General features: G+C 31.7%; 51 protein-coding genes and 1 pseudogene (1 of these 52 running past the window's edge). 23 read left to right on the forward strand and 29 right to left on the reverse strand.

The features are described 5' to 3' along the window. Positions 1-120: 120 nt before the first annotated feature. The 3 genes from AC1EUV_RS00005 to AC1EUV_RS00015 are packed head-to-tail and all read right to left on the reverse strand — an operon-like array spanning position 121 to position 2,253. Positions 121-1,023, reverse strand: a complete 903-nt coding sequence (locus AC1EUV_RS00005; RefSeq protein ID WP_480196599.1) for an SDR family oxidoreductase — start codon at positions 1,021-1,023, stop codon at positions 121-123. Then, the gene (locus AC1EUV_RS00010) at positions 1,023-2,021 is read right to left on the reverse strand and encodes a potassium channel family protein (RefSeq protein ID WP_480196600.1); all 999 of its coding nucleotides are present in this window, start codon (positions 2,019-2,021) and stop codon (positions 1,023-1,025) included. Before AC1EUV_RS00010 ends, AC1EUV_RS00005 begins: the two co-directional genes overlap by 1 nt. Positions 2,022-2,025: 4 nt before the next feature. Continuing rightward, positions 2,026-2,253, reverse strand: coding sequence for a PspC domain-containing protein (locus tag AC1EUV_RS00015; RefSeq protein ID WP_480196601.1), 228 nt, complete (start codon positions 2,251-2,253; stop codon positions 2,026-2,028). A 136-nt stretch (positions 2,254-2,389) separates the two neighbouring features. Here AC1EUV_RS00015 and uvrA point away from each other — a divergent pair, with 136 nt between their 5' ends. The 7 genes from uvrA (at position 2,390) to AC1EUV_RS00050 (ending at position 14,254) form a co-directional block, all read left to right on the forward strand. Continuing rightward, positions 2,390-5,215, forward strand: coding sequence for an excinuclease ABC subunit UvrA (gene uvrA, locus AC1EUV_RS00020; RefSeq protein WP_480196602.1), 2,826 nt, complete (start codon positions 2,390-2,392; stop codon positions 5,213-5,215). Between the two features lie 29 nt (positions 5,216-5,244). Next, positions 5,245-5,970 carry an LOG family protein gene (locus AC1EUV_RS00025; protein WP_480196603.1) on the forward strand — a complete coding sequence of 242 codons (726 nt, stop codon included), beginning with the start codon at positions 5,245-5,247 and terminating at the stop codon, positions 5,968-5,970. A 15-nt stretch (positions 5,971-5,985) separates the two neighbouring features. Continuing rightward, positions 5,986-7,251 carry a T9SS type A sorting domain-containing protein gene (locus AC1EUV_RS00030; RefSeq protein WP_480196604.1) on the forward strand — a complete coding sequence of 422 codons (1,266 nt, stop codon included), beginning with the start codon at positions 5,986-5,988 and terminating at the stop codon, positions 7,249-7,251. A 37-nt stretch (positions 7,252-7,288) separates the two neighbouring features. After that, on the forward strand, positions 7,289-10,051 hold the full coding sequence (locus AC1EUV_RS00035; protein ID WP_480196605.1) for a gluzincin family metallopeptidase: 2,763 nt from the start codon (positions 7,289-7,291) through the stop codon (positions 10,049-10,051). A 187-nt stretch (positions 10,052-10,238) separates the two neighbouring features. Continuing rightward, positions 10,239-12,653: an alpha-ketoacid dehydrogenase subunit alpha/beta gene (locus AC1EUV_RS00040; RefSeq protein ID WP_480196606.1), complete on the forward strand. Its 2,415-nt coding sequence runs from the start codon at positions 10,239-10,241 to the stop codon at positions 12,651-12,653. Between the two features lie 81 nt (positions 12,654-12,734). Then, positions 12,735-13,391, forward strand: a complete 657-nt coding sequence (locus tag AC1EUV_RS00045) for a tRNA (guanine-N1)-methyltransferase (protein WP_480196607.1) — start codon at positions 12,735-12,737, stop codon at positions 13,389-13,391. 125 nt (positions 13,392-13,516) lie between these two features. Beyond that, positions 13,517-14,254 carry a murein L,D-transpeptidase catalytic domain family protein gene (locus AC1EUV_RS00050; RefSeq protein WP_480196608.1) on the forward strand — a complete coding sequence of 246 codons (738 nt, stop codon included), beginning with the start codon at positions 13,517-13,519 and terminating at the stop codon, positions 14,252-14,254. On the opposite strand, the gene AC1EUV_RS00055 is transcribed toward AC1EUV_RS00050, so the two are convergent. From AC1EUV_RS00055 to AC1EUV_RS00065, 3 genes and pseudogenes are all read right to left on the reverse strand, one after another. Then, entirely contained in the window at positions 14,251-15,912 is a 1,662-nt protein-coding gene (locus AC1EUV_RS00055) for a L,D-transpeptidase family protein (protein ID WP_480196609.1), read from the reverse strand. The two genes, AC1EUV_RS00050 and AC1EUV_RS00055, sit on opposite strands and share 4 nt — an antisense overlap. A gap of 96 nt (positions 15,913-16,008) precedes the next feature. After that, the gene (locus AC1EUV_RS00060) at positions 16,009-16,836 is read right to left on the reverse strand and encodes a M57 family metalloprotease (RefSeq protein WP_480196610.1); all 828 of its coding nucleotides are present in this window, start codon (positions 16,834-16,836) and stop codon (positions 16,009-16,011) included. A 103-nt stretch (positions 16,837-16,939) separates the two neighbouring features. Next, a pseudogene (locus AC1EUV_RS00065) lies at positions 16,940-18,210 on the reverse strand (DUF2851 family protein). 64 nt (positions 18,211-18,274) lie between these two features. On the opposite strand from AC1EUV_RS00065, the gene AC1EUV_RS00070 reads away from it, so the two are divergent. Further along, complete coding sequence (locus AC1EUV_RS00070) at positions 18,275-19,129, forward strand: peroxiredoxin family protein (RefSeq protein WP_480196611.1); 855 nt, start codon at positions 18,275-18,277, stop codon at positions 19,127-19,129. Here AC1EUV_RS00070 and AC1EUV_RS00075 read toward each other — a convergent pair. After that, positions 19,119-20,414, reverse strand: a complete 1,296-nt coding sequence (locus AC1EUV_RS00075) for a M20/M25/M40 family metallo-hydrolase (RefSeq protein WP_480196612.1) — start codon at positions 20,412-20,414, stop codon at positions 19,119-19,121. The two genes, AC1EUV_RS00070 and AC1EUV_RS00075, sit on opposite strands and share 11 nt — an antisense overlap. Before the next feature lie 132 nt (positions 20,415-20,546). On the opposite strand from AC1EUV_RS00075, the gene AC1EUV_RS00080 reads away from it, so the two are divergent. Next, on the forward strand, positions 20,547-21,284 hold the full coding sequence (locus AC1EUV_RS00080) for a hypothetical protein (RefSeq protein ID WP_480196613.1): 738 nt from the start codon (positions 20,547-20,549) through the stop codon (positions 21,282-21,284). Positions 21,285-21,289: 5 nt separating this feature from the next. Here the strand turns inward: AC1EUV_RS00080 and AC1EUV_RS00085 are convergent, their stop codons facing one another. Then, complete coding sequence (locus AC1EUV_RS00085; RefSeq protein ID WP_480196614.1) at positions 21,290-22,648, reverse strand: pyridoxal-phosphate dependent enzyme; 1,359 nt, start codon at positions 22,646-22,648, stop codon at positions 21,290-21,292. 52 nt (positions 22,649-22,700) lie between these two features. Next, positions 22,701-23,696, reverse strand: coding sequence for a glycosyltransferase family 2 protein (locus tag AC1EUV_RS00090; protein WP_480196615.1), 996 nt, complete (start codon positions 23,694-23,696; stop codon positions 22,701-22,703). A gap of 136 nt (positions 23,697-23,832) precedes the next feature. Here AC1EUV_RS00090 and AC1EUV_RS00095 point away from each other — a divergent pair, with 136 nt between their 5' ends. Then, positions 23,833-24,726, forward strand: coding sequence for a tetratricopeptide repeat protein (locus AC1EUV_RS00095; protein ID WP_480196616.1), 894 nt, complete (start codon positions 23,833-23,835; stop codon positions 24,724-24,726). 149 nt (positions 24,727-24,875) lie between these two features. Here the strand turns inward: AC1EUV_RS00095 and AC1EUV_RS00100 are convergent, their stop codons facing one another. Continuing rightward, positions 24,876-25,541, reverse strand: coding sequence for a uracil-DNA glycosylase (locus AC1EUV_RS00100; RefSeq protein ID WP_480196617.1), 666 nt, complete (start codon positions 25,539-25,541; stop codon positions 24,876-24,878). A 49-nt stretch (positions 25,542-25,590) separates the two neighbouring features. Between AC1EUV_RS00100 and AC1EUV_RS00105 the strand changes: the two genes are divergently transcribed. From AC1EUV_RS00105 to AC1EUV_RS00115, 3 genes are all read left to right on the forward strand, one after another. Then, the gene (locus AC1EUV_RS00105) at positions 25,591-27,795 is read left to right on the forward strand and encodes an endonuclease MutS2 (protein WP_480196618.1); all 2,205 of its coding nucleotides are present in this window, start codon (positions 25,591-25,593) and stop codon (positions 27,793-27,795) included. Positions 27,796-27,919: 124 nt separating this feature from the next. Then, on the forward strand, positions 27,920-28,825 hold the full coding sequence (locus tag AC1EUV_RS00110; RefSeq protein ID WP_480196619.1) for an OmpA family protein: 906 nt from the start codon (positions 27,920-27,922) through the stop codon (positions 28,823-28,825). Positions 28,826-28,830: 5 nt separating this feature from the next. Beyond that, positions 28,831-29,358: a hypothetical protein gene (locus AC1EUV_RS00115; protein WP_480196620.1), complete on the forward strand. Its 528-nt coding sequence runs from the start codon at positions 28,831-28,833 to the stop codon at positions 29,356-29,358. A gap of 48 nt (positions 29,359-29,406) precedes the next feature. Here AC1EUV_RS00115 and AC1EUV_RS00120 read toward each other — a convergent pair whose 3' ends face one another. From AC1EUV_RS00120 to AC1EUV_RS00150, 7 genes are read right to left on the reverse strand one after another with little or no spacing between them, the layout of a single operon-like run. Continuing rightward, positions 29,407-29,634 (reverse strand): hypothetical protein, encoded by a 228-nt coding sequence (locus AC1EUV_RS00120; RefSeq protein WP_480196621.1) that lies wholly within the window; start codon positions 29,632-29,634, stop codon positions 29,407-29,409. 6 nt (positions 29,635-29,640) lie between these two features. Beyond that, on the reverse strand, positions 29,641-30,717 hold the full coding sequence (gene wecB / locus AC1EUV_RS00125) for a non-hydrolyzing UDP-N-acetylglucosamine 2-epimerase (protein WP_480196622.1): 1,077 nt from the start codon (positions 30,715-30,717) through the stop codon (positions 29,641-29,643). Continuing rightward, positions 30,714-31,991, reverse strand: coding sequence for a glycosyltransferase family 4 protein (locus tag AC1EUV_RS00130; protein WP_480196623.1), 1,278 nt, complete (start codon positions 31,989-31,991; stop codon positions 30,714-30,716). Before AC1EUV_RS00130 ends, wecB begins: the two co-directional genes overlap by 4 nt. Continuing rightward, positions 31,988-33,178 carry a glycosyltransferase family 4 protein gene (locus tag AC1EUV_RS00135; RefSeq protein ID WP_480196624.1) on the reverse strand — a complete coding sequence of 397 codons (1,191 nt, stop codon included), beginning with the start codon at positions 33,176-33,178 and terminating at the stop codon, positions 31,988-31,990. The genes AC1EUV_RS00130 and AC1EUV_RS00135 overlap by 4 nt, the downstream gene beginning before the upstream one ends. A 3-nt stretch (positions 33,179-33,181) precedes the next feature. Beyond that, a complete protein-coding gene (locus tag AC1EUV_RS00140) occupies positions 33,182-33,691 on the reverse strand; it encodes a methyltransferase domain-containing protein (protein WP_480196625.1) in 510 nt (169 codons plus the stop codon). Beyond that, complete coding sequence (locus AC1EUV_RS00145) at positions 33,675-36,107, reverse strand: YfhO family protein (protein WP_480196626.1); 2,433 nt, start codon at positions 36,105-36,107, stop codon at positions 33,675-33,677. Before AC1EUV_RS00145 ends, AC1EUV_RS00140 begins: the two co-directional genes overlap by 17 nt. Before the next feature lie 9 nt (positions 36,108-36,116). Then, positions 36,117-36,377, reverse strand: coding sequence for a DUF4834 family protein (locus AC1EUV_RS00150; protein ID WP_480196627.1), 261 nt, complete (start codon positions 36,375-36,377; stop codon positions 36,117-36,119). Positions 36,378-36,491: 114 nt separating this feature from the next. Between AC1EUV_RS00150 and AC1EUV_RS00155 the strand changes: the two genes are divergently transcribed. Genes AC1EUV_RS00155 through AC1EUV_RS00165 form a run of 3 tightly spaced genes read left to right on the forward strand, consistent with a single transcriptional unit; the run spans position 36,492 to position 39,507 of the window. Beyond that, the gene (locus AC1EUV_RS00155) at positions 36,492-37,673 is read left to right on the forward strand and encodes a transporter (RefSeq protein ID WP_480196628.1); all 1,182 of its coding nucleotides are present in this window, start codon (positions 36,492-36,494) and stop codon (positions 37,671-37,673) included. Continuing rightward, positions 37,673-38,791: a GTP cyclohydrolase gene (locus AC1EUV_RS00160; RefSeq protein ID WP_480196629.1), complete on the forward strand. Its 1,119-nt coding sequence runs from the start codon at positions 37,673-37,675 to the stop codon at positions 38,789-38,791. The genes AC1EUV_RS00155 and AC1EUV_RS00160 overlap by 1 nt, the downstream gene beginning before the upstream one ends. Further along, positions 38,791-39,507: a 16S rRNA (uracil(1498)-N(3))-methyltransferase gene (locus AC1EUV_RS00165; RefSeq protein WP_480196630.1), complete on the forward strand. Its 717-nt coding sequence runs from the start codon at positions 38,791-38,793 to the stop codon at positions 39,505-39,507. Before AC1EUV_RS00160 ends, AC1EUV_RS00165 begins: the two co-directional genes overlap by 1 nt. Positions 39,508-39,557: 50 nt before the next feature. On the opposite strand, the gene AC1EUV_RS00170 is transcribed toward AC1EUV_RS00165, so the two are convergent. After that, complete coding sequence (locus tag AC1EUV_RS00170; protein ID WP_480196631.1) at positions 39,558-40,220, reverse strand: YceI family protein; 663 nt, start codon at positions 40,218-40,220, stop codon at positions 39,558-39,560. A 162-nt stretch (positions 40,221-40,382) separates the two neighbouring features. Here AC1EUV_RS00170 and AC1EUV_RS00175 point away from each other — a divergent pair, with 162 nt between their 5' ends. Genes AC1EUV_RS00175 through AC1EUV_RS00185 form a run of 3 tightly spaced genes read left to right on the forward strand, consistent with a single transcriptional unit; the run spans position 40,383 to position 42,979 of the window. Next, complete coding sequence (locus AC1EUV_RS00175) at positions 40,383-41,021, forward strand: DUF4159 domain-containing protein (protein WP_480196632.1); 639 nt, start codon at positions 40,383-40,385, stop codon at positions 41,019-41,021. Continuing rightward, positions 41,005-41,934, forward strand: coding sequence for a bile acid:sodium symporter family protein (locus AC1EUV_RS00180; RefSeq protein WP_480196633.1), 930 nt, complete (start codon positions 41,005-41,007; stop codon positions 41,932-41,934). Before AC1EUV_RS00175 ends, AC1EUV_RS00180 begins: the two co-directional genes overlap by 17 nt. A gap of 1 nt (position 41,935) precedes the next feature. Beyond that, positions 41,936-42,979 carry a lysophospholipid acyltransferase family protein gene (locus AC1EUV_RS00185; protein WP_480196634.1) on the forward strand — a complete coding sequence of 348 codons (1,044 nt, stop codon included), beginning with the start codon at positions 41,936-41,938 and terminating at the stop codon, positions 42,977-42,979. Positions 42,980-42,992: 13 nt separating this feature from the next. Here AC1EUV_RS00185 and AC1EUV_RS00190 read toward each other — a convergent pair whose 3' ends face one another. From AC1EUV_RS00190 to AC1EUV_RS00200, 3 genes are read right to left on the reverse strand one after another with little or no spacing between them, the layout of a single operon-like run. Beyond that, positions 42,993-45,911 carry a serine hydrolase domain-containing protein gene (locus AC1EUV_RS00190; RefSeq protein WP_480196635.1) on the reverse strand — a complete coding sequence of 973 codons (2,919 nt, stop codon included), beginning with the start codon at positions 45,909-45,911 and terminating at the stop codon, positions 42,993-42,995. Positions 45,912-45,953: 42 nt separating this feature from the next. Beyond that, positions 45,954-46,439: an ABC transporter ATPase gene (locus AC1EUV_RS00195; RefSeq protein WP_480196636.1), complete on the reverse strand. Its 486-nt coding sequence runs from the start codon at positions 46,437-46,439 to the stop codon at positions 45,954-45,956. A 38-nt stretch (positions 46,440-46,477) separates the two neighbouring features. Further along, positions 46,478-47,305, reverse strand: a complete 828-nt coding sequence (locus tag AC1EUV_RS00200; RefSeq protein ID WP_480196637.1) for an exonuclease domain-containing protein — start codon at positions 47,303-47,305, stop codon at positions 46,478-46,480. A 104-nt stretch (positions 47,306-47,409) separates the two neighbouring features. On the opposite strand from AC1EUV_RS00200, the gene AC1EUV_RS00205 reads away from it, so the two are divergent. From AC1EUV_RS00205 to AC1EUV_RS00215, 3 genes are all read left to right on the forward strand, one after another. Further along, positions 47,410-47,853, forward strand: coding sequence for an SRPBCC family protein (locus tag AC1EUV_RS00205; protein WP_480196638.1), 444 nt, complete (start codon positions 47,410-47,412; stop codon positions 47,851-47,853). Further along, entirely contained in the window at positions 47,846-48,853 is a 1,008-nt protein-coding gene (locus AC1EUV_RS00210) for a tetratricopeptide repeat protein (protein WP_480196639.1), read from the forward strand. The genes AC1EUV_RS00205 and AC1EUV_RS00210 overlap by 8 nt, the downstream gene beginning before the upstream one ends. Before the next feature lie 120 nt (positions 48,854-48,973). Then, the gene (locus AC1EUV_RS00215) at positions 48,974-49,885 is read left to right on the forward strand and encodes an amidohydrolase family protein (protein WP_480196640.1); all 912 of its coding nucleotides are present in this window, start codon (positions 48,974-48,976) and stop codon (positions 49,883-49,885) included. Here the strand turns inward: AC1EUV_RS00215 and AC1EUV_RS00220 are convergent, their stop codons facing one another. The 8 genes from AC1EUV_RS00220 to AC1EUV_RS00255 all read right to left on the reverse strand — a co-directional run bounded on the left by AC1EUV_RS00220 (position 49,886) and on the right by AC1EUV_RS00255 (position 55,684). After that, a complete protein-coding gene (locus tag AC1EUV_RS00220; RefSeq protein WP_480196641.1) occupies positions 49,886-51,208 on the reverse strand; it encodes a dihydrolipoamide acetyltransferase family protein in 1,323 nt (440 codons plus the stop codon). Between the two features lie 263 nt (positions 51,209-51,471). Then, positions 51,472-52,245 (reverse strand): hemopexin repeat-containing protein, encoded by a 774-nt coding sequence (locus AC1EUV_RS00225; RefSeq protein WP_480196642.1) that lies wholly within the window; start codon positions 52,243-52,245, stop codon positions 51,472-51,474. Positions 52,246-52,286: 41 nt separating this feature from the next. Beyond that, positions 52,287-52,826, reverse strand: coding sequence for a hypothetical protein (locus AC1EUV_RS00230; RefSeq protein ID WP_480196643.1), 540 nt, complete (start codon positions 52,824-52,826; stop codon positions 52,287-52,289). 22 nt (positions 52,827-52,848) lie between these two features. Then, complete coding sequence (locus AC1EUV_RS00235; protein ID WP_480196644.1) at positions 52,849-53,403, reverse strand: hypothetical protein; 555 nt, start codon at positions 53,401-53,403, stop codon at positions 52,849-52,851. 30 nt (positions 53,404-53,433) lie between these two features. After that, entirely contained in the window at positions 53,434-53,970 is a 537-nt protein-coding gene (locus AC1EUV_RS00240) for a hypothetical protein (protein ID WP_480196645.1), read from the reverse strand. A 32-nt stretch (positions 53,971-54,002) separates the two neighbouring features. Further along, positions 54,003-54,545 (reverse strand): hypothetical protein, encoded by a 543-nt coding sequence (locus AC1EUV_RS00245; protein WP_480196646.1) that lies wholly within the window; start codon positions 54,543-54,545, stop codon positions 54,003-54,005. A 20-nt stretch (positions 54,546-54,565) separates the two neighbouring features. Continuing rightward, a complete protein-coding gene (locus tag AC1EUV_RS00250) occupies positions 54,566-55,117 on the reverse strand; it encodes a hypothetical protein (protein WP_480196647.1) in 552 nt (183 codons plus the stop codon). A 33-nt stretch (positions 55,118-55,150) separates the two neighbouring features. Then, complete coding sequence (locus AC1EUV_RS00255; RefSeq protein WP_480196648.1) at positions 55,151-55,684, reverse strand: hypothetical protein; 534 nt, start codon at positions 55,682-55,684, stop codon at positions 55,151-55,153. A gap of 295 nt (positions 55,685-55,979) precedes the next feature. Between AC1EUV_RS00255 and AC1EUV_RS00260 the strand changes: the two genes are divergently transcribed. After that, on the forward strand, positions 55,980-57,671 hold the 5' portion of the coding sequence (locus AC1EUV_RS00260; RefSeq protein ID WP_480196649.1) for a tetratricopeptide repeat protein. Its footprint extends 189 nt past the window's final position; the window shows 1,692 of its 1,881 coding nt (coding positions 1-1,692); it begins with the start codon at positions 55,980-55,982; the stop codon falls past the right edge of the window.

Below are 57,671 nucleotides of genomic sequence, written 5' to 3' on the forward strand. Positions count from 1 at the left end.
TTTACTCAATGAACACACCTTATCGTTTTCGAAAAAAGGAGCTGCAAATTTACATCAAAAATGTACTTTACCAAAGTTTTTTGAAATGAAAGTTATTAACAAGTTAAATTAAAATCTTAATTAGTTTGCATCTAATTGATTTTTAAAGTATTGCAACCGCTCTTTAAATGAAAATAGTGGGAAGTCTAGTAGCTTATGAGACCTTGTGAGATCGAATCCTGTCTTTACAGGTCGAGGAGCACGCTGATTTAACTCTTTAGTAGACACTTTTTTTATATAATTTTTATCCAAACCATAAGCATCAGCAACTTCAATAGCAATATCGTATATACTCAACAACTGATTACTTGATACATTATATATACCTATTGCTTTCTTTTGTATTGCTAATAAACAAGCATATGCTAAATCATCGACTAAAGTTGGCATGCGAAATTGATCATCAATAATAGTCACTTCTTTTTTTTCTGAAACGGTATCTCGAATCCATAATACAATATTATTACGGCTCATTCCTTTTACATAGCCGTATACAAGAATTGTTCTTAGTATAGTATAATCGATTGTTGAACTGGTAAGCACTTCTTCTGATTTTAATTTTGATAAACCGTAATAGTTCAACGGATTTGGCACATCATCTTCCCGATAAGGTCCATCTTTACCATCAAAAATAAAATCTGTAGATATATGTATAAGGTGTGCATTAATTTTTTTGCAAATTACCTCCAACTGCTTAACAAGCTCTACATTTATAATATCACAAGCCTCTTTATTATCTTCACATACATCAACATGCGTCATTGCTGCAGTATTAACAATAAAATCTGGCTCAACTCTTTTTAAAATTGTCTTTACTTCGGAAAAGTCTGTTAGATCTACATTATAATATGTATAGTTTTCAGTAGTTATATTTCTATTATCTCCTCGTGAAAACGCAAAAATTTCAAAATTATATTTACTCAATAAATTAACAAGCGTTTGCCCCAATAAACCATTACTGCCGGTTACAACAATCTTTGACATTATAATATGGTATTGAGTTTTGCAATTTGCTCAGCTCTACCAAGAACAATAAGCTTAGAATCTGGCACCAACTGTGTATCTGACTCTGGATTTACAATGTATTCATTCTGAGGTGTTTTAAATCCTATAATAGTACAACCCGTTTGCTTTCTAAAATCGAGATCTCGAATAGATTTTAATTTATATTCGCTAGGCAATTCTTCGGTAGCAATTTCTTTTAAACAAGTAGAATCATGAGCGTCTACTGTTAGCATATCTACGAACTCAATAATATCTGGAGTGACTAATAATGATGCCATATGGTCTCCACCTAACTTATCTGGCATAATTACATTATTTGCGCCAGCTATTCGAAGCTTAGAGTCTGAAGAATCATTTGAAGCTCTACTTACAATTGTTAAATCTTTATTTAATTGTCTTGAAGATAAGACCACATATAAATTATCTGCATCTGAGGGTAAAGTTGAAATGAGGCTTTTTGCTTGTTTTATACCCGCCTTCTCTAAAATATCATCTTTAGTAGCATCTCCTTTAATATATAACAATTGTTTTGCTTCTATTTCGGCAATGAGATCTTCATTATTTTCAATAATAACTAATGGTTTATCAAATTTTTTGAGCTTTGTTACTGCCTGTTTTCCATTACGCCCATAGCCACACACGACAGCATGATCATTTAATTTCTGAATCTTCTTTTGCACTTTTTTAAATTTTAGTTTTTGAAATAACTCACCACTAGCAATATATTCTGTTAAAACAGAAGCTACATATCCAAGTGTAATAACACTCATTAAAATTAAGAAAATTGTAAATAATCGTTCCTCCTCACTTAGGGGATGTACCTCGCCAAAACCGACTGTGGTTATAGTAATAACTGTCATATATAAGGCATTGATAAACGTATCGCTAGACAGATACATATAACCAGCAACACCAACAACAATTACTACGATAAATAATATTATTGCTTTATATAATTTCGATTGAAAAACATTCATATAATTATAAATCGAACACTGAGCTTCTTTTTGTATAAATCATATCTTTTAGCTTTAACAAAAAAGCCAGGGTAAGGTAGATACCAAACCAAAAACCTAAAGTAACAAAAGAAATATAAATAAAAAACAAACGAACGTTAGTAACTCTCATCCCTAATTTATCAGCAAATCTTGAGGAAACATCGAAGCCTCTTTGTTCAAAAAAATGACGTATAGAATGAATTACTTTCACTACTTAATGAATTACTTTCACTACTTAAAAATTATTGTGCAAGTTAACCAAATATTAAAATAATACTTTGTTGTTTATAATCAAATTTTCATAGCAATTCTCTACCTTTGTGGTTTGTCAATTTTTTAATGAATTTATGATCGCCGCGCAGGAATATATTGAGGTACAAGGAGCTAGAGTTCACAATCTAAAAAACATTGATGTAAAAATACCACGAGAAAAATTAGTAGTAATAACGGGGCTAAGCGGAAGTGGAAAATCTTCGTTAGCTTTTGACACAATTTATGCTGAAGGTCAACGCCGCTATATTGAAACTTTTTCGGCCTACGCAAGGCAATTTTTAGGTGGATTAGAACGCCCAGATGTCGATAAAATTGATGGACTATCTCCTGTAATCGCTATTGAACAAAAGACAACAAGTAAAAACCCAAGATCTACAGTTGGTACAATCACGGAAATTTATGATTTTTTAAGATTGCTTTTTGCTCGCGCTGCTGATGCTTTTTCATACAATACAGGTGAAAAAATGATTAGCTATTCTGATGAGCAAATTCAAGAATTGATTTTAAAAGATTTTGATGAGAAAAAGGTCATTATTCTTGCTCCTGTTATCAAATCTAGAAAAGGGCATTATCGTGAACTTTTCGAGCAAATATCTAAACAGGGATTTTTACGCGTTAGAGTAGATGGAGAATTACGAGAAATAGAAAAAGGCATGCGTTTAGATCGTTATAAAACGCATGATATAGAAATTGTAATTGATCGGTTAAAAATTGATAATTCTTCTGAAAAACGATTAAATGAAACCATCAAAACTGCCATGTATCACGGTGATGGAGTATTATTAGTTCTAGACCCTGATACACAAAAGGCGCGTTATTTTAGTAGAAATTTAATGTGTCCTTCAAGTGGAATTTCATATCCATTACCTGAACCCAATACCTTTTCCTTCAATTCTCCCAAAGGAGCTTGTCTTAACTGTAATGGTTTAGGGAAAGTTAATGAAGTGAATATTGATAAAATAATTCCAAATAAAACGAACACTATTTTAAATGGCGGTATCGCTCCTTTGGGTGATTATAAAAGCTCATGGATTTTTAAACAAATTGAAACTATTGCTGAACGCTATAAATTCAACATGACTACGCCAATAGAAAATATAAAAAAGGAAGCATTAGATATAATTCTTTATGGAGGTAATGAAAAGTTTGATGTAATTTCAAAAGATGTTGGTATTACCAGAAATTATGAAATAGATTTTGAAGGAATTATAAACTTTATTTCAAATCAATATCATAATACAGAGTCAACATCTATTAAACGTTGGGCCAAAGAATTTATGGATGAAAACATCTGTTCTGAATGTAATGGTGCTCGTCTAAGAAAAGAAGCTTTAAACTTTAAAATTGACGGTCATAATATTGCAGATATGGTGAGCATGGATATTATTCAGCTAGCTAATTGGTTTGCAACTATTAAGGAAAAACTATCTGAAAAACAATTACATATAGCTTCAGAAATTTTAAAAGAAATACAATCTAGAATTCAGTTTTTGTTGGATGTTGGATTAGATTATTTAACATTAAATAGAAGTTCTAAAACGCTTTCTGGAGGTGAAGCTCAACGAATTCGTCTGGCAACACAAATAGGTTCTCAATTAGTTGGTGTCTTATATATTTTAGACGAACCAAGCATAGGCTTACATCAGCGCGATAACCAAAAATTAATTGATTCGCTTCAGAAGTTACGAGACATTGGAAATTCTGTTTTAGTTGTTGAACATGATAAAGACATGATCGAACATGCTGATTTTGTAATTGATATTGGTCCCAAAGCTGGTAGACATGGTGGTGAAATAATCAGCAATGGTACATCTAAAGAATTGCTATCTAGTGATACATTAACTGCCAATTATCTAAACGGGAAATTAGAAATTGAAGTTCCTAAAAAAAGAAGAAACGGAAACGGTAAAAATATAATGCTCACTGGAGCAGCTGGAAATAATCTTAAAGATGTAACTGCAAAGTTTCCTTTAGGGAAAATGATTTGCGTTACCGGAGTTTCTGGCAGCGGAAAATCTACCCTAATAAATGAAACATTATATCCAATTCTAAATCAACATATTTACAAATCGGTAAAAAAGCCATTACCATATAAAACAATTAAAGGATTAGAACATATTGATAAAATCATAGAGATAAATCAATCTCCAATAGGCAGAACGCCACGTTCAAACCCAGCAACTTATACCGGTGTTTTTAGCGAAATACGAAATCTATTTTCTAAAACTCCAGAAGCAATGATTCGTGGTTATAAACCAGGGCGATTTTCGTTTAATGTAAAAACAGGAAGGTGTGAAACCTGTGAAGGTGGTGGTGTACGCGTAATTGAAATGAACTTTTTACCTGATGTTTATGTAGAATGTGAAACGTGTCAAGGAAAACGCTTTAATAGAGAAACATTAGAGATTCGATATAAAGGAAAATCAATTTCTGATGTCTTAAACATGACCATTAATGAAAGTGTTGCTTTCTTTGAGCATATACCAAAAATCTACAGAAAACTAAAAACAATACAAGATGTAGGGCTGGGCTATATTACATTAGGACAGCAATCTACTACCCTTTCGGGAGGAGAAGCGCAGCGTATAAAATTAGCAGCCGAATTATCTAAAAAAGATACAGGAAACACTTTTTATATTCTTGATGAGCCAACTACGGGTTTACATTTTGAAGATATAAGAGTGTTAATGGAAGTACTTAATAAATTAACTGATAAAGGAAACACTGTTCTTATTATAGAACACAATCTAGATGTTATTAAGTTAACCGATCACATAATTGATATCGGTCCAGAAGGTGGAAAAAACGGCGGCGAAGTTTTATGTACAGGCACTCCAGAGGAAATCATAAAGAATAAAAAGAGCTATACAGCCAAATTTCTTAAAAAAGAACTAAATTAGTCGGTTGTTTAACATTAAAAAAAGAAGAAATGACGAATGCAACGAATAACAAAGAGGAACGAAAAATTTTAGACAAACTTCAACAAAAAACTTGGAATGAAATAAAGACGAACGACTCATGGGCAATCTTTAAGATTATGTCTGAGTTTGTAGATGGTTACGAAAAACTAAGTAAAATAGGACCTTGTGTTTCTATTTTTGGATCAGCCAGAACAAAACCAGATCACGAATATTACAAACTTGCTGAAGAAATTGCTTATAAACTTACTCAAAATGGATTTGGGGTTATCACTGGAGGTGGACCAGGTATTATGGAAGCAGGTAATAAAGGTGCACATAGAGGTAAAGGTACTTCAGTAGGTTTAAATATAGAATTACCTTTTGAACAACATGATAATCCATGGATTGATAGAGATAAAAATTTAGAGTTTGATTACTTTTTTGTTCGTAAAGTAATGTTTGTAAAATACTCCCAAGGCTTTGTAGTAATGCCAGGTGGTTTTGGCACATTAGATGAATTATTTGAAGCAATGACGCTTATTCAAACTAAAAAAATTGGACGTTTTCCGATTATTCTAGTTGGGAAAGAGTTCTGGAGTGGTATTTTAGATTGGATAAAAAATGTGTTAATAGACAAATATGCTAATGTCAGTCCAGAAGATTTAAATTTATTTAGAGTTGTTGACACAGCCGATGAAACTGTTGAGCATTTTAATAGATTCTATGCTAAATATAGTTTAAAGCCAAACTTCTAATAGCAAAATTTTCTAATGAGTTTCAAGAAAAAATTAACCATCATTTTGATGGTTTTTCTTTATACAGCTGTTTATTCGCAAGAGAACATAAAAGTAATGTTCTATAACTTGTTACAGTATCCTGAAGCTCCACCATCAGATCGCGATCAAATTTTAAAAACTATTATTGATGAAACCATACCAGATATTTTCTTGGTTTGTGAATTACAATCAAATATTGGAGCCCTAACAATACTAAACAACTCACTAAAAACCATTGACGAAAATTATGAAATGGCCAAATTTGTAGACAATCAATCAAGTGGTGCCGACTTACAACAATTGGTTTTTTATAATTCAAAAAAACTCTCTTTAGAAAGTCAATCTGAAGTTATTACTTCTGTACGAGATATAAACCATTATATTTTTAAATTACTTACCCCTGATGCGGAAACAAACCCAATTTATATAGATACGTTTGTTACACATTTAAAGGCAAGTCAAGGATCTAGCAACGAACAACTGCGTTTAAATATGGTACTCGATTTTACAACGGCTTTAGCACAAGTACCTAAAGATCATTTTGTATTGTTTGCTGGCGATTTTAATTTTTATACTTCAAATGAACCTGGTTACCAAGAAATTATTGACCCAACAAATTTTATTCTACTTAAAGATCCGATAAATAGGCCTGGGAATTGGCACACTAATTCTTCTTTTGCCGATATTCATACGCAATCAACTAGAACATCTTCAAGCTCTTTTGGTGGATTCGGAGCTGGTGGAGGGTTAGACGATCGTTTCGATTTTATTATGATTTCAGAAAATCTACTTGGTAATGAATCTTTGAGGTATGTAGATCAATCTTACACAGCTTTTGGGAATAATGGTAATTGTTATAATGGCAATATTAACAATAGTAGTTGCTCTGGTAAATACTCACAATCTATCAGAAATGCATTGTACAATATGAGTGATCATTTACCTGTTATATTAGAATTGCAAACAGATAAAGTACTTAGTGTTGAAAATGAAGATTTATTGACTAATTTCATCCGATTCACGGAAGGAAATATTATTAAAAATAAACTTTCTTTAAGAATAGATGTCAAACTGTTAGGCGAAAAGTTGATTATTTATAATAGTTTAGGTCAGAAAATAAAAATTATTAGTATCACCAATTCAATGATTAGTAATGATATAACTTTAGATGCAACTAATCTAACAAGTGGCATCTATTACTTAGCCATTAATAATTCTTCTAAACCAAGCCATTTGAAATTTATAAAAGCTATTGATTAGAATAAGGTTCATCATATTATTTTTTATATTTTTTTATTTGAAATCATTTACACAAAATGATCAGATAAAAATAGATGCTTTTTTAAAAATAAAAACGCATGAATTAGAAATAGCACAAGACATCATTTATTTTAATAAAAGTAATGTCTCTCTCGATACTATTTATTTACTGAACTGGCCTAATAGCTATACCGGTAGAAAATCTCCATTGGCCAAACGTCTTGTAGAAGACTACGACAAAAGCTTATATTTTGCCAAACGTAAAGATAGAGGTAATACACGTATTAAAGAGTTTACAGGCGATGCTCTACCTCTTAAATGGTTTATTCCAGAACATTCAAAAGATATTATAATAGTAGCATTGAATGAAAAATTAAAAGCCCATGATTCAATTGAAATAAAAATCAAATATACCATAAAAATACCTAGCGATGGTTTTACAAAATATGGTGTTAAAAATAATACGTTTAACTTAAGACATTGGCACATTGTGCCAGTTGTATTTAATGGGCAATGGCAGTTAATGAGCAATTTAAATATGGATGATCTGTATATGCATCCAACCGATTATGCTATTAACTTAAAATTATTTGAAGGCATTATATTAAATACAGATTTGGACCAAGTAAAAACTGCTTCGCCTCCACTCACAATCCACACGTTAAAAGGTAAAAATCGTGTGAATCCTGAGCTTAATATTTCCATTTTAAACGATTTTAAAAAATTCAAAACAGACGATCTTGATGTTATCACCAATCTTAATGGAACTTTATTACAAGATACTATTAAGAGAGATGTTCTTAATCGCCAATTACTTTTCATTAAAGAGCATTTAGGTAAATACCCACATAAAAAACTATTTATCAATAAAATCTCTTACGAAAAAAATCCTATTTATGGGTTAAATCAATTGCCGAAAATATTCAATCCATTTACAGGTGTATTTGAATGGGATATTAAAATGTTTAAAGTATTAACTAGAAAATATCTAGAGAACACTTTACTTGTTAATAGACGAAAAGATGTTTGGTTACTAGACGGTATACAAACTTATTTGATGATGCAATACGTTGAAAAATATTATCCAGAAATTAAAGCCATGGGTAATATTTCTAAAATATGGGGCGTAAGAAGTTATAATATTGCAAAACTAGATTTTAACGAAAAATATCCTTTTGTATACCAATTTTCAGCTCGTAAAAACTTTGATCAGGCTTTAACAACAAGCCAGGATTCTCTATCAAATTTTAATAGAAAAATTGTAAACAAATATAAAGCTGGTATTGGATTACGCTATTTAGATGAGTATTTACAAAATAATATTGTTCAAAAAAGTATTAAAAAATATTATCAAGAAAATCTATTAAGAGAAACTCCAAGTATTACTTTTAAAGAACTCTTAACAGCTAAAACCTCTAAGAATTTAAGTTGGTTTTTTGGTGATTATATTAATTCTAAAAAGAAAATAGACTATACCATTTCTAAAGTGAAAAAGTCAGCGGATTCAATTGAAATTACAATCAAGAATAAGCGAAATTTTTCAGCTCCAATTGCGCTCTATGGAGTCAAAGACAAAGAAACAGTTTTTAAAAAATGGCTAGAACCAATCGATACTACAAGCATTATTAAAATTGCTAAAGGAGACTATACAAAACTCGCCTTAAATTATGATTACCAATATCCTGAATTAAACTTAAGAGACAACTGGAAAAACTTAAACGGAATCTTCAACAAGCCCATTCAACTTCGTTTTTTTAAAGACATAGAGAACCCATTTTACAATCAAGCATTCTACAATGTTTTTGTAGATTATAATTTTTATGATGGTTTATTAATTGGTCCTCGTCTATATAATGAAGCATTATTCAAGAAAAAGTGGTTATATAAGATTACACCAACATATGGATTAAAAAGTAATCAATTATCTGGCTCTTTTTCTTTGGTTTATGAAACTTTGCCTGAAAAAACACAAGTGTACAGATATCGAATTGGTTTTGGAGGTAGTACTTTTCAATATGCTCCTGAGCTTTCATATACTAGATTCACACCTTTTATAGCTATAGAGTTTAAAAGAAAAAGTTTGAGAGATGTTGGTAGTAAATCTTTTTTTGCAAGATATGTATTAGTAGATCGAGAAACCGAACCTAATTCCCCAGATTTAGAATCTGATAGCTACAATGTGCTAAACTTACGATTTGGAGCTTTTAAACCTGATATCATAAAAGGAATTGGTTATTCAACAGATTTTCAGTTATCTAAGAACTTTAGTAGAGTTTCATTTAACTTTCGTTATCGAAAGCTTTTAAATTCTAATAGACAATATGACCTACGCTTATTTGTCGGAACCTTCTTACATAATGAAACACAAGGTGACTTCTTTAGCTTTTCATTAGATAGACCTTCAGATTACTTATTTGATTATAATTATTTAGGAAGATCTGAGCAGTCTGGTTTTTTAAGCCAACAAATTATTATTGCTGAAGGAGGTTTTAAATCACAGTTTGAAAATAGCTTTGCAAATCAATGGATGGTAACAGCTAACGGAAGCATTGGTATTTGGAGGTGGATTGAAGCCTATGCCGATGCAGGTTTTTATAAAAACAGAAATCAAGATGTGCAATTTAAATACGACAGTGGTATCCGTTTAAATCTTGTACAAGATTTTTTTGAAATATACTTTCCATTACAGTCAAGTTTAGGTTTTGAGCCTTCTTTAGATAATTATGATACTAAAATTAGATTTGTAATCACCTTAGAGCCTGGGAAAATTTACAATTTTATTAAGAGAGGATTTTTCTAAAGTTAAGTATCCAATTATTTTTCAGTAAAAGACAGAAAATCAATTAATTATTTTACAAAGATTTTGAATTTTTGATAAAAAAATAACTGTTTTTTTATATAATTTATCAATTTCTCAATTCTAAGGCTTTATTTTTAGTTTTCTTATAAATAAGCTACCTTTGCAAAACTGTTAAAAATCCAAATTCATGTCAGAAAAATTAATTGATTCTCAAGAAAAGCTATCATACGAAGAGTTTAAAAGAGAAATCATAGAAGATTATAAAACTGCTGTAATTAGTAGAGAATGTAGTCTTTTAGGTAGACGTGAAGTTTTAACTGGCAAAGCTAAGTTTGGAATTTTTGGTGATGGTAAAGAAGTTCCTCAATTGGCAATGGCCAAAGCTTTTAAAAATGGTGATTGGCGTTCTGGTTATTATAGAGATCAAACTTTTATGATGGCTATTGGCGAATTAACACCTCGACAATTTTTTGCTGGACTCTATGCACATACTAACATAAAAGCGGACCCTCAATCTGCGGGTAGGCAAATGGGTGGTCACTTTATGACGCATACCATTAACAAAGATGGTAGTTGGAAAAATTTAATGCAACAAAAAAATGTAAGTGCGGATATTTCTCCTACTGCTGGGCAAATGCCTCGTTTACTAGGTTTGGCTCAAGCTTCAAAAATGTTTAGAAATATAGACGGCTTAAAAAACAAAACTACACTATCAGACAATGGTAATGAAATTGCATGGGGTACAATAGGTAATGCCAGTACTTCTGAAGGTTTATTCTTTGAAACTTTTAATGCAGCTGGTGTTTTACAAGTGCCAATGGTGATTAGCATATGGGATGATGAATACGGAATTTCTGTACCAGCAAAATATCAAACTACCAAAGAAAATATTTCCGAAATATTAAAAGGATTTAAACGTGACGAGAATAATCTTGGCTATGAAATCTTTGTTGTAAACGGATGGGATTACTCTAAATTAATAGATGTTTACAATCAAGCTTCAGATGTAGCAAGAAAAGAACATGTTCCTGTGCTCATACATGTAAAAGAATTAACGCAACCTCAAGGTCACTCTACTTCTGGATCTCATGAACGTTACAAAACATCGGAAAGATTACAATGGGAAAAAGAACATGATTGCAATGCTAAAATGCGAGAATGGATTGTTAGTGTTTTTGAAAACGAAGAGGAAATTATTACTTTAGAAAAAGCGGCAAAAAAAGAAGTAAGTCAAGCCAAAAGAGAAGCTTGGACAGCTTATCTAAAGCCAATTAGAGATAAACAACAAGAACTTAAACAACTAGTAGATCGTGTTCATTCTAAAAGCTCAAATGCTGTTTTTATAACAAAACTAAAGAACCAATTAGAATCAATTAATGAACCATCTAAAAAAGATGTTCTTTCTATAGCAAGAAGAATTCTAATTTACCTTAGAGAAGAGCAATTTGAAGAGAAGCAACAACTTCAAAGATGGATACAAGACTACCTACGCATAGGTTTTGAGCAGTATAGCACACATCTATTTAGTGAAAACGAAAATAAGGCAACTGCGGTTAAAGAAGTATTACCAAAATATACCGATACAGATGAAACTGTAGACGCTAGAGTTATTTTAAGAGATAATTTTGATACACTACTCAATAAAAACGAAGATATTGTCATTTTTGGTGAAGATGCTGGATATATTGGTGATGTAAATCAAGGTTTAGAAGGGTTACAAGAAAAACATGGCGAGTTAAGAGTGGCAGATACAGGCATCCGTGAAGCTACAATTATGGGGCAAGGTATCGGAATGGCCATGAGAGGCCTAAGACCTATTGCCGAAATTCAATATTTAGATTATTTACTTTACGGAATACAAATTTTAAGTGATGATCTAGCAACCTTACGATATCGCACTTTAGGAAAACAAAAAGCACCATTAATTGTTCGAACAAGAGGGCATCGCTTAGAAGGTATTTGGCATGCAGGTTCTCATATGGGAGCCGTGCTTCATCTCTTAAGAGGTATGTATATTTTGACACCGAGAAATATGACCAAAGCCGCAGGGTTTTACAATACATTATTAGAAAGTGACGAACCTGCCCTTATTGTAGAAAACCTTAACGGATATCGTTTAAAAGAAAGGCTGCCAACTAATTTAGGTGAATTTAGAACCCCAATTGGTGTTGTAGAAACAATAAAAGAAGGTGCTGATGTTACCGTAATATCTTATGGTTCTACCTTGAAATTAGTTGAAGAAGCGGCAAAAGAGCTAGCCCAGGTTGAAATAGATATTGAAATTATTGACGCTCAAAGTTTACTTCCTTTTGATCTTAATAATGATGTCGTTAAAAGTTTAGAAAAAACGAATAGACTCGCTATAGTGGATGAAGATGTTCCTGGAGGTGCTTCGGCATATTTGCTAGATCAAGTACTAAATAAACAAAAAGGATATCAATATCTAGATAGTCAACCTATAACTATAACAGCTAAAGATCACAGAACCGCTTATGGAACAGATGGTGATTACTTTTCTAAACCTTCTATTGAGGATATTTTTGAAGGAATTTATAATTTAATGCATGAGTTAAATCCTATAAAGTATAAGAATCTATATTAAAAATCTTTTTTTAATATAATAGTAATCTAATTTAGAATTAATTACTTTTGTCATCTGAAAAATAATCCAAATTTTAATTAAATGATGCGAGCTAAGTTAATAATCTCAGTTCTTACCCTACTTTTCATTTCATTAACCTTAAGCGCTCAAAGTGACCAAACTCAAGAAGTTAAAGCTTCATTGAATTCAGGTACCTTAGAGAGTCAATTTGATTATATGTTTAAAAAGTCATTTAGATGGACTGATCCTAAAACAGGATTAAGATATAAAACCATTAAAGTAAATGACCTTTATAAATTTAAAGGAAACGTTGTTGACTCGTTAAAAAATGCAAGAGCAAAATTTGTTCAAGCTAATACCACAATTGCGACTCAAAAAAATGAGATTGAGACTTTAAAAACAGATCTTGGTAAAACAAATGAAAATCTCAGTTCTGTAACTCAAGAGAAAGATAGTATTAAATTTGTAGGGATACCTATGAGTAAAGCCGGCTATAACACTTTACTATGGTCAATTATTGCTGCATTATCTGTTCTACTGGCGATTTTTATAGGGAGATTTAAACGAAGTAATGCCATCACTATCGATGCAAATAAAGCTAAAGTTGAGATCGAAGAAGAGTACGAAAGTCACAGGCAACGTGCTTTAGAACGTGAGCAAAAACTACGACGCGAACTGCAAGATGAGCTTAACAAGCAAAAATATGCAAAGCAAGAAACTAAAAAGGGTAGTAAATAAACTATCCTTTTTTTATGCTTTCATTAATTAAATGCAATAAATTAAAAATTAAACTGTTATTAGTCTTTGTGTGCAAAACACAAACTCCCTTTTGAAATTATGAATCGATTGAAACCTTATGTAGAATGAAAGGTAAAGGACTATTTTTAGCAGTTATATTCTTATTAATATCACCTACTTATGCCTGGATAGAGATTCCAGCAAAGGAAATTCCTGTAACTAAACAGGTGAAAACTGAAATCTCTTTTGAAGATCATACATCTATTTTTTACAATAACCTTAAAACAGATGAGCTTAACTTTGAAGTTTTTAAGTTTGCGTTGAAAGGATTTATGAAGTTACAGAAAGGCGATAAGTTAAGTAATTTGAAATATTTAACTATTATTGATTTTAGTAAATCGTCTAAAGAACAGCGCCTTTTTATTGTTGATACAGAGAACCAGCAACTAGTTCATAAAAGCTTGGTGGCACATGGCAGAAATTCTGGTTTAGAATTTGCAAAAAAATTCTCAAACAAGATCAACAGCCATCAAAGTAGTTTAGGTTTTTATAAAACCGCTGAAACTTATAATGGTAAGCATGGATTTTCTCTTCGTTTAGACGGATTAGAATACTCTAACAGTAATGCTAGAAAACGTGCTATCGTTATACATGCTGCAGATTATGCTGGTAAGGACTTCGTGAAAAAACAAGGACGATTAGGTAGAAGTTATGGATGTCCTTCATTACCAAAAGAAGGATATCTAGAAATCATTGAAAAAATAAAAAAAGGTAGTTGTTTATTTATTTATTACCCTCAAAAAACCTACTTAGCAAAATCTAAATTAGTAAATGCCAACATTAGCATTTTACAAAACGTCTAGTTTAGCCTACTAGCGTATTCATTTTTTATATTTTCCATTTGTTCTACAATTAGCTTATCAGTATTATAAACATCTTGATAGAAAATTAGTTGACCATCTTCATCTACTTTAGCTGTAAAGTAATATAATAAAACTGGCAATCTCTTATTTAATTTAATAGTCTTTTCCTTTTTACCCTTAATGTATTGTTTTACGCTATCAATAGTTCTTTCATTCTCGTCATATTCTAAAATATAATCAGCTAATTTCATAGCATTATGCACTCTAACGCATCCATGACTATAATCTCTTTTCTCTTTATAAAATAATCCTTTGGCAGGAGTATCGTGTAAATAGATCGCGTGTTTATTCGGAAAAATAAATTTCACCAATCCTAGAGAATTTGAACCTCCACCTTTTTGCCTGACTAAGTAATTAAACTTCCCTTGATTTATTTCATCCCAGTTTAAACTATTGAAATCTACAGAATCTTTTCTGTAGGTAATTACTTCAAAATTATTTCGCTCAAAATAGGTTGAATCTTTTTGCGTCTTTACTAGAACTTCTTCTAACGATATCTTTTTTGGAACATACCAATACGGATAAGCTACAATAACCTTTAAAGAATCTCGAATCTCTGGTGTTTGTGATTCATACTTACCAATTACTGTATTATGTTTGTACCTAAGAATATTATTCTCATAAATTTCTAACTGATATGCCGGTATGTTAGCAAATAAATAGTCTTTTGGTAGTTTCTCTTTCCAACGCCAGCGTTCTAAATTTGCTGACATGGTTTGGTAATAATGATACGGGCTTTTTGATAAAGCCTTAGCTGTGTTATTACCAATCTTGCCATCTGCTTTTAAACCGTGTTCTTTTTGAAATTTTTTTAATGAAATCATAAAAACCGAATCATTAGATATAGAGTCTAAATATCTATGATGCAACAGTGCTTTTTTAGCCTGATTTATTGACTTAATTGAATCTATTCTAAAGTTTACAACTTTAATATTTTTATCACTTAATGAAGAATTTTTTAGAAAATTACTTAATTGCACTTGCAATTCTTTATAGGCTTTTTCTTTAGGCTGTAGCTCCAAAAGCCCCCCTATCAAATTATTCTTTTTCTGAGACTCTATCATATGATCAGAAAGATCAATTTTAAATTGTTTTCTAGGTAAAACAGTAATAGAATCTATTGTATCTAAAAAGCCATAATTTAAATGTTTTCCAAAAAGCATATATGAGTTAGTAAGCAATAACTCTAATTCTGAAGCAATTCTATAACGTTCTTTCTTACTTTTTTCGCTAGATAATTCACCTTTAATTTTATTCAATAGATCGGTGGCATATAACGCAGAAAATAGCCCATATTCTTTGGCATCAGCTAGTTTTTTTAGTAAAATTGACCCTTTATTACTTAACTCAATCGAGTCATTTATCCAAATAGGCTCATGAGATACTTCTCTGTAAAAATCATTGATTTCACTTATGTTTTCTAGAGCTACTTTTTGAATAATTTGAGCACTATCTAAAACATTAAAATTTGTTTTAAAAAAAGCTTGTAATTCTTTCTTATAGTCAACTTTTTCTACAAAAGGAGCTTCTTTTTTCAAATCTTTTGCACAAGAAAATAGTAACAACAAAACATAGCTATAGAGTAGAGTATTCTTCATAGCTTTCATTCTTTTTCAATTTTCGGTTATTTTAAATATACAAAAAAGCTGCCAAAAGGCAGCTTTCATGAAAATATTTCAAATATAGAGTGCTTTTTAGTATAAAACGTTTAAAGCAGTTCTATCATTATTATTAAAAGTAATTGCTGGACCACAAGATTGCATTAATGAATTTGTGTCAGACCCTGTTGGAGTTCCGGCAATATGAATTGCACCAACACCTGCACTACCTTCATTTACGTTAGACCCACAGCTTTCTCTCGTTTGATAGTCAGTATGACGGAAACCTATACAGTGTCCAACTTCATGAGCCATTGTTCCTGCCAATTCTGCTACATCTGGAGCAATTGAAAGTTCAAACCATCTACTATTTATACCAAATCCTTTTGCAGGATCACCTTTTCTCGTTGGGAAGCCAGCGGCTCTACCCAAAGTAATGAACCCACCAGATTCTAATTCATAGAATTCTGTTACTTCAATATTTGCTTTTCTTTTTCCTTTTAATCCAAAAGCAACTCTACTAAAAGTTATATCTAAGTTTTCAGCATTATACATCGCAATAGTTGCATCTAAAGCATCAGACCCCAGTTGTCCTAGGTCAGGATCTACACTCATAGTAATATTTCTAGAACCACCTCTAACTCTTACAATATTAGTTGTTCTATACTGTTTTGTAAATGGAGTCATCTCATCAATCTGTTCTAAAGTAAAGAACATGTCTTCTACTGCTATTCCATCTTCATCCATAAAATTCATTGCTTTCGCATTTGACACATCGAAATGCATCTTTTCAAGTTTGGCTAAAGCATCTTTAGGAATTTCCGTTTCGATAGAGGTACTATCTGTGTTACAAGCGACAATTACTGTTAAACAAGATAAAATCAATAGGGAGAAAATCTTGGTAAATAAATTCGTTTTTTTCATTTTAAATTTTGAATTTTTGTTAATATTAAGTTAAAAATTTGACGAATATACATTTTTATTTAAAAAAATACATACTTAAATCAATAAAATATTCAAAATATTATTATTTCTTTAATATTCCATTACCAATATTGCATTTTAGACAATTTTGCCTATCGCAGTATTGATCCTTTAGCTGTAGTAATGCCTGTGACTTTAAAGCGGAAGGAGCTTTTATTTTAAGCTTTGAAAACTTTTCTATAATCGAATTCTTTTCGGCTTTAATACTTTTAACTAATTGAAAAAGAATATTATCATTTAATTTCCCAATATGTTTTAGGTAAACAAATTTTAAAGGAATAATAGTGTTTATTAATAACAAATCAATTAGTGATCTTGAAACCCGCTTGACTCTTTTCTTCGACGTTGCATCGAAGGAGTAATGTGTGTCCCAAAAAGTTGAAGCCGTAACTGAAAATAAATCGTAATAATCTTCAATAGTGTTAATTTGAATCACTCTAGAAAACAAACTTTGATTGTTATTGTATAAGCTTGCTAATTGCGATAATCGAATTGTAGGAAAATTATTAGGTCTTAGCCGAAAAAATTGAACACCATTGTTGTTAATGATTTTAACTGATGCTTCTTTACTAAATAATGATACTCTGTTTTTAGTTTTTTATAATACGTATCTTCTATTTCTTTATCTAGTAATTTAGACTGACCATAAAACAGTGCTTCTAGACTTATCTGATCATTCCATTCTTTTCTCAATACAGAAAACTCAAAGCTTCTAGCTAAGTCGAAGAAAGCTTCACCATTCACCTTTAAGCCAAAATTCTTTGCTAGTAATTGAAATAAGACAGCTTCCCAATCATAATTAGATTTTTCTAATAATTCTACAATTATCAAAGACTTTTGCTCTAGCCGTTCTAAATACAATCGTTCCAGCCAATTAGTAATCAAAAAATGATCTACGTTAGCAATATCATCCTGACAGTTAATCCATTTTGGTTCTTTCGAAAATAAGTTTTGGTAATTATTGAGAAGATCTTTTTTTACCAATGATTTTAATTCTAGAGTTGGCAACAAGGTATTATCCTTTCTATAAATAGGCACATCGTTTTCCCAAACGACATGTAAAATTATAGTATCATAATTAATATCTTTTTCGTGACCATGCACATACCAATCAGACGATTTTACATGTATTTCAACATTGCCAGCCCATTTCTGATCATCGATAGTAATTTGAGCATTAAAAAAGTCTGGACCAGAATTTAGATTTTTTGAACCAACATTATCAATAACGATTGGCATATGATTCGAAGTTGATAATTCCGATAAGGAGAATAATTTGAACCGCCAGATGTAATGTAGAAAGTTCTCTTTCATAGTATTTTCAGGTTAAAATACATAAATTTTGTAATTTAGGTATCTAATTGACTACTAATAATTTATGCAGAATATTGCCAAATCTTTTTTTATATCCTTTTTTCCGGCATTTGCGGTTTATGTTTTCATTACCTCAGGAGCATCTCTATTTAATAAAGGGTTTAGCTTTAAATATTTGGGTCAATTAATTGCTTCATTAACTGTTATAGCCTTCTTTGCAGGATTATTTATTAAACCGAGAGCAAGAACTAGTCCTATTTTAAAAGGTTTTACGGCGACAATATTTTCTGGGTTTTTAATCAGTCTAGTTTTAGGCGGTTTTATCGAAAAAACCCCTATAATTAACTTTCTCTTTTTTACAATTTTAATTATTGGTTGGATAATTTATCTAAAATGGTATTCTAATCTAGGAAATAGGGTAAACACTGTTTTAAAAATAAATAAGCTTCTACCTACTTTTATATTAGAAGATGTGTATAAAAATAAGGTTTCATCTGAAACATTTATAGGCTCACCAACCATTTTCCTTTTTTATCGTGGCAATTGGTGTCCACTCTGTATGGCACAAATAAAAGAAATATCTGGACAATATAGAGAATTAGAAAAAAGAGGCGTTCAAGTTGCTCTAATAAGCCCCCAGCCTCATTCAAATACAAGGTCATTGGCTAAGAAAAACCTTGTGTCTTTTCATTTTCTTGTTGATACCAAAGGTAAAGTTGCTAAAGAACTGGAGGTATTTCATAAAAATGGATTACCATTTGGTTTTCAAACACTCGGTTATGATTCTGACACCGTTTTACCAACAGTAATAATTACCGATAAAGAAGGGAAAATAATATTCTTAGATCAAACTGATAATTATAGGGTTCGACCAGAACCAGAAACTTTTATAAAGGTTCTAGATACACTTATTGATTAATTAATCTATAAATTAAAACAGCAGCTCTTTTTGTTAAATCTTCGATAGTGTTAAGATTCACAGTTTCTTCTGGCGTATGTGCTCTATTACCCATTGTACCCAAACCATCTAAACATGATACATATTTCGCTACAAAAGAAACATCAGCTGCTCCCCTCTTTCCAGGATCGTAGCCTTCAACTCCACCTTGTTTTAAATCTACACTTACCTGATTCAGCACTTCTAAAAGTGCTTTGTTACCTTCTGTAGGTTGCATGGCAGGATAACTATCTATAAAACTTACTTTCGCAGAAGTTTGTGGTAAATTATTAGCAACTATTTCACGCATTTTAGTTCGTGCTCTTTCCTTCTGTTCTTCAGATATAAAGCGAAGTCCGCCATCTACAACTGCAGTTTGAGCAACAACATTACTTTTACCAAAGGCATCACCTTTACTAAGCGCTTCGTCAAAATTCAATTTTGTTCCTCCAAGAATAAGCCCAGGGTTAAATGTTAACAATTTCTCTCCTCTAACATTTTTATAAAATTCATTTAAAATTCTAGACATTTCAAAAATAGCACCCGCACCAATGCGCTCATTAAAAATTCCTGATGAATGGGCTCTTTTACCAGTAACTTCTACTTTCCAACCAGAAGAACCTCTTCTTGCAACTGTGGCATTATTGAAACCTGTAGAATTTTCAAAACCCAAGGCAATATCACTACGCTTTGCAGCATCAATCAAATCTTTTCTACTAATAGTTAGTGGCTTACCCGTACTTTCTTCATCCCCTGTATAAGCAGCAATTACTTGTGCGTTTTCTAATAATCCGTTGTCCGCTAAGGCTTTTAAAGCATATAACATAATAACATCACCGCCTTTCATATCATTCCCTCCAGGAGCATGCGCAATACTATCGTTCACCATTTTAAATTCTTGAAAAGGGCTGTCTTCCTCAAAAACAGTATCTAAATGACCTATTAACAAAACACGCTTTCCTTTAGTTTTCTTTGGTTGAGTTTCAGCAAACAAGTGACCCGAACGATTAACCTCAGAAAGATCGACCCAAGTAGTTTTAAAGCCTAAATCACTAAATGCATCTTTAAAAACCATCCCGACTTTTTTAACCCCTTTATGATTCATAGTGCCACTATTAATATTAACCACTTTTTTTAAAAAGTCAATGGCTTCAGCATTATTAGCGGAAACAGTTTTTAAAATCTTTTTTTCAGTTCTATTTAGTTTTTGACTTTGAGCAGTTAGAGTCAATAAACAACAAGTTAAAAGAAGTGCCTTGAATTTCATATTGGTTAGTTATGTCTTATTTAATTATAAATACGATGTTAAATTACAAATTTTAATTGACTAAATTTTCTTTAAAATCTACTCAATTGACCATATTTGCATTACGTATAACTAATAGTTAGATAAAGTTTAATGTCAGAAAAAAACGCCTTAGACGGAATTATTAATGCATACCGAGAAATTCTTTCAAATCGGTATAAATATAAAAACTTGGTTACCAATTATAACCTTCCAGACACTATCGATCAAGCTCAGGTAACCGACATTAGAAATTATTTTTTGACACATATTTATCCTGACCTCGAAAAGAGGAAAGAGCTAAACGATGCTTTTGAAAGCTTAGATAATTATATAAAAAGTCCAGGTAAATTATTGCAAATCTTAATAGATTCAACCAGATTACTATTTAAACATGGTAGGCATTTACCAAAAATATTAAACTCAGGTATTAAAGCACTGCAATCTTTTAGAGATGCTAATAAGTTTGAAAAACTAATTGTTGAGCAGGCAATAAAATCTAAAAAACAGCCTCCTTATAATGAAGGAGATATTTACTCCTTTATTAAAAAATTACCTCGAAAAGATATTGATCAATTTATAGATGGCACCAAGTCATTATTCCAAATTTTTCATGATAAAACTCAAGTAAAAAAAATCATTGAAATTGTTACTTTCTTAGTTGCTAAGATGAAAAACAAACCTAATTTATATTCGCAAAAAGAAATTAAAGGGTTAGAAATTGGTTACGAGCTCATCAAAGAAGGCAATACTTTATTCGAAAAACTAACAAAAGAAAATCAGCAACAGCTAATAGATTTTATTGTCAATGTTGAAAACGAAACGCTAGATAGAATTTATAATGAGTACTAAAATTTTTAGATTACATTTATCACATCGTGTTTGGTTATAATATGATGATCTCCATTACCTAAATCTACTAAAACAGCTTCATTTTCTCTGTTAATCAATTTAGAGATTTGCTCAACAGAAGTATTCTTAGCCACTATAGGAAATGGCGCTTTCATAATATCTTTTATAGGCTTTTCAGCTATATTTTTATCTTCAAAGTACAGTCTAAACAAATCACTTTCATCAACCGAACCAACAATACCATTAGTGTCTTCAACTGGCATTTGCGAAATATTAAACTGTCGCATTCTATCTATTGCATGACCTGCTAATTCTTCTGTTTTTACCGTTACTAGGGGTTTGTCTATATGGCCTTTAATTAGATCGATTGCCAAGGTTACTTCTTCATCTAAAAATCCTCGCTCTCGCATCCAGTCATCATTGAACATTTTACCAACATAGCGACTACCGTGGTCATGAAATAATACAACCACGACATCATCTTTCTTAAATTCATCTTTTAACTGAACTAATCCTTTTATAGCGGATCCTGCAGAGTTCCCAACAAAAATTCCTTCTTCTTTCGCTATTCTTCGTGTATAAACTGCTGCATCTTTATCAGTTACTTTGGTAAATCCATCTATGATATCAAAATCTACATTCTTTGGTAATATATCTTCGCCTATACCTTCTGTTATGTAAGGATATATTTCATTCTCATCAAAAATACCTGTTTCATGATATTTCTTAAATACCGAACCATAAGTATCAACTCCCCATATTTTAATATTTGGGTTCTGTTCTTTTAAGTATTTACCAACACCAGAAATAGTACCACCTGTACCAACTCCAACCACAAAATGTGTGATTTTTCCATCTGTTTGTTCCCAAATTTCTGGACCAGTTTGCTCATAATGCGCAATAGCATTGCTCGGATTATCATATTGATTTACATACCAAGAATTAGGAGTTTCTTCACCCAAACGTTTCGATACTGAATAATAACTTCGTTCGTCATCAGGCGCTACATCGGTAGGGCAAACAATCACATCGGCACCCACAGCTTTTAACACATCTACCTTTTCTTTAGATTGCTTGTCGGTAGTTACAAAAATACAGTTATAACCTTTTATAATGGCTGCTAAAGCTAAACCCATACCTGTATTACCCGAAGTTCCTTCTATAATGGTTCCTCCTGGTTTTAAGCGCCCGTCAGCTTCGGCATCTTCTACCATTTTTAGCGCCATTCTATCTTTTACCGAGTTACCAGGGTTTGTAGTTTCTACCTTTGCTAGTACCAAGGCATCAACTTCTTTAGTTACAGAATTCAACTGTACCAATGGTGTATTACCTATGGTTTCTAATATATTTTTTGCGTATTTCATGCTCATAATTTGTCAGCGCAAAAATAACGAATACTATGCACAAATTGATGTGCTAGCTAAACATTCTTGGAAACGCTTTTTCAATAGGTTTTTGAAGTACGCTTACGCGGAAGGCCGACCGCAAAAAGCCCAAACCATACCCTAAAAACTGTGTAAGTGTAGTAAAAATACTTGTTAAGCCGACAAAAGGATTTTTACTCTTAATAGCACTGTCTAAGAAAATAAATAGAAGGTAAATGCCATAGAAATAGAAAAACCATTTATAGTCTAAATAAAAAGCAACCACAGAAAATAATAGACCAAGCAAAAACAAACTTGGGAACCAATAAGTCGGCTTTGCCGTACTAGGATGTTGTTTGTTTAAAATCGGTCGTGCGGCGCCAAAATTAAAGGTTTGTTTAAAAAAGCTTTGTAAAGTATTTCGACGTTTGTGATACACAAATGCTTTTTCGATGAATTGTGATTCAAATCCGTTTTGCCACAATCTAAAAGTTAGATCGATGTCTTCACCAAAATGTTGCTTGCCGAATCCTTCAATCTTTTCAAACGCCGCCTTTGACAGCCCCATATTAAAGCTACGTGGTTGAAACTTCTTAAGATTTTTATTACCACGAATTCCTCCGGTAGTTAAAACAGAAGTCATGGAATAACTAATCGCTTTTTGTAAAATGGTAAACGACGAATGCGAAGCATCTGCTCCGCCAAAAGCATCGGTAAAGTTCGCTTGCAAAGCTTTATCAACTTCAGCTAAATAGTTTTCAGGTAATAAAATATCTGAATCTAAAATGATAAAATAATTACCGGAAGCTTTTTGCATGCCATAATTTCTGCTTAAACCTGGGCCGCTATTCTCCTTAAAAAAATATTGAATATTTAGTTTATCTATAAATGACTCAACTACTTTTTTTGAGATAACAGTAGAACCATCTTCTACAACCACCACTTCAAATTCTTCCTTAAAAGTTTGTCTAGTTAAACTATCCAATAGCTCCTCTAGCTCTTGAGGGCGATTATACACAGGAATAATAATAGAATAGTTTAACTGCACTCGATAATTTGTTAGCAGATCAAAAATAGAAATTTAGTTTGATTCTTAACTTCTTTTCGGATAACTTCGCTTATCAATCGCTAAAATGAATTTAAAACTCACATTAGCTTAACGTTAGCACCAATTTAAAAAAAGAATGAAAAGAATACTTGGAACTTTAATTGTGATTTTAATTTCACAAATCGGATTTAGTCAAGATTATCAATCAGAATTTCAAAAATATTGTGAAACAAATGATACAATAAATCAATTAAAAATTTTGAAAAAATGGCAATCTGAAACCCCAAAAGATGCTGAACTGTTTACAAGCTACTTCAATTATCATTTTATAAAATCTCGCCAAGAAGTACTTGCCTTGACAACTGACCAACCAAATGGAGAAAGTCTTGTATTAAAAGATAGTTTAAATCAAAACGCTGGATTTTTAGGAAGTCGAATTCTCTATAAACAAACTGAATTTAAAAAAGGACTTGAAAAAATTGACGAAGGAATTAAACTTTACCCAAATCGACTTGATATGAGATTTGGTAAAATATATGCATTGGGGCAAATTCCTGATTGGGAAAATTTCACATCAGAAATTCTAAAGACAATTGAATATTCTGCTACAAACAAAAATAATTGGGATTGGACTAATAATGAAAAAATTAATAAAGGAGAAAAAGAGTTTCTATTAGATATTCAGGCCTATCAGTTACAATTATACAATACTGGAAATGATGACTTATTAAAAAATATGCGAGAAATTGCTAATAAGGTTTTAGAATTTTATCCAAACCACATAGAGAGTTTATCTAATTTATCAATTACGTATTTATTGACCGGAGAATATGACAAAGGAATTGAACCTCTTTTACGTGCTGAAAAAATAAATCCAAAAGATTATATTGTTCTTGGAAACATTGCACAAGGTTATAAACTGAAAGGTGATAAGAAAAAAGCAATTGAATATTATGAAAAAACAGCTGAATTTGGAGATGAAAAGGCAAAAGAGTATGCCAAACAACAGATAACTGAATTAAAACAATAAAAACTGGTGCTAACAATGGCTATAAGTAATTGCTTGTTCTCGCTTACTTCTGAAAATCCTCTCGGATTTTCAGTTTGGTGTGTACTTACAAAGTTAAGTGCTAAACCACGCAACTACTCATAGCCCAACCGATAAGCGAAACTAAAAAATCACCAATCTATTTTTTCTAAATTTTTGTTTTCTAAAAAGTTATTCGTCTTCGAAAAATGTTTATTGCCAAACCAATAGCCTCGATTAGCACTTAATGGTGATGGGTGACCAGAGGTTAATACATGATGTTTAGTAATATCTATTTTAGCACCTTTTTTCTTAGCATAACCACCCCACAACAAGAAAACTATATTTTCTTTTTGCTCAGAAACCTTTGCAATTACTGCGTCGGTAAATTGCTCCCATCCTTTATTTTGATGCGAACCTGCTTGTTGCGCTCGTACAGTTAGTGTAGCATTTAATAATAATACGCCTTGTTTTGCCCAACGTTCTAAATTTCCGCTTGACGGCACGGCTAAATCTAAATCGGTTTCTAACTCTTTAAAAATATTAATTAACGATGGCGGATGTGCAATACCATCATTTACGGAAAAGCACAAACCGTGTGCCTGCCCTACCCCATGATATGGGTCTTGTCCAATAATTACCACTTTTAGATCATTAAAAGAACAATGATCAAACGCCGAAAAAATCTGATTTCCCTTTGGGTAGCAAGTGTGACTTCTATATTCGTTTTTTACAAAGTCTGTTAACGATTTAAAGTAAGGTTTATCAAACTCGTTTTGTAAAATAGGTTTCCAACTTTCGGCAATCTTAACATCCATAATACTCGTAAAAATAGTTACTTTGCAGTTCGTTTGTAAAAATACTGTTTTGAGTAGTAAAATCATCCAAAAAACATTGAATGATCTTGAGTTTTATACTGTTATAGGTAGTATAAGTGAGTTCTGCATTTCTGATTTAGGGCGACAAGCTGTTCAAGATATAAAACCAATCTCTGCTAAACTCAAATTACTAGATGAATTACAACAGGTAAACGAATATCTGAGTTCTTTTGAAAATGAAAACAAACTACCTAATCATCATTTCGAAGAAGTTACCAGAGAGATACATTTACTAGGCATTGAAAATAGTTTTTTAGAAGCTGAAGCTTTTTTGAGAATTGCAGCTATTTCTGAAACTGTAAATATTTTATTAAAATTCTTAAAAAAATTCAACGAATACTACCCTACGCTTTACAACCAATCTGCTGAAATTGAACTAACTTCTAAATTGACCACTACCATTAGAAAAATCATCAATAATTTTGGTGAAGTTGACAACAAAGCATCTGAGCAATTAAAAAGTATTCGTAAAGAAATTGGTACTGTTCGTGGTAAAATTGGTTCGAGTTTTTCTGGTGCTTTAAGTAAAAATACAAAAGCTGGTTACTTAGACGATATTAGAGAGTCGGTTATTGAAAATCAACGGGTTTTGGCTGTACAAGCCATGCACAGACGAAAAGTAAAAGGTTCAATTTTAGGAACCTCTAAGACAGGAAGCATTGTCTTTATTGTACCAGAATCAACCTCAAAACTAAACAGAGAACTTCAAAATTTAATTCACGAAGAGCAGGAAGAAGTAGTTAGAATATTAAAAAAATTGACCAATGATATTCGCCCATTTATTTCACTATTAAACGATTATCAAACATTTCTTACACAATTAGATTTGGTTGCAGCAAAAGCCAAGTATGCTCAATCTATCAATGGAATTTTACCAACTATTTCTAATGCAAAAAAGATATATCTGAGGGATGCATATCATCCCATTTTACTAAAAAGTAATCGTGAGCAACAGATTGAAACAATACCACAAACATTAGAATTAAACAATGAGCAACAGATTATAGTAATATCTGGACCAAATGCAGGTGGAAAAAGTATTACACTCAAAACAATTGGTCTACTTCAAGTAATGATGCAGAGTGGTATTTTAATACCAGTTCATGAGCGTAGCGAAGTCTATTTCTTCGATACAATACTTACCGATATTGGTGATAATCAGTCTATTGAAAATCAATTAAGCACGTATAGTTATCGCTTAAAAAACATGCGTAATTTCTTAAAAAAATGTAATGCAAATACACTGTTTTTAATCGATGAGTTCGGTACAGGTAGTGATCCAGATTTAGGTGGTGCTTTAGCAGAAATTTTCTTAGAAGAGTTTTACCAAAAAGGTGCATATGGCATCATAACAACACACTATGCAAATCTAAAAGTACTTGCGGATGAACTTGAAAATGTAACCAATGCAAATATGCAATTTGATGAAAAGACCTTGGAGCCCTTATTCAAACTTTATACAGGTCAAGCCGGAAGTTCTTTTACATTTGAAGTTGCACAAAAAAACGGTATTCCGTTTAGCTTAATCAATCGTGCGAAGAAAAAAGTAGAACGTGAAAAAATTCGTTTAGACAAAACCATCTCCAAGCTACAGCAAGAACGAAATAAGCTAAGAAAGACTTCAGAAAGCTTAGAAAAAGCCGAATCAAAAGCTAAAGAACATACCGAAAATCTATCCGACAAGGAGCAAAAAATTCAGGAAAAACTAGAGAACTTTCAAGAATTATATGACAACAATCAAAAGATGTTGGTCTCAGGCAGAAAATTTAATGAACTAACAAATAAATACTTTCAGACCAATAATAAAAAGCAATTTTTGGCTGATTTGATGAAATGGGTAACTATAGAAAAATCTAAACATCAAAAAAAGAACAAAACAAAAACAAAGTCAGAAAAAAAGAAAGCTAAGGTTGTAGAAAAAATTAAAGAAAAGAAATTACAAGAAGTAAAAAAGGAAGTGCTTACCGAAGTTAAAAAGGTACGTGTAAAAAAAGAAGTAGTAGCTAAAAAAATTGCAAAAGAAAAATCAAGCCATATATACAAACTGAATGACCGCGTTCGTTTGATAGATAGCAGATCGGTTGGTACTATCGAAAAGATTGAAAAAAATCAAGCCATCATTAACTACGGACTCTTTACCACTAAAACTTCTCTTGACAAACTAGAATTGGTAGAAGCAGCTAAGAAGCTTTAAAGTTCTAGTGACTTTTTCTAATGTTTTGTGTCTTAATATTATAGATGAAAAATGCTAATTCATCGATCTATGAATTGAATGCTTTTTTCTTTATATTTATAACTAATTAACCAAATCCCCTACCATGAAAAAATTATGGCTAGCTTTTGTAGTTTTTTTATTGTGGGCAGTTTTCGCACTACTTTTTCACCAATATATTAGTAATAGTATTTGCGGTGAATGTGCCACAGCCCATAATCAATTAGAAGAACACTCAACAACCAAAGACAAAACAAAAGATCTTAATGAAATTCCTAAAGCTACTTTTTCAATTATGGCTGCAGATGGAAGTTCAATTTTTAGTTTCCCAAAAGGATTCTCAATTAATTCTTTAAACGGAAATATTGATATCCCCAATAATCTTCTTGGTTTTAAGGATTCTATCTACAATTATTTAAATGCCAATCAAGGGAAAGAACTTCTACTATCAGTAAAACATTTAGCTTCTGAAGTTGATGATACTAAAGGTATTCATTTAGGTAATTCTAGGGTTAAGTTCTTAAAAAACATACTTGTAAAAGCAGGGATAAATCCTGACAGAATTGTACCTCGTGCTGTATTATCTGAATTTAGTTACGATGATAACGGAAACTATTATGATGGCGTTTCAATCCTCTTTCAAAACATTAGTCAAGAGCGTGCTACTGAAATAGAAGCTGGTATTGCAAATAAAACATTGTATTCAGATTTTGCTGTAGCGGAATTTAAGCCAGATAGAACATTAAGAGCTTATACACTTGAGCTTAAAAATTATCTACAAAAATACCCTAATAGAAAAGTACTGGTTACTGGCCATACAGATAGTGTTGGTGTAAATAATCAACAGTGGGGTTTAGACAGAGCCAATAATGTAAAAAATTATCTTGTTTCTCAGGGAGTTTCCTCCAATAAGATTGAGGCAATATCTAAAGGCGAAACTGAGCCTGTGGCAACGAACAGAACAGAAGAAGGAAGAGCTAAAAATAGAAGAATAGTAATAACCGTAAAATAATAACCATGACCTTATCAATATTTTCAAATCAAAACACAGCACATTTAGTAGAATTGTTTTTATGGATGCTAGGCGCCTTTTTAATTGGATGGTTTTTTTGGCGTTGGTGGTATAAAAATAAATGCCAGGATGAAATTGAAGAATGGAAAACGAAATATCGAAATTTAGAACACGAGCAAAATACTACCATTAAAGCAAGAAAAGTAAGCGCAACAAGTTACGATGAAAACGAAGTCATTTCTTCTAGCTTTGTTGATGGAGTCGCAAAAATGGATGATTCTATTAAAGATGACCTCACTAAAGTGGAAGGGATTGGTCCAAAGATAAAAGGATTAATAAATGATGATGGTATATGGAGCTTTAGACAACTTTCGCAGACATCTGTAGATAAGTTACGAGAGATATTAAACAATGCTGGTCCAAGATATCGAATTCACAATCCAGGAACGTGGCCAGACCAAGCTCGCTTAGCTGCTGATGGCAAATGGGAGGAGCTTAAAAAATGGCAAGATGAACTGAAAGGCGGTCGTTAAAAACAATAAGAAGAAGGTAAGAAACCTCAAAAGTAATTTTGAGGTTCTTTATTCTGAATATCGTTTCATTTCTCTATCATAAAATTGAGATGCTTGCTCAATCAAATCATTAACTTCATTAGTTAATGCCGTTTCATTATCACCTCGTACATCCTCGAACCATTCAATCTCGTCATCCTTTAAATTAATCACAAATTGAGGGTATTCTGTATGCAGTATAAAAATATCGTCAGGATAATCAGTATTGTCACCTAATAAAAATTTTGGTAAATTCATTCTTTCTTAATTTAATAATAAGAGTATTTCTTTATATATTTTTTCTCCTACATTGGTTCCATATAAGTCAATGGAAAAATCAGATTTTGCAATTCTAAAATATTGAAAAGCAGATATTATTTCTTTTTGATCACTACCAACAATTTTAGCAAAATCATTTTCGACTAATTCAACCCATTCTGTTTCTTCTCTTGCAATAATGCAATGCTTTTTATTAAAAAAAGCCTCCTTCTGCAAACCACCGCTATCTGTTACAACCATTTCACATTGTTTTAATAGCTCCAACATATCAAAATATCCAACCGGGTCAATCATCATAACATCTGGCTGTATGTTATGTGATTTTAGTATTTTCTTGGTTCTAGGGTGCAATGGTAGAATCACCTGTACCTTTTTATTAATTTCTTCTAATCCTTTAAAAATAGAACTAAGTTTTTCAATGTTATCTGTATTCTCTTGCCTATGAATTGTTGCCAATATAAAATTAGATAAGCCCAAATCATTAATTATTGACGATTTTTTTGAGGAGATTTGCCCATAATACTCAACGGCATCTTTCATAATATCTCCACATCTAACAACTTTGGCATTAAGATTTTTAAAACCTTCTTTATCAAGATTTTGAATAGATGAATTAGTAGGACACAATAGTAAATCTGAAATTCTATCTGTCACTACTCTATTGCTTTCTTCTGGCATTTCCATATTAAAAGAACGTAAACCAGCCTCAATATGCACTATTTTTATATTTAATTTTCTTGCAGCTAACGCTCCTGCAATTGTTGAATTGGTATCGCCATAAACAATAACTGCATCGGGTTCTTCTTTCATAAGTACCTGTTCAGTTTTTTCAAGCATTTGCCCAATCATAGCACCATGATTCAAACCACTAATTCCTAAATTATAAGCTGGTTCAGGTATTTGCATTTCGTTAAAAAATACCGAACTCATATTAGTATCATAATGTTGACCTGTATGTACAATAATCTCTTCTAACTGATTATTTTCAGTTATGATACGGCTTAATACTGCAGCTTTAATCAATTGTGGACGTGCTCCTAATATAGTTACAACTTTTTTCATTTAATAATTTCTTTTATTATATCGGCCAATTGGCTAGTTAATTCTTTTCTATGATATTGCTCTATGTTTTTGGGGGCGGTTTTTAACTCCGTACTCCTATACTTTTTATAATGACTTAATATTTCAGTCTTAAGTTTTTTCTTGTCATCAAAACTAATCACAATTCCGGCATTTGTATTGCCCAATATTTCGGCTAAATCACCATTAGTAGGTGCAATAGCTAAAATAGGTCTTTTAGCTTGTAAATACTCGAATATTTTACCTGTAATTATTACTTTAGCCCTCGGTACATTGTTTACTGACAATAATAATACTTGGGCCGATCTTTGATAATTTAAAACCTCATCATGCGGTAAATAATCTATTACTTTTGAATTATCAATTAAGCCATATTCTCTTAAGGATTGATGAACTTCGCCCGCCAGTTTACCAATAAATTTGAGTTGCAGATCATTCTTAAAACCAATATTTTCTTCACTTAATTCTTGCAATGCTCGCCAAAGTATTTTATGATTTCTATCAGCATTCATCATACCAATATGCACTAAAGAAAATTTAGAATCTAGCACGATTTTTTTATCCGAAATTAATGAATCATACCCATTAGTAATAACTTTTACATTGCTATTAAACTTCTTATAATTTTTCGCCATTGTTTTACCAACAACCAAAACGGCATCAGATTTTTTCAGAACTTCTTGCTCTAGTTGATTGTGCTTTTTGATAGATTTTTTAGTCAATGGTAGCTGATGAAAATAATCGATCTCCGTCCATGGATCGCGAAAGTCGGCAATCCATTTTACATTTAGTTCTTCTTTTAATCTTAAGCCTATTAAGTGCAAACTATGTGGTGGGCCAGTACTTATTACAACATCAACTGAATTATCTTTTAGGTATTTTAATAAAACTTGTACCGAAGGTTTTATCCAAAACTTACGAGCATCTGGTATAAAATAATTTGCTCTTATGTATTGTGCTAGCTTTCCAAAAAAAGAAGGGTTTTCATCTAAAAACCCTGCACTGATCTTTTTCTTATTGCTCCCAAAAAAAGAAAACAAATTATTGGGCTCCCAAATAGGATGTCTAATCACTTCTATGTCATCAGGAATATCGTCAGTCAATGATTCGTCTAAAATTGGGTATTTAGGATTTTCAACGGTATAGACAACTGGTTCAATACCATAATCACGAAGGTACTTGACAAATTTCAACCAACGTTGTACGCCAGAACCTCCAGCCGGTGGCCAATAATATGTAATGATTAATGCCTTCAACTTACCAAATTATTATACAAATCTATAAGTTTTGATGATGTTTTGCTCCAATTGAATTCATTCTTTATAAAAGACTTACCATTTGCAGCTAATTTAGTTGCAAGGTCTTTATCGTTATAAAGTATTATTATTTTTTCAGCAAAATCTTGCGCATCTTTTTCTTTGTGAACCAATCCACTTTGAACTTTTTCAACTAGATTTTTTTGAGCCGTTGCGTTACTAACCAATAAAGGTTTTGAAAAACTCATATATTGAAACAGTTTATTTGCATAGGCAACATCGTGTTGAATATTTCTGTTCAATGGAGAAATACAAACTGAGCTTACCATAATATATGATGGAAACAATTCAACATCTTGCCACCCTTGAAAGTCTACATAATTCTCAACGCCAAACTCTTTAACTTGATTTTTTAGAACAGAATCTGTTGTATTCTTGCCTACAATTACGAGCTTAATAGTTGGTATTTTATCTTTTAAAAAAGAAATTCCTTCTATGGCCGTTTGCAAACCTCTTCGTAATCCGGTATCTCCTAAATATAATACTACAAAATGGTCTTTGTATCTAGAAACAATTGTATTATTCAATACAAACTTAGTATAAAAAGATTCTTGAACCGTATTTGGCACAACTTCTATTTTATTTTTAGAAACAGCTATTCTATTGACAATCTCATCTTTAAACTCGTTAGAAACAGTCACAATTTTGTCTGCTTTATTAATAAATTCTTCCTCTTTCTCCTTCCATTTTTGTGGAGAAATTAAATAGTTGCCTGGAAATTTTTGCAGATGAGGGTAGAATTTCATGATCTCGGGCATATTGTCATGTAAATCTAAAACAGTAGGTATGTTTAGTCTTTTATTGGCTTTAAAAGTTGCTTCTGCAATTCTTATGTCATGTATGTGTATTGCCTCGATGGTATTTCTGGCTAGAAAATGTTTTATTTTTCTAGACATCATATTTGTATAAAGTGAAAAAGTATAAGCTAAAGCTGATAATTTATATTCTAATTGATTTGATTTATAACGTTTAATATAAATACCTTGGATGACCTCGTCACTTGTTTCTTTATGATACTTTAAACAAAAAAGAAAAACTTGATGCCCAGCCTTGATTAAAGAAATTGCCTCATTTTCTACCCTAGGATCGGGTGGAAAAGCCTTATCTAAAATCATTCCTATTCGCATAGTCTACCTTTCTGCATAAATGGCATAATATCTTGGTGTGAATCTTCTCAATATTGGTCGGAACCCAATTTTTTTAACTGGGCTTGTCCATTTTTGAAATTCTTTAATCTGCCAACCAGATTTTTCGAGTAACCAATCGAATTGCCAATCCTCAAATTCATGATAATGACGATCCCATTCTTCTGTTTTAGATCTATAGGCTTTGGCAAACCACAGATTTAACGGAATTGTAGCTATTAATTTGGTAGACTCCATAGCCTTTAATACGTTGAAAGGGGCAATTAAATGTTCAAAAATTTCAAATGCAGTTATGGCATCTACTTTGTGTTTTTTTACCACATCTGGCAATACATCTAGATCCTCACCTTCAGTATTAAAAACGGTATACCCATGTTGCTCCATGATTTCACTAAATTCATTTCTCGTACCAAGATCTAAAATAGTAGCTGGAGCCGGAAGTACTTTTTGTAAAAATGCTATGGTACGATTGTAGCGTTTATTGTGGTGACTCATTCTTCTTTCTTTCAATGAAAAACCATCCTAAAGGAACTAAAAACAATAAAGCATAAGATGCTAATGTAATAGTATTACCTTTTCTAATAATGCTTGGTTCAAATTTAAATATTACCTCATGTTTACCAGCAGGAATTTCTAAGGCTCTCAATACATAATTCACTCTAAAATGAGGAGTGAGCTTGCCATCTATATAAGCATTCCACCCATTTTTATAATACATGTCGGAGAATACAGCCAATTGATCAGAGCTTGTATTAGTTTGGTACGTTAACTGATTTGCTTTATAATCACTCAAGATGATGGTAGCCGTAGAATCTTTTAAAAAGTTATTATTACTAACTAAACTCTTAAACTCAGAATTAACAACCGCTTTTTCTTTCGTTTTTAAACTGTCTAGAGCTTTTATTTCTTCATCGGGCGAATCAACAAACTCAACTTTATTAACAAACCAGACATTACCGTTAGCATCTGGGTTTTGTTGAAATTGTGGTTTACCCTGTTGATTAGGAAAAATAATGTATTTTGTATTGAGCATATTTATCACTTCAACATTATTTTTAGCTATCTGATATTCAAACAATTCTTCATAACGTCTTGGCTTAGCTGCATGATAACCGCCTATAGAATTATGAAAGTAAGATGTGCTTCCGTCATTAATAGGATTTACTCCAAAATTTGCGACACGGTAGTATGACTTATCTTTTAAAATTTCTGTATCGACAGCTGAGGCTTGAAATGGTTTTTCTTCCTTACCTTTAGCTACAAAATCGTCTTTGTTCACGTAGCGTTTGTCTACTCCTACTAAATCAAATAAGATTAAAAACCCTAATATGCCTATGGCAGTATTCTTTTTAATTTTTTCATTTAGGAATGCCCATAAAACACTTACAGAAAGTAAAATCAGAATTAACGAACGTAGGCTATCCTTAAAGAAAATTGATTTGCGCTCAGAGGCTAAAACTTCTCCAAAACCAGGCAATTGTTGATCTAAACTAGCATCTCTTAAACTCTCGAAACTAAATAAACTAGTTCCTACTAAGGTAAACATTAGTGTTATTCCGCCAACACTATACAAAGCATACTTTAAATACCTTTGCTTATCTTCCTTATTGCTATCTGAATTAAAAAATCTATGTAAAGTTATTATGGCTAACAATGGAATTGCCAATTCAGCCACTACTTGAATAGATGAAACTGCTCTAAACTTATTATATAATGGAATATAATCTATAAAGAAGTTTGTTAAAATCGAAAAATTCTTACCCCAGCTTAACAGTATTGAAAATACAACCGCTACTAATAGCCATTTCTTTAATTTACCCTTAACTAAAAACAATCCTAAAACAAACAAGAAGATTAAGACAGCCCCTATATAAGCTGGAGCCTCTACTATAGGTTGTTTACCCCAATAACCAGGAAAATTTTCTGAAAAATCCTTAGCTTGCCCTCTCCCGATTTTATTTCGCAAAAATTCATAGGTTTTAGAATCTTTTCCTAAATTTTCTCTAACGCCTCCTCCATAAAATCTTGGGATCAATAAATTGAATGTTTCTGTAATACCATAACTATATTGCGTAATATAATCTCTAGACAATCCGCTTGTAACCTCATCTTTTGGAGTTCCATCTGGTTTTATTGTCAATTCACTTTTACTACGTGTGCTATGACTAGCATAATCTTTTGTTGCCAATAAGTTTGTAGAATTTAATCCTACAGCAATAGCAACTGCAAAAGCAAGTAGCCCAATCTTTTTAAAAAATTCTGGAAGTGTTTTTTCCTTGAGAGCATCTAACAGGTAAACAATTCCAAATATAATAACCATCCACAGCAAATAATAAGTCATTTGAGGATGGTTGGCATTTATTTCAAATGCCATTCCTAATGCAGTAAGAACAAACCCAAAGAGATATCGCTTTTGAAAAGTTGCAATAATTCCGGCCAACACAACTGGCATATAAGCAATGGCATGTGCTTTAGCATTATGTCCAGCTCCAAAAATAATGATCAAATAGGTAGAAAAGCCAAAGGCTAAAGAACCTAAAATTGCAAGTTTCCAGTCTATTTTTAGCACGGATAATAGAATAAAAAAACCTAAAAAATAAAGAAATAGATAATCAGCTGGTCTAGGTAAAAATCGTAATAAAAGGTCAGCCTTTTTAATATAGTTATGGGGATAATACGCACTTAATTGGTAAGATGGCATACCTCCGAATGCTCTGTTTGTCCAGTAAGGTTCTTTATCATTTTCCTTACGAAAATCTGCTATTTCTTTAGACATTCCCCTAAACTGGGCAATATCACTTTGAAATAATTTCTTTCCTTCTAAAACTGGTGAAAAATAGACTAAAGAAGCTATTATAAAAACAAGAATAGCTATAACATACGGAAGTAGTTTGGTTCCTAAATCTTTCATTAAAATTATTTACTCTTCGACTTCTTCAAAATCAACATATTCTCCAACCTTATTATTACTTTTTTGTGTTGATCTGGGTGTTTTATCTATTACAGTCTCCCCAACCTTAGCTTTAGGCTGATTTGGCTGATATTGACCTTGCTGCTCTTTAAATTTCTTTTCTACATTATTTACAAATCTTTTCATTATAAATGGAAACAAAAATCTTGACAAGATCTTAAATCCGTAATAGACTAATAATATGATTAGTAAAGTCCTTAATAAACCCATCTACACTACTTCTTTCTTAAATTTTAAATATTATGCCAAAAGTAACAATTTGAGAGCAACTTAAACGTTAGTATATAGATAAAATCTTTAGAATTTAAATACGAAATCCTATTTATGAGACGTCTCCTCGTTATTTTCATCTGTATTTTTAGCTTTCAAGCCATAGCAGCTCAATATACTAAGGTTATTAACTCTGGAAGGCCTGGTTTTTCCGAAAGCCCGTTTAGCGTAGGTACAGATGTTCTACAATTTGAACAAGGATTGTTTTATAAAGACATTAATGATCGTGGCAATAAAGTGAACTCAATTGGAGCTGATTTTATGGTTCGCTATAGTAAATTCTTAGATAAACTAGAAGTTAATTTAAATGTTACTTTTCAACATGATAAAATTGATTTTGACCCAAGTACTTTTATAATAAATCAACCTGTAGATGATATTTCTGCCTTTAGTTTGGGTACATTTAGGATTGGTGCAAAATATTTAGTTTATATGCCTAAATATTTAGATCGCTCAAAAGAAATACGTAGTTGGAAAAAGAAAATGGCTTTTGATTGGAAACGATTAATTCCATCGGTAGCAGTCTATGCCGGAGCTAATGTTCCAATTACAAAAGGTTACATTGGCGGTAACGCTCCTGGGTATAAAAAAGGTGATTTTAGTCCGAGCCTAGCACTATATACTCAACATGATTTTACAGACCGATTTGTCTTCTTAACAAATTTAATAATGGATAAAATAGGTTCTAATCAAAAAGAGAACTCATACATATTGACAGCTACCTATTCTATTAATGATAAATGGTCTATATTTGGCGAACATCAAGGTATTTTTAAAGATGAACATATACCAAATGATTTTCAATTTGGAGGTGGTGCGGCATATCTCTTTAGCAAAAATATGCAGCTTGATGTAGCGGCCAGAGCTATTAATGATCGTGACGGTTCTAGTTTATTATTGAATGCAGGTTTTTCTTGGAGAATTGATAAACATAGAGATAAATTCAAATTGATAGGAGCTGATGGTGAAGAGGTTAAGAAAGACAAAGAGGGCAACTTTTTTTCTAGATTATTTGGCAAAAATGATAAAGATGGTAAACAGCGAAAGGTTAAAAAAATTAAAGCCAAAAAACGTAAGATAAAGAAGGACAAAGCTCCTAAGAAAACGAAAGCTCAAAAACGAAGGGAAAAAGAAGCGCGTAAAAAAGCTAAAGACGAAAAGAAACAGCTTAAGAAAAAAGCTAAAGATTATAACAAAAATTACGATCCTAATCAGGAAAAAGAAAATAATAGTTGATGATAACCATAAAGGAAATTTCAAAAAAATCTGATCTCAAAAAATTTGTAAAATTTCCTTTTAGCCTCTATAAAAATAATGATTATTGGGTACCTCCAATAATAAGCGAAGAACTTGCCATTTTTAATAAAAAGAAAAATCCAGCTTTTGAAAACGCAGATGCCCGTTTATTTTTAGCCTATAAAGATAAAACCATAGTAGGCAGAATAGTAGCTATCATAAATAATACAGAAGTAAATCAACAAGGTATTAAAAAAATGCGCTTTGGTTGGTTTGATGTAATAGATGATGTTAATGTTACCAAATCACTATTGAATAAGGTAGAAGAAGTTGGGATTCAAAACAACCTAGAATATGTTGAGGGACCTGTTGGCTTTTCTAACTTAGACAAGGTTGGTGTTTTAATTGAAGGTTTTGATCATATTGGAACAATGATTACCTGGTATAACCACCCGTATTACAAAGAACATTTAGAGAAATTAGGATATTTTAAAGAGAAAGAACATCTGGAATGGCGTTTTCCTTTTAAAAATATAAAAGCCGAGCATTTCGCTAAAGCGCAATCATTAATTAAAAGAAGATATCAATTAAAAGCATTAAATTTTACCACTACAAAAGAGGTAATGAAATATGCCGATAACATGTTCGATCTCTTTAATGAATCATATTCAAAATTATCAACATTTACACCAATATCAAAAAGACAAAGGGAGTACTTTAAGAAGAAATATATTGGTTTTATTAATCCAGAATACGTAAAGTATGTTGCTGATAAAGATGATAATTTAGTTGCCTTTGCTGTTACAATGCCTTCTTTTTCTAGAGCACTTCAGAAAGCAAATGGTAAACTTTTTCCTTTTGGTATTTTTCATTTATTAAAAGCTAAAAAACAAAGTAAAGATGTAATTTTCTATCTTATTGGAGTGCATCCTGATTATCAAAACAAAGGTGTTCATGCTGTTTTATTTAACGAATGCTTTGAGACTTTCAAAAAATTGGATATGCAAAACTGTATTAGAACTCCTGAATTGGAAGATAATATTGCAATTCAACAAATTTGGAAACGTTTTGACCCCAAGCTTTGTAAACGTAGAAGAACCTATCGTAAGAATTTATAATGCAACTTTTTTATAATCCACAATTACAACCGATAGATAAGCAGTTTACTTTTGACAAAATAGAAAGCAAACATATTGTACGTGTTTTAAGAAAAAAAGAAGGTGATATACTGCTTATTACAAATGGTAAGGGAAACTTATTTACCTCAGAAATTGTAATAGCTAACGATAAAAAATGTTCTGCCAACATTGTAAAAGTTGAAGAAAAAGAAAAACCATGGAATTATCACTTGCACATAGCGATAGCTCCCACCAAAAATAATGATCGATTTGAATGGTTTCTTGAAAAAGCTACTGAAATTGGCATCGATGAGATTACCCCTATAATTTGTGAAAGATCAGAAAGAAAAGTAATTAAGACTGAACGTTTGCAGAAAATAGTACAATCTGCCTCTAAACAATCTTTAAAATATAACTTTCCGAAATTAAATGAACCCGTTAAATTCTTAAAATTCATTAATTCAAATATTTCTGCACAAAAATTCATTGCACATTGCGAAGACGATTACCCCAGAAATCAGCTAGAAAAGGTACTAGAGCTTCAAAAAAATGTATTGCTGTTAATTGGGCCGGAAGGTGATTTTTCTACAAATGAAATAAAAAAGGCTAAAGAACTTAAGTTTTTACCTATTACACTTGGTGAAAGTAGATTAAGAACAGAAACTGCAGGTATAGTAGCTACTCATACTGTTTCACTATTAAATAGTAGCAAATAAAAAAGCCGCCAATAAAGGCAGCTTTTAAATTTTTTATAAGCTTAAAAAATTTAAGCTTGACTTTTCTTAGCGTTAATATTGAATGAGATTTCAATATCATCTTTTATTAATTTATCCTTTAAATCTTCTACAGAAAATTTACCTGAATTGTATTTTACATCCCACTCTGTTCTGTCAATAGTAAATGGCTCACTAACAAAAGAAGCTTCTTCTCCATTAACCGAAAAAGTAGCAGGAAACTCAATATTTTTTTGGATTCCTTTAATTGTTAAATTACCTTTTACCATAGTCTTACCATCTTTAGTTTCAACTCCAGTAATTGCAAAAACACTGTAAGGGTTTTTTTCTACATCAAAAAAGTCTGCACTTTTTAAGTGGTTTACTAGTTTACCATTCCATTCTTCACTTTCGATATCAGCATTAACTATAGTATTCATGTCAACAATAAAGTTACCACCTGTTAAGCTACCATCTTCTAAGGCCATATAACCTTCAGAAACATTAATAGTTCCGTTGTGCGATTCAGTAGGTTTAAATCCTTTCCAAGTAATTGTGCTATTATCAGCGTCCGCCACGTATCTCTCAGCTGTTTGAGCTATTTGCTTCACTTCTTCTGCTGCTGTAGCCTCAACCTCATTTTTTCCTTTTTTACAAGACGCAATTGCTAATCCTAAAAATAAAATTGATGCGATTTTTACAAATTGATTTTTCATTTTTTATTTATTATTTAATTGTTTTATGAATTTAAGCTGCGAATTTAACAAGAAAATCTATGCAAAATCTAAAGATTCTAGAATCTAAGAATTAATAAAATGTTAATTCTTCTTATCTACGTAGAATAATTTTATCTTTGGTTTATTAAACAATTGCTCATTTTGAGAATTTCAATTATAATTTTAACCTTATTAATAAGTGCAACATTATCTGCTCAAAAAGTAGCTATATTGAAATATGATGGAGGTGGTGATTGGTACTCTAATCCGACTGCCGTACCCAATCTTATTGAATTTTGCAATTTAAATATTAAAACTAAAATTACCGAAAAACCTGAGACCGTTGCTGTTAATAGTATAGACATCTATAACTACCCTATCTTATTTATGACTGGGCATGGTAACATCCATTTTTCTGATAATGATGCTGAAAATTTGCGTAATTATTTACAATCTGGTGGTTTTTTACACATTTCTGATAATTATGGATTGGATGAATACATTAGGAGAGAAATGAAAAAAGTATTCACCGATTTAGAATTCCAAGAAATACCATACAATCACCCTATATATCATCAAACTTATGACTTCGAATCGCTCCCAAAAATTCATGAGCATGATGGAAAACCTCCACAAGGATTTGGTATTTTTTATGAAGACAGGCTTGTCTGTTTTTACGATTACGAATCTGATCTAAGTGATGGCTGGGAAGATCAAGAAATGCACAACAATCCTCCTACAATTAGAGAAGAAGCGTTAAAAATGGGAGCAAATATTATAGCTTATGCCTTTAAAAACTGATTCACAAACTGTTTTAGATGCTCTAAAAATAAACTTCGATACCGAAGGGTTATGGGCTTTAAATATAACGCTTGCGATTATAATGTTTGGTGTAGCACTAGGCATCACTATAGATGATTTTAAACGACTTTTTACAAACCCAAAAATTGTTCTAGTCGGTATTTTTTCTCAATTTATCTTATTTCCTTTAGTTACCTTTTTATTAGTTAATATTATCGATCCTTACCCAAGTATTGCTCTGGGTATGATTATGGTAGCGGCATGCCCTGGAGGAAATATTTCAAACTTTATGACACAATTAGCTAATGGCAATGCTGCATTATCGGTAAGTTTAACCGCGTTTGCAACTTTAGTAGCAGTATTAATGACGCCAATAAATCTAGCCTTTTGGGGGAATTTATACGAGCCCACTGCTCAAATTTTAAGAACAGTAAAACTCGATCCTTTTGAATTAGTAAAATTAGTGACACTAATTCTCGGTATTCCCCTAATTGTAGGAATGTTGGTTAGAAAATCTAAACCTAAACTTGCGAAAAAACTCTCTAAAATTCTGAAACCTTTGTCAATGATTATTTTCTTAATTTTTATAATTGTTGCTTTTTCACAAAACTTAGAAATTTTCACGGAATATATTCATTACGTTCTATTTATAGTTATACTACATAACTTTTCAGGATATATTGCAGGATTTTTCTTTGCAAAATCTATGAAATTATCTCTTAAAGATCAGAAAACACTTGCTATAGAAACTGGTATTCAAAACTCTGGTTTAGGACTATTATTAGTCTTTGCTTTTTTTGATGGTTTAGGTGGCATGGCACTTTGTGTTGCTTTTTGGGGAATATGGGATATTGCTTCTGGCTTAGGATTAGCGTATTTTTGGTCTCTTAAAAAAGACAAAGTTATCGCCTAATTTGAAACGTGTTTGGTATCATATAGTCAAAATTTACATTACCACTGGATTATTTTTCTATCACAAAAAAATAGCAATATATGGTAAAGAAAATATTCCTAAAAAGGGAGCTATACTATTTGTGTCTAATCATAAAAATGCATTAATAGATCCTTTATTAATTGCTACGACCACTACAAGAAATATTCATTTTTTAACTAGAGCTAGTGCATTTAAAATCAAGCTTGTAAAATGGTTGCTATCTACTGTAAATATGCTACCTATTTACAGAATACGAGATGGCAAAGAGACTCTCGCTAAAAATGAAGAAATTTTTAAAAAATGCTATGATCTTTTTAATAAAGGTCGTTCTCTACTCATTTTTCCAGAAGGCACTCATGATATTAGACGATGGGTACGTCCATTAAGTAAAGGATTTACCAGAATTACTTTTGGTGCTCTGGAGCAAAATCCAGACTTAAAACTTACCATAATTCCTGTTGGTTTAAATTATAGTAAGGCTGAAGATTTTGCTGAAAATGTATCTATTTATTACGGAAAGCCTATAGCTGTAAATCCTTTCTTAGAAAACCAGAATAAGAATGCAGCTACCCTAGCTCTAAAAGATGAAGTTAGTTTAAAAATGAAAGAGCTTACAACTCACATTGAAGATGTTAAAAATTATGATTCAATTATAAATAAATTAGGATCTGTCAATTATTTAGAGCCGACAATAGTTAACGAAAAATTAAAATCTATTAAGGAGTTTGAGGATAATTCCGTTAAGAATAAAAGACCTAATCTATTTTGGAAATTTGGGTATTTTATAATTCTAGTTAATAGCATTATTCCGTTTATGATTTGGAAAGCAATAAAACCTAGTATTAAAGAAATTGAATTTGATTCAACAACTAGATTTGCAGTTGGCATAACAGCATTCCCTTTGTTTTACTTACTTCAAACTTTAATCGTCAGTTATTTTTTTGGAAGTAATGTAGCCTTAATATATTTACTAGTGAGTCTATTTTCTGTATTAATTTTAGCAAAAACTAAATATATAGATTGAAATTTTCAATTATCTATTCTACAATGGCTTCTTGTACTAAACGCTGTACGATAGTACGAATATTTTGATCTACTAACTTCGTGTTTTGCGAAGAAGGATGAACCCTATTTGATAAAAACACATATATCAATTCTGTTTCTGGATCAGCCCAAGTATATGTACCTGTATACCCACTATGTCCAAAGCTTTTAGAAGACATGCAACCGCAAGTTGCCTTAATGTCTGGATCTAATTGAGGTTTATCAAAACCTAAACCCCTACGAACATCGTCAGCTTCAAAATGTCTTTTATTAAACGTATTTACTGTTTCTTTACTAAAATAGCGTTTGCCACCATAAAAGCCATCTTGAATATACATTTGCATCATTTTAGCAACATCGTTAGCATTAGCAAATAAACCTGCATTGCCATTAACACCATCTAACATTGCAGCTCCTTGGTCATGTACATAACCATGTAACAATTGTTTTCTAAATACATTATCGGCCTCTGTTGGAATTATCCTGCTTTTAGGGAATTTTTCTAAAGGCTTATAAGTTAAAGTCGTAGCACCTAATGGATGGTAAAATAATGATTCATTTAAAACATTTAGAGGTTGATCAAATTCCTTTTCAAAATAATCCTTAAATAGATAGAATATTAATCCGCTATACTTATAACCCGGCTTTTCCCGTAAAGGAGATTCAGCAATCATTTTGTAAATAGAGTCTTTAAAACTTGTCTTTAGAAATAAATTTTTAGCTATTCTTATATTGTACTTTCTAGATCTTCGGGTATGATAATACTCTTTAGAAGGCTTATTGGTAATACTATCGAATGTCTTAAGATAATACGGAATCCAAGCTTGAAACCCTCCATTATGAGATAATGCATTTCTAAGTAAAATGGTGTCTTTATCAGATTCTTTTAAAACTGGCATAATATCTCCTAACTCAGTATCTAGTGTGAACTTACCCTCTTCATAAGCTTTCATTATTGGTGGCAATCCTCCTAATATTTTTGTTAAGGATGCCAAATCATAAATATCTGTATTCTTTACTTTTTTAATACGTTTATATGTATGATTACCAAAACCTTTTCGATAGATCACCTTGCCCTTTCTAGCTACTAATAATTGCAGACCTGGAGTCATTCTTTCCTGCAAAATTACATTAGCCATTGAATCAACTTTCTGTAATCTCTCACTACTCATTCCAACATTTTCGGGTACATCGTATGCCAATCTATGCAAATCTGTTGAAGTCAAGCAATGTCCTGCTTTAAATTCACTATTAATTGTTACAGGTAATTTTCCCCTAGTTTGCATAGCACCAAATATCATTTGTACCGAAACATCTTGAGCTATTTTACTATTTTGATAAGATACTACAACACCTTCAATATTGGTAAATGTTCTTATATCCTGTAAACTGTATGGACTTGCAAATACATCAAGTATTACACGCTTATTTCTAGCGATTTCTTGTAACCAAACCAGTTCTTTGTTTTTAAATTTAAAATCTTTCCAAGGATTTGAATTTGATTTATGATAGCCAATAATTACTAAATTATACGGCTTCAATTTATCAATAACGGCATCTAAGGTTTTACCAGAAACCACATCAACATTAGTGTAATCTTTCAGCCTATTAACAAAAGTGCTAGAATCTGCATCTCCCAATTTTACATAGGCAATATTATTATGTACTAAATCTTTAATCGGAAAGATTGCATTCTCGTTTTTAATTAACGTAATTGAATTTTCAACCAATTGCTGATGTAACGCTTCATTTTTTACGGTATTAAGATCACTAGATAAATTCTCTTCTGGTATTACATTATAATTTCTTAAACCTGCCCAATACTTAGCTTTTAAGATTCGTTTTACTGAACGGTTTAGACGATCTTCGGGCAGCACAGAATCTAGAACCGCTTGCTTCATCTTAGCAATGGTACCTGATATATCATTTGGAATTAATAACATATCGTTACCGGCCTGAATCGCTGCTAAATTTATATCTGCTGAGGTAGAAAAGTCTGCTGCACCTTTCATATTTAAACCATCTGTTATAATCAATCCTTCAAAGCCCATTTTCTCTTGCAATAGTTTAGTAACAACATTATAAGATAATGATGAAGGTAAACTCTCATTTGGCTCTAAACTTGGTATACTTAAATGAGCTGTCATTACACTACCTAAGCCAACATCAAATAACTTTTTATAAGGATATAATTCTATAGAATCTAGACGTTGGGTGGTAAATGGTATAGTGGGTAATGTATGATGCGAATCAGCATCTGTATCTCCATGACCCGGAAAATGTTTACCACAAGCCAACACATTTACACTTTGCATCCCTTTAGTAAGAGCTATGGCTTTATTGGTTACATTAACTCTATCCTCACCAAAAGATCGATTACCAATAATTGGATTTTTAGGATTGATGTTAATGTCTACAACTGGTGCAAAATTTATATGAATCCCCAGGCGTTTGCAATGCTCACCTAATTGTTTACCAAATTCTTCAATCAATGTATCGTCTTCAATTGCGCCAAGTGTCATATTCCAAGGGAACTTATACGTATTTTTCAAACGCATATCTAAGCCCCATTCTCCATCAAAACCAATCAGTAGCGGTACTTTAGAAATACTTTGATAATGATTGTTTAAAGGCAACTGCTTTTCTGGTGTGCCTTGCATAAAAATCAAACCACCAATATGATACTTTTTAATAAAATTCTCTATTTCTACCTTATGCTTTAAATCTTTATTAGAGTATGCTTGTATCATAAACAATTGACCAATTTTTTCATCAATTGTCATTGATTTTAAAATACTATCTACCCATATTTGTTGGCCATAGCTATCCTTTTTAATTAAAGGGTCTACGTTTTGGGCATATAAGTAGGTTCCGAAAACTAAAAGAAAAATTAAGAGGGTGTTTCTTTTCATAGTCATGTAAAGTAGGATTAAACCTACTATTAATAGTATTTTTTAATTTAAAAATCGTGCATGCCAACTTTGGTCCGCTTCTATTTCCCAAGAATTTTCAAAATCTAATTTAGAAGTTACCATGTTATTAAACACTATTGTCTTACTTTTTATTTTATCTAGCTTGGCAAATTCCCTAAATTGTTTCATAGAAACAGTATTAATATTTGCACCATCCTTAAAGCTAACATTCATTTTATTCAAAAGATCGACATGAAAATCTTTTTGTAATTCTTGAATAATATGAACAGATGCATCTATAGAACAACCCGAGACATTATTAAAATTTTCATCAACTGCTAACACAATAAACTGATTGTATTTTATCTGATATGACGCTTTTAGATCATCTCCATGGCGTTTCCAGCGTTGAACAAACTCAACTAATTTGTCTGAAATCTGCTCAACTTCAACATCAGTAAAAGGTCTATCTGCTTGATACACCCACACTCTAGAACTATCAGGAAGGTCTCTAAAATCTACTAACATATTCTTACAATTATACTGATAAAATTTATTAATTTCTGTTAACGCAAATTGAATTTTTGCTGTAGAGCTTTCAATTTCTCTTTTTCTGTCATTGAATCGCTAGGTACAGACATATCTTCTTTAATTTTTCTCAGTACTTTTTTAGTATATAACGGAAAGTCTGCATTTTGTATCCACGAAAAATAACCTTTATCTTTTTCAAGCACATTTTTCACTTTTTGATTTCTGTATTTACCAAATGTAAAAACTTCTTCATCTTTATCATTGTATACTATAAACCCTGCAAAATCAGCTCGTTTTTTATGCGATGAAAATTCATTTAAGAAATTGATGTCATTTTCAAGATCATCGTAAGTATCTAATTGTGCTTTTAATATTTCGTAAGTAGCTATGGTATCCGCTTCGGCAGAATGCGCATTTTCTAATTCTTTATTACAGTAAAATTTATATGCAGCACTTAATGTGCGTTGCTCTTTTTTATGAAAAATGACTTGAACGTCTACGGCTACTCTATTTTTCATATCAAAATCTACTTCAGCACGTAACATTTCTTCCGCTAACAATGGTATATCAAATCTATTAGAATTGAATCCCGCAAGGTCACAACCTTCAATCATCTTACTAACTTCGTTTGCAAGTTCTTTAAAGGTTGGTTCAGTTACAACTTTTTCGTTTGTAATACCATGAATAACTGATGCTTCTTTTGGTATTTCAATTTCAGGATTCACTAACCAAGTTTTACCTTCTTTATTACCATTCGGGTGTACTTTTAATATTGATATTTCTACAATCCTATCTTTTGCAATATTCACGCCAGTGGTTTCAAGGTCAAAAAAGACAATCGGTTTTTTTAAGTTTAGCTCCATTTAAAAAAATTATTTCTCAAAGATACAATATGTCTTATGATATTTTTAACAATTAACATTTTTGATTTTTATTAACTTTAAGCTGTTAACCAAACCATTACAATATGAAATATTCTAACGAAATTGAGATTGATCTAGCCAGAAATAAAGTAATTGAGCTTTTTGATAATCCGGACAATATGCCTAAGTGGCAAAAAGGCTTTATAAGTTTTGAACATATGAGTGGTGAGGCGGGGAAAGAAGGCGCCAAATCTCGTTTAAAATACGATATGGGTAAAAAAGGTGGTAAAGTAGAAATGATAGAAACTATTATTAGTCGAAATTTACCTGATGAATTTCATGCTACTTATGAAGCGCCAGGTGTATTCAATCAAATAGAAAATCACTTTACAGAAGTTTCGCCAGATAAAACTAAATGGGTAAGTAACAATGTCTTTAAGTTTTCCTCTTTTAAAATGAAACTCTTTGGGTTTTTAATGCCTGGCGCATTTAAAAAACAATCTTATCAATTTATGAAAGATTTTAAGGCTTTTGCTGAAAGTGAATAAAATTAAACCCAAAATAACTGCTGCAAAACAACTAAACTTTAGTTTATTAGTACTAATATTTATAATTCTGTCATGTAAAAATCAATCGAATGAAAAAGATTTAATTAATTCCACTTTAAAAGTAAAGCTTGAAAATTTAGCTAATATAGGGAATTGGGAAGAGGCAATTCAAATTGTTAAAATTCAATTAAACCAACCTGATATAACTGAAAACGATAAAATTTTTTACAATTTAATTTTAGGAGAAAATTATAGGTTTTTAGAAAAATATAATCTCGCAGAAGATAGTTTTAAGAAAGTTATTACATACCCAAATTCTAATCAGTTCTCAGAATATTTAGGTAGAGCGTACTATGGTTTAGGTGATTTATATTATTTAAAATGGAGTTATTTCAAAGATGACAAAGCTCTTAATTATGCTCAGAAATTTTTAGATTCTTCTATGATATATGCCAAAAGAGGTAATCATTTACCCCTTATATCAAAGAATTTATACAGGATTGGTACAATTTTACAAATTAATGGAAATGAAAAAGAAAGTGATTTAAGTTTTAAAAAAGGACTCAATATATCGTTTTCTATTTCTGACACTGCCGGTATTATAAGAAATGATATTCATAAAGCTTATAATTTTGAAAAATCTGGAATTCTAGATTCTGCGCTATTTCATTACAACAGAGCTTATGAATTAGCTAATAAGCAAAATAGAAACTATTCTAAAGCACATTCATTATGTAATTTAGGAATCTATTATTTAGATAGAAACAACACTGATCTTGCTAAAGAATATTTTACTCAAGCCAAATATATATCAGAAGAATTAAATCATGGTATTATTCTGTGCAGAAGCTATTATGGGCTTGGTGAAGTGGAGTTCAAATTAGAAAATAAACAATCTGCCGTTGCATATGCCAAAAAAGGATTGTTTATTGCAGAGGTAAAAAACTATAAGAACTATCAACAGGCTTTTAAAAATCTATTAAAGCAAATCAACAACTAGAAGTAAGATAAAATAGTTTTTTTGTATCTGAAGAATTGATCTATTTTGAATTGGCACCTCCCCATTCAACTTCTTTTTAAGCTATTTTAGCTATCTTAGCTACAATGAGTTATCTTCTTTATGACTAACCTAAAAGCTAAAATACATCAACTATCAAAAGCTGACCTTCATAATCATTTGCATTTAGGAGTAGACATACAATACTTGTATCAAAAATATTCTAATACGCATTTAAGTATTCCTAGTAAATATGATGGCTTAGATGGTATGATAGATTTTATCTACAATCATGTAAACAAATTATTAGAGACTAGTGAGGATGCCGTTTATTTTATGGATAAATCGATTCAGTCAGCTATTAATGATAATGTAACTTATTTAGAAGCTAGTGTTGACATCAATCTAATTCGGTATTTTGAGAATTCTATTGAAAACCTGATAGAAGCAGTTTCAGATTTAAAAACTAAATATAAGCCTCTTATTGACTTTAGCCCGGATATAGGAATTAATAAGGAATTAGATCTTGAACAAGTTTATTCTGACGGATTAAAATGTATAAATAGCGGTGTATTTAATGGTATCGATTTATATGGCAGAGAACATACAAAGAAACTTGATGGTTTCATAGATATTTACAAACATGCTAAAAAACATAAACTAAAAACTAAAGTCCATATTGGTGAGTTCTCTAACCCTGAAACTATAGAAAAAGCGATAGATTTATTAGATCCAGATGAAATTCAACATGGTATTAAATCAGCTGATTCAGAAAATACTATGACTTTAATTAAAGAAAAAAACATTCAATTAAATATCTGCCCTCAAAGTAATATATCTTTAGGTTCAGTAAAGAATCTCTCCGAGCATCCTATTCGAAAGTTATATGATCAAGGAATTAAAATCACCATCAATTCTGATGATTTTTTATTATTTAATGCCTCAATAACAGATCAATGCAATGATCTTATTGAACACAAAATTTTCTCTTTCGAGGAAATAAAGAAAATACTAGAAAATAGTTTATATAATTAATTAAAAATCTTGATTTACGTCCCAAGCCTCTAAGGTTTCTTTTAACGACTTGATAAACATTCCACCAAGAGCTCCATTCACCACTCTGTGATCGTACGAATGCGACACAAACATTTTATGACGAATACCTATAAAATCACCTTCAGGTGTTTCAATTACGGCAGGCATTTTACGTATAGCACCTAAAGCTAAAATTGCTACTTGAGGTTGGTTTATAATTGGCGTGCCCATTACAGAACCAAAACTACCTACATTAGTTACTGTATATGTACCATCTTGAATTTCATCAGGCTTTAACTGATTAGCTCTAGCTCTATTTGCTAAGTCATTTACAGTTTTGGTCATACCGACCAAATTAAGCATATCGGCATTTTTTATTACCGGTACAATTAAATTACCATCTGGCAAAGCTGCTGCCATGCCCAAATTGATATTCTTCTTTTTAACTATGCTATCACCTTGTACAGAAATATTGATCAGAGGAAATTTCTTAATAGTAGAAGCCACAGCTTGCATTAAAATTGGTGTATACGTTAACTTTTCACCTTCTCTCTTTAGATAAGCATCTTTAACTTTAGCTCTCCACTTTACAATATTAGTAACATCTATCTCTATAAACGACTGAACGTGAGCAGATGTTTGTACAGAATCGACCATATGCTTCGAAATGAGTTTACCCATACGTGTCATTTCAATGATCTCGTCTTCACCGCTAACTGAAATCGGTGTAGATATAGCTTTGGATTGTTCTGTTTTAGCAGGTTTAGACGTTTCTATCTTAGCAACTGGTTGTACAGCACCATTTGTTCTATTTTCTATATACCCTAAGATATCATTCTTAGTTACTCTACCATCTTTACCAGTGCCAGAAAGCGCTTCCAACTCTTCAAAAGAAATTCCTTCTTTTTGAGCTATATTTTTTACCAATGGCGAATAGAATTTACCACTTGGTGAGTTTTTAATTTCTGATACAGCAGTTGTTAGAGTTTGCTCTACAGCTGCTACTGGTTCAACTATTTCTTCTTTAACAGCTTCAGCAACTGGAGCAGTTTCTGCTACTACTTCTGCAGGAGTATTAGCAGCATCAGTTTCTATTACAGCTAAAGTTTGCCCTACTTGTACAACATCGTCAACATTAAATAGCTTTTCTACCAAAACACCTTCAACTTCTGATGGAACCTCTGAGTCTACCTTATCGGTAGCAATCTCAACAATAGCTTCATCAAGTTCAATGGTATCACCTACTTCTTTTAACCAAGAAGTAATAGTTGCTTCTGCAACACTTTCGCCCATTTTTGGTAATTTCAGTTCAAACTTTGCCATTATTTGATATGTTTTTTATCAGCGCAAATTTAGTAAAATATAGCGTGTAAAAATTAAATATAACATACAATTAAATATTAAAATTATTGAATTATTAAAAATTCAACTTATTATTAAATTTTAACTAAAGAAAGTTAAACAAAAGCTTATTTTATTAGAAATATCTCAATAAAAAAGCCGTAGTCTCCTACGGCTCAGTCTAGCATCTGGTTAGTGCTAGCGGAATCCAAAAAATAACTTCGGATTTCTTTATACTTTCTATTTTAGTCAAACATCACTCCTTTCCAACCGTTTACTCCTCTTGTTCGAATTGCAGGCGCTATAATACCTTTACCAGGCTTCCAAACACAATACTTATCATCTTTAAAAAAGTAGATATTATTAGTTGTAGGGTGCACCAATACCGCATCTATATTAGAACGAAAGAAATTAGGCAGTGAGCGCCAACCACCTTTGCCAATTATTTTTATCTCTGGTTTAACACGTTTGAAAGTACGATTACGATCATCTAAATCATATACACAGTATTTATCTTTTTGAAAAAAGTAAATTTTATTATTTGGATGTATCAAGACTGCATCTATATCTTTCGTAAAAGCATATGGAAGCTTTTGAATTAACCGATGATCGTCATTAAGACTCTGAGGTGTACCTCCTTCTGAGCTAACATAGTGCCTTTCTTTTAGAAAATAACTTAAAGACCAGTTTTTGTACATAAAAGCAGCATTAATTCCTGTTTCAAAACTTTTTGGCATATTTGTAAATCCTGTAACACCTAAAGTTCTTAGAATTTTTTCATCGCTAGTTTTAACAACGCCTTTACCTGGTTTCCATTTAATATATTTGTTACCAGAGAAAAAGTATACATGACCATTCTTATGAGCAAAGGCAGCATCTATTTTTCCTGGTTTTGTTGCTCCTGTTCTACCTCCGTTATCTCCTATTGGTAAAGTCCCACAACTGACTAGAAATGTACATAGAACTGTTAAAAAAATTAGGTTAAAATCTTTTTTTACTACTTTGAATAATGTTTTCATAATTTTTTGGATTTTGTTTTTTATCGTTAATACTTTTACGCCTAGTTACCGCTAGCACGTTCAAGGGTAAATATGACATCTAGGCTAATACGAGATGGTTTTGAGTCACGACTAAATTTTATAGTATCAGAGTCAATAGAATTAATTTCAAAAGCTCTACTATATTTAATTAACTCATCATCAGCAGTATCAAAATCATAATCAAATAACTCAGCATAAATATTTAATTTAAGATCTTCTTTTAGCTGTTCTTCTGTTAAAATGAATACCTGCTCTGATTCATCATTATTAATAGTGTATGTTTCATCTTCTGCTATTGTCTCAAACGAATCTTGCTCTCTTTGCCACAACACTCTTTCATCTAAAACTGTATCTTCTAAAATTAACTGTACCCCTAAATTTCCATAAACTTCGAAAGTGTCATTCTCACCAAATTCTCTTGAAGCATTTCTAACCACAATAGAAGTAGCTTTTACTATAATTGATCCTTCTGGAGGCTGCTCTAAAATTTCATCGTCAGTACTACAAGAAATTAAAAGCGTACACAACAGGAGGTTAACTAAAAAAAGCAATGTTTTCATAGAATGCATCAAACAATGTTTATTAATTTCTTATATGTTCAACGGTAAATCGTACCAGCAATCTCATTTGACTGTTTGCATTTAGGTCAAACTGCATTAAAACTGGATTATCTGTATCTGATACCGATGTAAATGCACTTGCGCTATTCAGAACCGTTGAGCTTCCAATAAAGTCATCTGGATTTCCCTCGGGGTCTTTATCCTCCATATAGGCATAAATTTCAATTAATGCTCCTTCAAGAATTTCATCTTCGGCAAGTGAGATAACATATTCTGAGTCTTCTGAGTCTATCACTGTTTCTGCCAAACCTATAGGTATATAATTATTCGCATCTCGAGACCACAAAATATGTTCATCTCGTTCACCATTATCAGGAAAAATTACTTTAGCCCAGATTGTTCCATACACCTCTAAAATACCTCCTTCGGATGACGGCATTTGTGTTGCCTCAATTCCAACAACCTTAATCTTAAAAGATTCTTGATTGTCAGAATCTGATATACCATCGTCACTACTACATCCTATAATCAATAAGGGCAGGATTAAAATGATCGTTGTGAACCAAATTTTTCTCATAACATCTTTTTTTACATTCTTCTTTTCGAATTAACCTATACGTCTAATAGAAAATCGAACCCTCACCTCTACTCCACTAAGTTCTTTAAGTGAAACGTTAAATTCGAGTGGATTACCAATATCGAGTAGTTTATCCATATTGAATACCCGATGCGATACTACTTCATACCCTAAAAAATCATCGCTTCCATCTGAGTTTTCATCGTATATTGATGTAAAAATTTGTAAGGTTGCATTAAGTGCTTGTTCTTCGGTTAGCGTAAACGTATGCTCAGAATCCTCAGTGTTTATTAAGTATTCTTGCGTGCCAATTGATTCATAAGAATCACTACCTCTTTCCCATAAAACATGCTCATCTATAACATCTTCATAACTCAAGGTAGTACTCATTTCTCCATAAAGCTCTAAAGCATCTCCTTCTGATGCCGGAAAACTATTCGCTGTAATCGAAATTGCCGTTATTTTATACGACACTGTACTTGCCTCTACAGTATTGTCATCACTACTGCACCCAAGTGTCAACGATAATACTACTAAAACTAGGGTTGTAACTTTTAGTGTTTTCATCATGTATTTTTCTGGATTCTTTATTTAAACTATTATAGGATTCGTTCGATTTTAAATCGTACTACTAGTACATTAGTACGATCTTTTACAAAAGGATTTACTTCTACTAAATTCTCCTCATCATTAAAAGATCTTTTTAAGCTAATTGGTCCACGGTATTCTCCTATAAAGTCATCGTTACCGTCAGGATCATGATCATACATAGAAAAACCAATTTCTAGCAATGCTTCCTTTGATTGTATTTCATCTTCAGTTAACCTAAATAAAAGGTCATTCTCTTCTGAATTAATCAAAACGTCTTCTCTTCTACCCACCTCAACAAAAGAGTCTCGGTCTCTTTGCCATAAAATCCGTTCTTCTTTAATGGAACCATCATTAAAAATTATTTTTGCACTAATGGTTCCATACACTTCTAATTTTTCACCCTCTGTGTCTGCTATATTATAACCGTAGAAGGCATAAGGTTTGACAATAAAAGATTCAGTTTTCAATTCTGGTGAACTCTCATCGCTACTACAACTCAGAATGAAACAGAATAATGTTAAAACAAGGGTTGTAATTTTTAGTGTTTTCATGCCTGTTATCCAATAATTACTTAGTTATTATCCTCTATTTTGTAGAAAGTGATCACCACTAAAAGCTTGTTACCATTGTTGGCTAAACGAATAAATTTAAGATCATTGTTCGGGTTACCATCATCAGCTATTGCTAGTAGTTCAGCGACAGGTACATTTATACTTTCAGTACCTAAGTAGTCACTAGAGTTGCCAGGATCTTTATCCAATAAATTAGCCTCCAACTCTATTTCAGCTCCATTTTTAATTTCGTCTGTGGTAAGCGTAAATATTTGACGTCTACTTTCATCATATATATCTGTACGTTCTGTATTAACCGATATCCAGTTATCTTCACCTCTTTCCCACAACAATCGATTATCAGTGTCTTCACCTGACGTTAGTTTCGCTCTAATGGTACCATAAATTTCTAGCGCGCCTTGTTCATGTTCTGGAAACTCTTCAGCTATTAGAGTCCAGGCACGTATTTCGATTGATTCATACTTAACAGGCTCTTCAGACATATCGTCTACCGTACATGAAAATAGAAGTGCTACAATTACTATTTTTAAAAAGAAATATGTTGTTTTCATAATTTTTGATTTTTTTAGATTCTTCATTTTAACTTATCTTATATGTTCAACAGAAAACTTCACACGCACATCAACACCATTAAACTCTACGAGTCTAAAATCAAACAGCACTGGGTTGTTTTCATCTGAAACTTCTGCAAAAAGTCGTGCAAATTGACTTCTTAATTCATTGCCCAAATAATCGTCGTTACCATCCGGATCTCTATCATACATTTGCGTATAAAAACCGAATGATCCATTTTGAAACTGTTCTTCAGTTAGGGTAAAAGTATACTCTGAACCTTCTGAATTAATCAAAACATCTTTTCTTCTACCCGCCTCAACAAAAGAGTCTCGGTTTCTTTGCCATAAAATATGTTCTTCAGTAACATCATCATATGCTAAATGGGTACTAATTCGACCATACAATTCTAAGGCATCTCCTTCGGTTGAGGGAAAGTCAGTTGCCGTAATCGAAACTGCTTTTATCTTAAAAGATTCTGTTCTAGACGTGCTGTCGTCACTACTGCACCCAACAATCAAAAAGAATAGTAATAAAATGATTGTTGTAGACTTTAATGTTTTCATAATAGTTTGTTTTTTGGATTCAACAGTACAAACCTATTATGAAACGCGCCCTAGACCTAATTTTGACACTAGACAAAGTATAGACAACATACAAAAATGTTAAATAGACAGGTGTAAAAATTACATCTTATCAATAATCATATATACCTGATTATCAACTTTTTATATATGCAAATAAATAATATGTCCGACAAAAACAATAGACATTTTAAATCTATGGGTATTTTGAACCCTAGCATTTAACGTATTTTGGATTAATTATTAAGTATCTTAGTTGATAGAAAATCAACATACTATGAAAACACCTTTTTACTTTTTAACCATATTTACATTTATCTTTAATTTTGGATTTTCTCAAAATCAACAAAAAGTAGATAGTCTGATCGGGTTATTGAATGTTGAAAAAGACACTATTGAAAAGGTCAAAATTTATGAACAATTACATTCTACGCTCGTATATAATCGACCAGTTGTAGCATTAAAGTACTCGAAAAAAGCTTTAGAACTGGCAACTTTGTCAAAAAATGAACTAGGGAAACTAGTCGCCAATTATAATGTTGGTGTTGCCTATCTAATGTTGAGTAAATTAGATTCTGCGAAGTATCATTATATGGCGTCAGGCAAAATCGCCGAATTGTTGAATGAGAAAAAAAGGCAGGCAAATGTGCTCTCTGCCCTGGCCAACTTACAGGGGCTTGACGGCGATTTCAAAGGTGCAATTGCCTCCTATGAAGCATCTAACAAAATATTCAAAGAAACCAATAGCTATCTACTACTAGGTATAGGTTTAGGCGACATTGCGAGGACGTATATGAGCATGGGCTACTACAAAATTGCTCAGCAAAAAAGTATTGATGCTTTGAAAGTATTAGATACAATTAGCAAAGAGCCTTATAGAAAAGCTGATATTATGAATCAGATAGGGAGAATTCAATACAACTTAGAGAATTATGATGAATCCATTAAGTATACAAAAAGTGCATTAAAGGTTTACAAGGATACAGACGACAACGTTTATGCTGCAAGTGCGCTAGTGGATATAGGTTCTGCTTATATGGAGATGAGCGAATTTGATAAAGCAATTAAAAATTACGAAGAAGCACTTCAGTTGGCAATAACCTTTGAATTGAAGTCCACGGAAGGAAATGTTTATTCAAATTTAGGTAAGGTTTATCGCAAAAATAAAGAGTATGACAAAGCGCTAGGATTATTTACAAAAGCAATTCCATTTCAAAAGAATAATAATTTCATTAATAACCATATTGAAATACTTAAAGAGCTTGGCAATTTATATTTAGATAAAAATGACCCCAAAAAGTCACTGTCTTATTTTAACGAAGCTATTAAAATTGCTGATTCTACAGGTTCAAATGATTACCTTATGACAACATATTTGTTGCGGTCTCAAGCTTATGATAAAATAGGAAACCTAAGAAATGCTCTCAATGATCGAAAAAATCATCAAAAATATAAAGACAGTATTCTAAACATAAATAAATTAAAACAAATTGAGGAGCTCAAAGTAGTTTATGAGACCGAAAAAAAAGAAGCAGCTTTAGCTTTACAAGAAGAAGAAATAAAAACTTTAAATGCTGAAGCCGAAAATGATAAACTAACCAAAACACTCTATGGAGGAGGGACCGTGGCAGGCATTGCACTTTCAGGATTGTTATTTTTTGGATTTCGGCAGCGTATGAAGAAGAACAAAATAGAACGCGAAAAACAAGAAGAAATCTATAAACAACAAATCGCCTTTAAACAAAAAGAATTGGCAAGTCAAACGCTTCATTTGGTTCAGAAAAATACATTTCTACAAGAATTAAAAGACAATCTCGAAAAATTAAAAAACTCACCTGACAAGTTTAAAATGGAGTTTAGAAGAATTGTGATGCTTCTTAAAAAAGAAAGCGCCACCGATAAAGATTGGGAAGTATTTAAATCATATTTTTCTGAGGTGCATGATAACTTTGACAACAAGTTGAAAGCT

The organism is Maritimimonas sp. 2304DJ26-3, assembly GCF_056591635.1.

Excerpts from the sequence above, each read along its gene's own strand:
- AC1EUV_RS00170 (WP_480196631.1), bottom strand. The coding sequence starts at position 40,220 with ATGAAAAATCAATTTGTAAAAATCGCATCAATTTTATTTTTAGGATTA.
- AC1EUV_RS00165 (WP_480196630.1), top strand. The coding sequence starts at position 38,791 with ATGCAACTTTTTTATAATCCACAATTACAACCGATAGATAAGCAGTTT.
- AC1EUV_RS00055 (WP_480196609.1), bottom strand. The coding sequence starts at position 15,912 with ATGAAGAATACTCTACTCTATAGCTATGTTTTGTTGTTACTATTTTCT.
- AC1EUV_RS00070 (WP_480196611.1), top strand. The coding sequence starts at position 18,275 with ATGCAGAATATTGCCAAATCTTTTTTTATATCCTTTTTTCCGGCATTT.
- AC1EUV_RS00205 (WP_480196638.1), top strand. The coding sequence starts at position 47,410 with ATGAAATATTCTAACGAAATTGAGATTGATCTAGCCAGAAATAAAGTA.
- AC1EUV_RS00110 (WP_480196619.1), top strand. The coding sequence starts at position 27,920 with ATGAAAAAATTATGGCTAGCTTTTGTAGTTTTTTTATTGTGGGCAGTT.
- AC1EUV_RS00085 (WP_480196614.1), bottom strand. The coding sequence starts at position 22,648 with ATGAAATACGCAAAAAATATATTAGAAACCATAGGTAATACACCATTG.
- AC1EUV_RS00010 (WP_480196600.1), bottom strand. The coding sequence starts at position 2,021 with ATGAATGTTTTTCAATCGAAATTATATAAAGCAATAATATTATTTATC.
- AC1EUV_RS00060 (WP_480196610.1), bottom strand. The coding sequence starts at position 16,836 with ATGAAAAAAACGAATTTATTTACCAAGATTTTCTCCCTATTGATTTTA.
- AC1EUV_RS00190 (WP_480196635.1), bottom strand. The coding sequence starts at position 45,911 with ATGAAAAGAAACACCCTCTTAATTTTTCTTTTAGTTTTCGGAACCTAC.
- AC1EUV_RS00030 (WP_480196604.1), top strand. The coding sequence starts at position 5,986 with ATGAGTTTCAAGAAAAAATTAACCATCATTTTGATGGTTTTTCTTTAT.
- AC1EUV_RS00050 (WP_480196608.1), top strand. The coding sequence starts at position 13,517 with ATGAAAGGTAAAGGACTATTTTTAGCAGTTATATTCTTATTAATATCA.
- AC1EUV_RS00100 (WP_480196617.1), bottom strand. The coding sequence starts at position 25,541 with ATGGATGTTAAGATTGCCGAAAGTTGGAAACCTATTTTACAAAACGAG.
- AC1EUV_RS00215 (WP_480196640.1), top strand. The coding sequence starts at position 48,974 with ATGACTAACCTAAAAGCTAAAATACATCAACTATCAAAAGCTGACCTT.
- AC1EUV_RS00040 (WP_480196606.1), top strand. The coding sequence starts at position 10,239 with ATGTCAGAAAAATTAATTGATTCTCAAGAAAAGCTATCATACGAAGAG.
- AC1EUV_RS00235 (WP_480196644.1), bottom strand. The coding sequence starts at position 53,403 with ATGAGAAAAATTTGGTTCACAACGATCATTTTAATCCTGCCCTTATTG.
- AC1EUV_RS00250 (WP_480196647.1), bottom strand. The coding sequence starts at position 55,117 with ATGAAAACAACATATTTCTTTTTAAAAATAGTAATTGTAGCACTTCTA.
- AC1EUV_RS00075 (WP_480196612.1), bottom strand. The coding sequence starts at position 20,414 with ATGAAATTCAAGGCACTTCTTTTAACTTGTTGTTTATTGACTCTAACT.
- AC1EUV_RS00080 (WP_480196613.1), top strand. The coding sequence starts at position 20,547 with ATGTCAGAAAAAAACGCCTTAGACGGAATTATTAATGCATACCGAGAA.
- wecB (WP_480196622.1), bottom strand. The coding sequence starts at position 30,717 with ATGAAAAAAGTTGTAACTATATTAGGAGCACGTCCACAATTGATTAAA.
- AC1EUV_RS00095 (WP_480196616.1), top strand. The coding sequence starts at position 23,833 with ATGAAAAGAATACTTGGAACTTTAATTGTGATTTTAATTTCACAAATC.
- AC1EUV_RS00115 (WP_480196620.1), top strand. The coding sequence starts at position 28,831 with ATGACCTTATCAATATTTTCAAATCAAAACACAGCACATTTAGTAGAA.
- AC1EUV_RS00255 (WP_480196648.1), bottom strand. The coding sequence starts at position 55,684 with ATGAAAACATTAAAGTCTACAACAATCATTTTATTACTATTCTTTTTG.
- AC1EUV_RS00160 (WP_480196629.1), top strand. The coding sequence starts at position 37,673 with ATGATAACCATAAAGGAAATTTCAAAAAAATCTGATCTCAAAAAATTT.
- AC1EUV_RS00240 (WP_480196645.1), bottom strand. The coding sequence starts at position 53,970 with ATGAAAACACTAAAAGTTACAACCCTAGTTTTAGTAGTATTATCGTTG.
- uvrA (WP_480196602.1), top strand. The coding sequence starts at position 2,390 with ATGATCGCCGCGCAGGAATATATTGAGGTACAAGGAGCTAGAGTTCAC.
- AC1EUV_RS00225 (WP_480196642.1), bottom strand. The coding sequence starts at position 52,245 with ATGAAAACATTATTCAAAGTAGTAAAAAAAGATTTTAACCTAATTTTT.
- AC1EUV_RS00145 (WP_480196626.1), bottom strand. The coding sequence starts at position 36,107 with ATGAAAGATTTAGGAACCAAACTACTTCCGTATGTTATAGCTATTCTT.
- AC1EUV_RS00230 (WP_480196643.1), bottom strand. The coding sequence starts at position 52,826 with ATGAAAACATTGCTTTTTTTAGTTAACCTCCTGTTGTGTACGCTTTTA.
- AC1EUV_RS00135 (WP_480196624.1), bottom strand. The coding sequence starts at position 33,178 with ATGCGAATAGGAATGATTTTAGATAAGGCTTTTCCACCCGATCCTAGG.
- AC1EUV_RS00180 (WP_480196633.1), top strand. The coding sequence starts at position 41,005 with ATGCCTTTAAAAACTGATTCACAAACTGTTTTAGATGCTCTAAAAATA.
- AC1EUV_RS00005 (WP_480196599.1), bottom strand. The coding sequence starts at position 1,023 with ATGTCAAAGATTGTTGTAACCGGCAGTAATGGTTTATTGGGGCAAACG.
- AC1EUV_RS00140 (WP_480196625.1), bottom strand. The coding sequence starts at position 33,691 with ATGAGTCACCACAATAAACGCTACAATCGTACCATAGCATTTTTACAA.
- AC1EUV_RS00195 (WP_480196636.1), bottom strand. The coding sequence starts at position 46,439 with ATGTTAGTAGATTTTAGAGACCTTCCTGATAGTTCTAGAGTGTGGGTG.
- AC1EUV_RS00245 (WP_480196646.1), bottom strand. The coding sequence starts at position 54,545 with ATGAAAACACTAAAAATTACAACCCTTGTTTTAACATTATTCTGTTTC.
- AC1EUV_RS00150 (WP_480196627.1), bottom strand. The coding sequence starts at position 36,377 with ATGGGTTTATTAAGGACTTTACTAATCATATTATTAGTCTATTACGGA.
- AC1EUV_RS00045 (WP_480196607.1), top strand. The coding sequence starts at position 12,735 with ATGATGCGAGCTAAGTTAATAATCTCAGTTCTTACCCTACTTTTCATT.
- AC1EUV_RS00155 (WP_480196628.1), top strand. The coding sequence starts at position 36,492 with ATGAGACGTCTCCTCGTTATTTTCATCTGTATTTTTAGCTTTCAAGCC.
- AC1EUV_RS00120 (WP_480196621.1), bottom strand. The coding sequence starts at position 29,634 with ATGAATTTACCAAAATTTTTATTAGGTGACAATACTGATTATCCTGAC.
- AC1EUV_RS00220 (WP_480196641.1), bottom strand. The coding sequence starts at position 51,208 with ATGGCAAAGTTTGAACTGAAATTACCAAAAATGGGCGAAAGTGTTGCA.
- AC1EUV_RS00025 (WP_480196603.1), top strand. The coding sequence starts at position 5,245 with ATGACGAATGCAACGAATAACAAAGAGGAACGAAAAATTTTAGACAAA.
- AC1EUV_RS00200 (WP_480196637.1), bottom strand. The coding sequence starts at position 47,305 with ATGGAGCTAAACTTAAAAAAACCGATTGTCTTTTTTGACCTTGAAACC.